This is a genomic window from Amycolatopsis sp. NPDC006125 (assembly GCF_040614195.1).
Taxonomy (GTDB): Bacteria; Actinomycetota; Actinomycetes; order Mycobacteriales; family Pseudonocardiaceae; genus Amycolatopsis_E; species Amycolatopsis_E tucumanensis.
This window is the reverse complement of record NZ_JBEXTZ010000025.1, coordinates 1-55,788: the sequence shown is the minus strand read 5'-3', so window position 1 is coordinate 55,788 and position 55,788 is coordinate 1. Positions and strand designations below refer to the sequence as shown.

Here is a 55,788-nt window from a genome sequence, read left to right as displayed (position 1 = left end):
GTCCTGGTCTCCGGCGCGGATCCGGTTCGATGGTGCGTCCATGCCGTCGATCCTCCGCCGCGGCGAGCGGGCGCGCGTCCGTCCGCCGACGACACCTGGCGGTACGTCCGGCGCGGTAAACCGTCAGTGCCCCCGAGTAGCGTGGAGAACCGATGAGCACCCTGTTCGACCTCCCCGCCGAGCCGCCCGCGCGCCCAGCGCCGGGCCGCCACGCCGACCTGCTCGCCGACCTCAATCCCGCGCAGCGGGAGGCGGTCACGCACGCGGGCGCGCCGCTGCTGGTCGTCGCGGGCGCCGGGTCGGGCAAGACCCGGGTGCTGACCCGCCGGATCGCCTACCTGCTGGCCGAACGCGGCGTGCACCCGGGCGAGATCATGGCGATCACGTTCACCAACAAGGCCGCGGCCGAGATGCGCGAGCGCGTCAGCGACCTCGTCGGCAGGCGGGCCAACGCGATGTGGGTCTCCACGTTCCACTCGATGTGCGTGCGGTTGCTGCGCCGCGAGGCCAAGACGCTGGACATGTCGTCGAACTTCTCGATCTACGACGCGGACGACACGCGGCGGCTGGTCACGCTCGTGGCGCGCGACCTGGACATCGACCCCAAGCGCTACCCGGCCCGCGCGCTGGCCGTGCACATCTCCAACCACAAGAACGAGCTGACCGACCCGGAGGACGCCGCCGCGAAGGCGTCCAACGACCTGGAGCGCCGCGTCGCCGAGGTCTACGCCGAGTACCAGCGGCGGCTGCGGCTGGCCAACGCGTTCGACTTCGACGACCTGATCATGCGCACCGTCGAGCTGTTCCAGGCCTTCCCGGACGTCGCTGAGCACTACCGCCGCCGGTTCCGGCACGTGCTGGTCGACGAGTACCAGGACACCAACCACGCCCAGTACACGCTGGTGCGGGAGCTGGTCGGCACGTCGACGAGCGAGTCCGGCGTCGAGCCCGCGGAGCTGTGCGTGGTCGGTGACGCCGACCAGTCGATCTACGCCTTCCGCGGTGCCACGATCCGCAACATCGAGGAGTTCGAGCGGGACTTCCCGGACGCCCGCACGATCCTGCTGGAGCAGAACTACCGCTCCACCCAGACCATCCTGTCCGCGGCAAACGCGGTCATCGCGCGCAACCCGAACCGCCGGGACAAGCGGCTGTGGACCGACTCCGGCGACGGCGAGAAGATCGGCGTGTACGTCGCCGACAACGAGCACGACGAGGCGGCGTTCGTCGCGGGCGAGATCGACGCGCTGGTCGACCAGGGCCAGGCGAAGTACTCCGACGTCGCGGTCTTCTACCGCACCAACAACCAGTCGCGGGTGTTCGAGGAGATCTTCATCCGGCTCGGCCTGCCCTACCGGGTGGTCGGCGGCGTCCGGTTCTACGAGCGCCGCGAGGTCCGGGACGCGCTGGCGTACCTGCGGGTGCTGGCCAACCCGGAGGACACGGTCAGCCTGCGCCGCATCCTCAACGTGCCCAAGCGGGGCATCGGCGACCGGGCCGAGGCGTGCGTGGCCACCCACGCCGAGCGCGAGCGGATCTCGTTCGCGGCCGCGCTGCGCGACGCCGCGGCGGGCCGGGTCGCGCTGCTCAACCCGCGCTCGGCCAAGGCGATCGCCGGGTTCGTCGAGCTGCTCGACGGGCTGATCGAGCTGGTCGACAGCGGCGCGGAGGTCGCGGACGTGCTCGAAGCGGTGCTGGAGCGCACCGGGTACCGGGCCGAGCTGGAGGAGTCCGACGACCCGCAGGACGCCTCGCGCGTGGACAACCTGACCGAGCTCGTCACCGTCGCCCGCGAGTTCGCGGAGCAGGCGGCCGAGATGGCGCCGCTCGCCGAGGACGACGACGGGGTGCCCGAGCCGGGCTCGCTGGCGGCGTTCCTGGAGCGGGTGTCGCTGGTCGCGGACGCCGACTCGGTGCCGACGCCGGACTCCGACGGCGAGGAAGAGGACTCCGGCGTGGTCACGCTGATGACCGTGCACACCGCCAAGGGGCTGGAGTACCCGGTGGTGTTCTGCACGGGCTGGGAGGACGGGGTGTTCCCGCACCTGCGTGCGCTGGGCGAGCCCGCCGAGCTGGCGGAGGAGCGGCGGCTGGCGTACGTGGCGATCACGCGGGCGCGGCAGCGGCTGTACCTGAGCCGGGCGATCACCCGGTCGGCGTGGGGGCAGCCGATGACGAACCCGGCGTCGCGGTTCTTCGACGAGGTGCCGTCCGAGCTGCTCGACTGGCGCCGCGAGGAGCCGTCGTCCGCCGCCGAGTCCTCCTTCGGTTCTCCGCGCGCCGCGACCACCTGGGGCCGCCGCTCCCGCTTCGGCGAGGATTCCGCGCAGGCGGGCATCGCGGCCCGCGGCATGCGGTCGACGCCGTTCAAGGGCTGGCAGAACACGGTCGCGCTGAAGCTCGAGGTGGGCGACCGGGTCAACCACGACAAGTACGGACTCGGCACGGTGGTCGAGGCGTCCGGCGAGGGCCCCCGCGCCACGGCGACGATCGATTTCGGCAGTGCGGGCAAGGTGAAGCTGATGCTGATCGGCAGCGTGCCGATGGTGAAGCTGTAGGTGTTGCTGGCCGCGGTGGCGTGCCGTTCCTCGGCCGCCACCGCCACCGCCACCGCCACCGCTGCCGTCACCGCCACCGCCCGCCGCTGCCGTCACCGCGGTCGCCCGCTGGTGCCGTTTCCGCCGCCGACCGCGGCATCCATTCACGCTGTAGATCCTGTTCGCCGTCACGGGCCGTCTGGCCGCGCGCCACGGCTGCTGGCCGCCTGCGCCGTATCCGCCGCCACGGCATGAGCCCCGTCGCCGCGGCGCGTGCCGTCCCCCGGCCGCCACCGCTGCCAGCTGCCTTGCACCCCGCCTACCGCTGCCCGCAACTCAAGCGTGAGCACGCCCCATTAACCCGTTCGAGCGAACGTCGACCCCCGCTGCCCGACCGCGCCAAAACTGTCAGACCCCTCCGATACAACTGTCTCGAACGAAAGTTCGAACCCTCGGGAGGTCATGGTGTGGGCAGGCAGTGGTTCCCGTACGTGCGGGCGGGCGTCCTCGAACGCGTCGAGCGCATGGTCGCGCGTGCGACTCGCGACGGCGCACTACCCGCCGCGGAGGCGCTCGTCGTCCTCGGAGCCTGGCAGGCGCTGCTGGAGCGGCACGGCGGGCCGGACGGCCGGTGCGTGCTGTGCCGGCGCACTTCGCGGCGGCTGTGCGGGGTCTGGCAGGTCGCGGTGGCCTATTTCGTGCGGCCGGACGCCCCGTGAGCGAGCCAGGGAGGGGCCGTCAGAGGTAGACGCCGCGAGCGGCGAGCCACGTGCGCGGGTCGACCTTCTTGGTGCCGTTCAGCCACACCTCGAAGTGCAGGTGCGGGCCGGTGCTCTGGCCGCGGTTGCCGATCTCGGCGATTTTCTGACCGCACTTGACCTTCTGGCCCTCGCGCACCGAGTAGCTGTTCATGTGGCCGTACACCTGCACGGTGCCGTCCTCCAGCTGGATCTTCACCCACAGCCCGAAGCCGCTGGCCGGGCCGGCCTCGATCACGGTGCCGTCTGAGGCGGCGTAGATCGGGGTGCCGATCGAGTTGGCGATGTCGATGCCGTAGTGGCTGGTGCCCCAGCGGGCGCCGAACCCGGAGGTGTAGGTGCCCTTCGCGGGCAGGCAGGTCTTCGGCCGGGCGGCCTCTTCGGCGGCGGCGCGGGCGGCTTCGGCGTCCCGGGCCTGGCGGGCCATCGTGACGTTCTCGCTGTCGGTGAGGCGCTGCACCTCGGCCGACGCGTCCGTGAAGTTGGCCGCGGGAAGGATCTCGGGAGCGCCGGTGGGGGCGTCACCACCGACGGCGAACGACGCGCTGGCGTCCTCCGCGTTGGCCAGCGGGGTCACACCGGCGTCGGAGGTCTGCACGGCCTGGAGGGTCTGTCCTGCGGCGGCAGCGGCGAACGCGCCGGCCGCGACCGCGGCGACGACGACCCGGCCGCGCAGCGCCGACGAGGGCGCAGGGAGCCGGTGGGCGCCCCGGACACGGACGACGGCGCCGTCCATAGCGTCGTCGTCGAGTTCCGGGGAAGGAGCTTGGCCGCCGGGGGAGCGGTATCGAGCCAAGTCAGGGCCTTCCGTTGCTCGGGGGGTCAGACCGCGGGCGCCGGGCGGGGGATCCCGGTGGGCAACCGTTCGGGGGTTGGCTGCCCGTCGCCCACATCGTGACCTGACCGTGATGGGGACCGGGGGACAGTAACGAAGGGATGTGGTCGACGGCAAGAACCGGCCGCCGTCTGGGCCGAACGTGGGGCGCGGGCCGGCTGTCCAGCAGCAGCGATGACACTGGGTAGAGGGGATATTCCGCCGTTGGTGTGACGTGCGACACGGTTTGTTAGTTCGTGGCGTTCCGGGGGCAACCTCGGAGGCTTGCTAGCGTCGGCGGCGGTGTCGGTAGCGAGACCGCGCGGGCCCGCGATCGTCTGTGAGGCGGTGGTGCCGGGCGCCGGTGTCAGGCACAGGCTGCGGTGCGCCCGCGGCTCTCGGACGCCGAGGCCGGCCGTCCTGACCGCTCCTCCGACCCTCGACGACGTGAGAACACATGGACACTGACAGCACCGGCGGCGCGGCTGCCGTGCAGCTCGACGCCATCCCCGACACGGCCACCGCGGGCCGGTCCCCGTCCGTCGCGGCCTACGTGGTGGGTGCGGTCTCGGCCGTGCTGCTCGCCGTGGGTGCCGCCGTGCCCGTGGTGAACGGCGTGGCGCGCGGGTTCAACAGCGTGCCGTTGCTGGTGGTGCTCGCCGTCGCGCCGATGGCCGTGGTCGCGGTGCTCGCGCTGAAGGGACGCCACCAGACGGCGGCGGGAGTGCTGGCCGCCGTGGCGGCGCTCGCCCCCGGGCGGCTGGTGCTCGACCTGATCCTGCTGACGGACCCGGTCCGCGCGGCGCGCCCGGAGCTGTTCCGGCTGCACTCACTGGCCGACCCCGGCACCGCGCCCGGACTGTGGCTCCTGCTGGCGGGCCACGTGGCCGCGATGGTCGCGGGGGTGTTGGCAACACGAGCCGCCGCGCCGAAGGCGGACATCCCGTGGACCCCGAGGGCCTCCGCCGCGGCCGAAGCTGCCGCCGCCCGCGCCGCTGGAAGCCCTGGCCCGAGCAGCCCCAGCACCGATCCCGGCCGCAGCGCCCGGACCACCGGCGGTGACGCACCCGGCGGCACCGCGGCGCGTGGCCGCAACGCCGCGGATGCGGCCGGTGGCGCAGCTGCCAGCGGAAGTGATGAGGGGGAGCGCACCGGGAACGCCGACAGGAAGACCGGCGCCCTTCCGGCTCGCAATTCGCGAACCGAATATTCCGCCACCATTGGCGATGCAGGCACAGACGACTCCGCCGCCGACAGGCCCGCCACCTCCAGCGACGCCGCCACCTCGGGCGAAGCCGCCACCCGCGCCGACGAGGCTGGCCGAGCCACCACGCGCGCCGACGAGGCTGGCCGAGCCACCACCCGCGCCGAGGCCGCCGACCGGGCCTCTGTCCCCGACGGGAGCTCTGATCGGCCTGCGGCCTCCGGCGGCGGCTCGGATCTGGCCCCTGCTCCCGAGAGCACCTGGCCCGAGGCGGCCGAAGTGAGCCGTGGGGGGTTGGTTTTCGGGATGTTCGCCGCGGTCGTTGCGGGCGTCGGGGTCATGATGGCGCCCTTCACCTCGACCGACGCCTTCCTGCCCGCCGATAGCGCGTTCGAGAGCCCGGGCCTCGTGCTCGCCGGGAGTCTGCTGCTCGCCTTCGCTCTGCCCGTCGCCACCATGCTGCTCGCCGGCTCGGGCACGGCCGTCGCCCGGGGTGGGTTGCTCGGGCTCGGCGTCACCGCCGCCGTTGTCGGCTTGCCGAACCTCGTCTCGGGGCTCAGCCTGCCCGGCGTGCGCCTCGCGGCGGGGCCGATCCTCGTGCTCGTCGGGGCGGCCGGGATGATCGCCGCCGCGTTCCTGCCCACCGCGGCCACCCGGGACGCCGCCCAGGACGACGAGGCGGGCGAGATCACCCTGCCCGGCATCCGCCGCCTGCGGATCGTCACCGGCGTCCTCGCCGTGCTCACCTCCGCCGCGGCCATCGCCGGCGCCCTCACGCCCCAGGTGGTCATCACCGAGACCCTCAACGGCCCGCAGAGCCCCTCCCGCTCGGCACTGCTCGTCGCGGGGCTGCTGGTCGGCGTGCTCGGCCTCGTCATGTTCACCGCCGGCCCCGCGGCCTACGCCCGGCCCGCGCTCTCGGTCGCCTGGGTCACGGTCCCGCTCGCCGGCACCGCGGTCCTGACCATGGCCGTCACCGCCACCGAACTCGGCGCCGGTCTCACCCCGGGGCCCGGGGTGCTGTGGACCGCGCTCGCCATCGTCGGATCGGCCATCACCGCCTGCTGCTCCGTCGTCGCGGGGATGGTCGAACGCGACGAGACCACCGACCCGGCCACCGCGCTCGGCGACGGACCCGCCCTGCCCGGCGCGGACCTGCTCACCCCGCTGGTCGCCGCGGGGATACTCGCCATCGGCGCCTTCGGCACGCCCTCGATCCTCGCGCCGGACTACGTCGAACCCGCCCTCTGGTCGAGCTTCGGCACCCCCTCGTGGGGCCTGCTGGTCGCGCTGCTCACCGTCCTCGGCGCGTGCGTCCTCGCCCCGCGGTGCCGTCCCGCCCGCGCCGCGGCGCTGCTCGCCGGTGCCGCCTGCGTCGCCGGGCTGCGTGCCGCGGAGTTGCCACTCGTGGGTGATGAGATCGCCGGAGCGCACGCCGGGCTGGGCTGGTGGCTCGCGCTGGGCTGCGCCCTCGCCCTGGTCATCGCCGCCGTTCTGGCCGCGCGTGGCTCGATTCACACCCCGAAACCACGCTCTGGATCCATACGGTGACCGAGTTCACCGGATGCGCCGCCCCGAGCCAAAGCCCAGGTCGCTAGGGTCGTCTCCGTCCGGCAGCATGGTTTGCAACAAGCACCCGCCTGCGGATCGCCCCTCGCGAGACGACCGGTGACTCAGGCGGTGTGTGTCGTCAGGAGACTGGAGTAGTGGACCTCTACGAATACCAGGCGAAGGACCTCTTCGCCGCCCACGGCGTGCCGGTACTGCCCGGCGCCGTAGCGAGCACCCCGGAAGAAGCCCAGGCCGCCGCCGAGAAGATCGGTGGACAGGTCGTCGTCAAGGCCCAGGTGAAGACCGGTGGCCGCGGCAAGGCCGGTGGCGTGAAGCTCGCCAAGGACCCGGCCGAGGCCAAGGAGAAGGCCGAAGCCATCCTCGGCCTCGACATCAAGGGCCACATCACGCACCGCGTGCTGGTGACCGAGGCGTCCGACATCGCGGAGGAGTACTACTTCTCCTTCCTGCTGGACCGCGCCAACCGCACCTTCCTGGCCATGGCGTCCGCCGAGGGCGGCATGGAGATCGAGCAGCTGGCCGTGGAGCGGCCCGAGGCGCTCGCCAAGGTGCCGGTCGACGCGATCGCCGGTGTCGACAAGGCCAAGGCGCTGGAGATCCTGACCCAGGGCAACTTCCCCGAGGCCATCCGCGACCAGGCGGCCGACGTGGTCGTCAAGCTGTGGGAGACCTTCGTGGCCGAGGACGCCACCCTGGTCGAGGTCAACCCGCTGGTCCGCGACCCGCAGGACAAGATCGTCGCCCTCGACGGCAAGGTCACCCTGGACGAGAACGCCGCCTTCCGGCAGCCGAAGCAGGAAGAGCTCGTCGACAAGCAGACCGAGGACCCGCTGGAGGCCAAGGCCAAGGCGAAGGACCTCAACTACGTCAAGCTCGACGGCGAGGTCGGCATCATCGGCAACGGCGCGGGCCTGGTCATGTCCACCCTGGACGTGGTCGCCTACGCCGGTGAGAAGCACGGCGGCGTCAAGCCCGCCAACTTCCTCGACATCGGTGGCGGCGCCTCGGCCGAGGTCATGGCCGCCGGCCTGGACGTCATCCTGAACGACCCGGCCGTCAAGTCGGTGTTCGTCAACGTCTTCGGTGGCATCACCGCGTGCGACGCGGTCGCGACCGGCATCGTCGAGGCCCTCAAGATCCTGGGCGACGAGGCCACCAAGCCGCTCGTGGTCCGTCTCGACGGCAACAACGTCGAGGAAGGCCGCCGGATCCTCAACGAGGCCAACCACCCGCTGGTCACGCAGGTGGACACCATGGACAACGCAGCGGACAAGGCTGCCGAGCTGGCCGCGGCAGGAGCGTAAGAGACATGTCGATCTTCCTCGATTCCAGCAGCAAGATCATCGTTCAGGGCATCACCGGGTCCGAGGGCACCAAGCACGCGACCAAGATGCTGCAGGCCGGCTCGAACATCGTCGGCGGCGTGAATGCCCGCAAGGCAGGCCAGACCGTCACCATCGCGGGCAAGGACCTCACCGTGTTCGGCACGGTCGAGGAGGCCATGAAGGAGACCGGCGCCGACGTGTCGGTCATCTTCGTGCCGCCGAAGTTCGCCAAGGACGCCGTGATCGAGGCCATCGACGCCGAGATCCCGCTCGCCGTGGTGATCACCGAGGGCATCCCGGTGCACGACTCGGCCTACTTCTGGGCCCACGCCGTCGCCAAGGGCAACAAGACCCGCATCATCGGCCCGAACTGCCCCGGCGTCATCTCGCCGGGCAAGTCGAACGCCGGCATCATCCCGGCCAACATCACCGGCCCCGGCAAGATCGGGCTGGTGTCGAAGTCGGGCACGCTGACCTACCAGATGATGTACGAGCTGCGTGACATCGGCTTCTCCACCGCCGTGGGCATCGGTGGCGACCCGGTCATCGGCACCACGCACATCGACGCTCTGGAGGCCTTCCAGGCCGACCCGGAGACCGAGGTCATCGTCATGATCGGCGAGATCGGTGGCGACGCCGAGGAGCGGGCCGCGGCCTACATCAAGGAGAACGTGACCAAGCCGGTCGTCGGCTACGTCGCGGGCTTCACCGCCCCCGAGGGCAAGACGATGGGGCACGCGGGCGCGATCGTGTCCGGCTCCGCAGGCACCGCGCAGGCGAAGAAGGAGGCCCTCGAGGCCGCGGGCGTGAAGGTCGGCAAGACGCCGTCCGAGACCGCCGCGCTGGCCCGGGAGCTGTACGAGAACCTGCACTGACCCGTAGCGGTCCACACCCCGGCCGGGCATCGTTCGCGGTGCCCGGCCGGCGTGCTTCCCGGCCCCCGAAATTCGACGCAACCGTTTGCCGTCCCGGCACGTCGGATAGCCGGATGGGGTGACCGGGAACCCCGGGACGTGTTGCATCGTTCCCGGACATATCGGCACCCCGGTTCGGGCGAAGACAGGAGAGCAAGCGCGATGACGTTCCCCAGTGGTGGACCGGGATACCCGCAGCAGGGCGGCGGTGGCCAGCCCCCGGGGACCGGCGGGTTCCCCCAGCAGCAGCCCCCGCCGCAGCAGGGCCCGAGCCTGTCGCCGGCGAACCTGAGCATGATCCTGACGCTGTTCATCGCCCTGCTGGGCCTGGTGAACTACTTCATCGGCTTCTCCGAGGAGGCGCAGGGCGCCGACCAGCCGGTCCTGTTCCTGCTCGTGGGCGGTCTGCTGGCCGGCCTGTCGGTGCTGCCGAGGGGCCCGCGGACGCTCCCGTTCGCGGTGCTGTTCAGCGTGCTCGGCGCGCTCACCGCGATCCTGGTGGTCGTGCACATCCCGGAGCAGGCCGAGACCCCGGGCATCTACACGGTGATCCTGATCCTGGGCATCCTGCAGATGCTGGTCGCGGTCGCGGCGCTGCTGTTCGACGCGGGTGTGCTGAAGATGCCGCAGCCGCAGCAGCCGCAGTACGGCCAGCCCTACGGACAGCCGGGTCAGTTCGGCCAAGGCCCCGGTGAGCAGAAGGGCGGCCCGTCGGGCACCCAGTACGGCCCGCCGGTGACGCCGCCGCAGCAGCAGTCCACGGTCTACGCCCCGCAGCAGGGCCAGTTCTACAACCCGGCGGCCAAGCCCGAGGGCCAGCAGGGCCAGCACCCCGGCACCCCGCCCGGTGGCAGCCCCCAGGGTTGATCTTCTCCGCAGGAGCGCCCCTTCCCGGCCCGGGAAGGGGCGCTTTTCGTTTCGCGCGCCGCGTCTTGCTCGACACCACCGTTGTGTGGCTTAACCCGCATGAGGGAGGAACGGCGTGGCTCACCCGGCCGGAGCAGTGTTGGTGCGAGGGTGCGAGGCATGCAGGTGCTCACCTCGTACCGCCGATCCGGGAAAGGGGTGACGGACCCGGGAGACCGGGGCGAGCGCTCACCGGTCGTCCGGGCGAGGGTGTTCGCCGCGGCGGTCCTCGGTCCCATCGTCGCCGGGTACGTCGTGGTCGCGGCCCTGTTCGGGCTGGTCACGGCCATGGCCGCGGCGGGGGAGTTCTCGATCGGCGGTGTGCTGCGCGCGGCCGGGCCGGGCTGGCTCGCCGCCTACCAGGTGCCCGTGGAGATCGCCGGGCGCCCGCTGGGCGTGCTGCCGCTGCTGGCGACGATCGGCGCGCTGGCGCTGGTCGCCCGGTCGGCGGCGACCGCCACGCAACGCCTCGGCTATGCCGAGCCGGGTGCGACCGTGCCGTTGATCGCCGCCGTGACCAGTGCGCACGCCCTCGCCGGCCTCGGTATCGCGTTGTTCGACGACGGCGCCGGGGTGCGCGTCGAGCCGTTGTCCGCGTTCGCCGTGCCCGCGGTCCTGGCGGGCGTCGCCGCCGCGGCCGGAGCGGCGTCGCGGTCCGGTGTCGCGGCGGCCGTCCGCGACTACCTGGACCCGCTCGCGGTGCGCGGGCTGCGGGCCGGCGCGCTGGGCCTGGCCGGGCTGCTCGCGGTCGGCGCGCTCGTGCACACCGTCGGCCTGGTCCTCGCCTCGGGCACGATCCGCCAGCTGTTCGCGGCGAACGCGCCCGGGTTCGGCAGCGGCGCCGGGATGCTGCTGCTGTCGCTGGGGTACCTGCCCAACGCCGTGGTCGGCGGCCTGGCCTTCGTCACCGGTCCGGGTTTCTCGATCGGGTCGTTCTCGGCGAGCGTGTTCTCGTTCACCGGCGGTCCGGTGCCAGGGCTGCCGGTGCTGGCCGGCGTTCCCGAGCACGCCGCGCCGTGGTGGCCGGTCCTGATGCTGCTGCCGGCCGGGGTCGGCGCGCTGCTCGGCTGGTCGCTGCGGCGCGCCGACGAGAACCCGCTCGCGCGGCTGCGGATCGTCGCCATCGCGGGTGCGCTCGTCGGGTTCGGTTGTGTGTTGCTCGGCACGCTCGCCGGCGGCAGGCTCGGCGGCGGGGCGTTCGACCCGGTGGCCATCCCGGTCGGGCTGGTGTCCGTCGCCGCATTCGGCTGGATCGCGGTGCCCGGCGGTCTGATCGCCTGGTTCGCCGGCCCGCACGCGCGCCCCAAGCCGGCGCCCGAGCCGGAGGAACCCCAGGTGGAGCCCGAAATCGAGGCCGAGCTGGAGAACCTCGACGCCGAGCTCGAAGAGCTGGAGGCCGAGGCCGAAGAGAGCGCCGAGGAGCCTGCCGAGGAGGACCCGGAAGAGGACACCGAAGGGGAGCCCGAGGACGAGCCGGACGACAGCGAGGAGCGACCGCCCACCAACGGGAAGCCCGACGAGCCCAGTTAGTCTGGTCAGGACGTTGGCACGGGCGAAGGAGAGGCGTTGAACTCCAGCCGGTTGGAACTGCCCGTCCCGGTCAGGCTGGTGGTGCTCGCCTCCGGATCGGGCACGCTGCTGCAGGCGCTCCTGGACGCGACCGAACGCGTCGGCTTCCCGGCGAAGATCGTCGCCGTCGGCACCGACCGCACGGGCGTCGAGGCGCTGGCCCGCGCCGAGCGCGCCGGGGTGCCGCACTTCACCGTCCGGCTGAGCGACCACCCGGACCGCAACGCCTGGGACAAGGCCCTCACCGAGGCGGTCGCCGCCCACGAGCCGGACCTGGTCGTGTCGGCGGGCTTCCTGAAGATCCTGGGGACGAACTTCCTCACGCGCTTCCCGAACCGCGTGATCAACACGCACCCAGCCCTGCTGCCGTCGTTCCCGGGGATGCACTCCGTGGCCGACGCGCTTGAGCTGGGCGTCAAGCTGACCGGCTGCACGGTGCACTTCGTGGACGCCGGGGTCGACACGGGGCCGATCATCGCCCAGGAGGCGGTGGCGGTCGAGCCGGACGACGACGAGGACAGGCTGCACGAGCGGATCAAGGTCGTGGAACGACGGCTGCTCGTGGACGTGGTGGAACGACTCGGCCGGGCCGGTGCCACGGTCGAGGGACGGAAGGTGAGGTTGCGGTGACGGTGGAAGACCGGCGTCCGGTGAAGCGCGCGCTGATCGGCGTTTCGGACAAGACGGGCCTGCTGGAGCTGGGCACCGCGCTGCACGCGGCGGGTGTGGAGATCGTCTCCACCGGCGGCACGGCGAAGGCGCTGGCCGACGCCGGCGTGCCGGTCACGCCGGTCGAGCAGGTCACCGGGTTCCCGGAGTCGTTCGACGGCCGCGTGAAGACGCTGCACCCGCGGGTGCACGCCGGCCTGCTGGCCGACCGCGACCGGCCCGAGCACGTCGAGCAGCTGCGTGAGCTGGACATCGCGCCGTTCGACCTGCTGGTCGTCAACCTCTACCCGTTCCGGGAGACCGTCGCCTCGGGCGCGAGCCCCGAGGACTGCGTGGAGAACATCGACATCGGCGGTCCGGCGATGGTCCGCGCCGCGGCGAAGAACCACAACAACGTGGCCGTCGTGGTCGACCCGGCTCGCTACGAGTGGGTGCTGGAGCAGGTCCGCGCCGGCGGCTTCGCGCTGGCCGACCGCAAGCGGCTGGCGGCCCAGGCCTACGCGCACACCGCGAGCTACGACATCGCGGTCGCGTCGTGGTTCGCCAACGCCTACGCCCCGGCCGACGACTCCGGCTTCCCCGACTTCACCGGCGCCACCTGGGAGCGCGGCGAAGTGCTGCGCTACGGCGAGAACCCGCACCAGCGCGCCGCGGTGTACCGGCACTGGCGCGGCGGGCTCGCGCACGCCGAGCAGCTGCACGGCAAGGCCATGTCCTACAACAACTACGTCGACACCGACGCCGCGCGCCGGGCCGCGTACGACTTCGAGGGCCCGGCGGTCGCGATCATCAAGCACGCCAACCCGTGCGGCATCGCGGTCGGCCTGGACATCGCCGAGGCGCACCGCAAGGCCCACGCCTGCGACCCGGTGTCGGCCTACGGCGGCGTGATCGCGGCGAACCGGCCGATCACCCGCGAGGCCGCCGAGCAGATCGCCGAGGTGTTCACCGAGGTCGTGCTCGCGCCGGACTTCGAGGACGAGGCGCTGGACGTGCTCAAGCGCAAGAAGAACGTGCGCCTGCTGAAGCTGCCCGCGCTGACCGACGCCGACCCGATCGAGTTCCGGCCGATCTCCGGCGGGGTGCTCGTGCAGACCGTCGACCGGATCGACGCGCCCGGCGACTCGCCGGCGAACTGGACGCTGGCCACCGGCGAGGCCGCCGACGCCGACACGCTCGCGGACCTGGTGTTCGCGTGGCGGGCGATCCGCGCGGTGAAGTCGAACGCGATCCTGCTGGCCAGCGGCGGTGCGACGGTCGGCGTCGGCATGGGGCAGGTCAACCGCGTCGACTCGTCCCGGCTGGCCGTGCAGCGCGCCGGTGACCGGGTCAAGGGCGCGGTCGCCGCGTCCGACGCGTTCTTCCCGTTCCCGGACGGGCTGCAGGTGCTGATCGACGCCGGCGTGAAGGCCGTCGTCCAGCCCGGCGGCTCGGTGCGGGACGCCGAGGTGATCGCGGCGGCCGAGGAGGCCGGCGTGACGCTGTACCTGACGGGCACGCGCCACTTCGCCCACTGATCGCCTGGAGGCGGGTGGCGGTCCTGGTGATCGTCACCCGCTCGTCGCCGGGGTGGACGTCCACGAGCAGTTCGCTGCGCCGCCCCATGTCTTCGCCCTGCACGATCGTGAGGCGTCGGGGTTCGGCGACCTTACCGAGGGCCTAGAGGTAGCCGCCGAAGGCCGTGACCGTCGCGCCCGTCGCCGGTCCTCGAGCGCCGCCGCTGGTCCGGAGCGTGATCCGGGTTGGCGCCGCAGCAGGGGCACGGTAGGCGGTATTATCATACCGTCCAAACAATACCGTTCCCTGAACAAGAGGTACCCGTGATCGAACTGAAGACGCCTGCGGAGATCGACCGCATGCACGTGACCGGGCGTTTCGTGGCCGAGGTGCTCACCGAGGTCGGCCGGCTCGCCGACGTGGGCGTCAACCTCCTGGACCTGGAGCACCACGTCCGCGGCATGATCAAGCGGCGCGGCGCCGAATCCTGCTACTGGGACTACGCCCCGTCCTTCGGCAAGGGCCCGTTCCGCAATGTCATCTGCCTGTCGGTCAACGACGCCGTCCTGCACGGCCTGCCGCACGACTACACGCTGCGTGACGGCGACGTGCTCACCGCGGACCTCGCGGTGAGCATCGACGGCTGGGCGGCCGACTCGGCGCGCACGGTCGTCGTCGGGACGGCCGCCGAGGAGGACCTGCGGATCATCCGCGCCACCGAGGAGGCGCTGGAGGCCGCGATCGAGGCGGCTCGCCCGGGCAACCGCCTCGGCGACATCTCGGCGGCGATCGGGTCCGTGGCCGAGGCGTACGGCTATCCGGTGAACACCGAGTTCGGTGGTCACGGCATCGGCCGCACCATGCACGAGGACCTCCACGTGCCCAACAAGGGCCGTCCGGGCCGCGGCCTGAAGCTCCGGCCCGGCCTGACGCTGGCGCTCGAACCGTGGTTCGCACGCACGACCGACCGCATCGTCCACGACCCCGACGGCTGGACCATCCGGTCGGCCGACGGCTCCCGCACGGCGCACTCCGAGCACACGGTCGCCATCACCGAGGACGGCCCGCTGGTGCTCACGCGGCGTGACGCGGAGGGCCGCGCCTCAGCTTGACATCGCACAGGTGTTCGAGGCAAACTAGGCGCATCGAACAGTAGTTCGAACAGTCGCCGGCTTCCCCACGGTGACGTCCGCAGGTTCTCGCAGGCGCGTCGTGGGGAGGTGGCATGTCGGTCGCGACACTGGCAGCTCTGCCCGGGGTGAGCACGGCGAGCGGGGTGGCCGCCGCGGCGGAGCACGCCCAGCTGACCGGGCGTGTCCTGCCGGTGCTGCCGGAGTTGCGCCGCCTGCTGCCGTCGGCGGGCCTGCGGCGCGGGAGCACGATCGCGGTGCGCGGATCGACGTCGTTGCTCCTGGCGCTGCTGGCCGAGGCGACGGCGACCGGATCGTGGGCCGCGGCGGTGGGGATGCCGGACCTCGGTCTGGTGGCCGCCGCGGAACTCGGGGTCGAGGTGAGCCGGCTCGCGCTGGTGCCGCGGCCAGGGGCCGAGTTCGCCGCGGTCACCGGCGCGCTGCTGGACGGGGTGGACGTGGTGGCGGTCGCCGCTCGGGGCGCGGCGCCGCAGGAGGCACGGCGTCTTTCGGCGCGGGCACGGCACCGGGGCGCCGTGCTGCTCTCCCTCGGGCCGTGGCCCGGCGCCGAGGTGGAGCTGAACTGCGTGGCCGGCCGCTGGGCCGGTCTCGAAGGCGGGCACGGGTACCTGCGTGAGCGGCGGGTCCGTGTCCAGGGTGCCGGCCGGGGCGCGGCGACGCGTCCCCGGCGGGCGGATCTGCTGCTGCCGGGGTCTGCGGGGGCCCCGGCAGCAGCACCCGAGCCGGTGCTCGAACTGGCCAGGGAGGTGGGCTGATGCGCGGCGATCTTCCGGGGACGAGCGCCGTTGCTTCGGGCCACGGGCCGAGGCGCGCAGGCGGCTCGGGGAAGGCGGTGGCGCGGCGCGGCGCCACCGGCACGGTGGCCCGGCGCGGGAGGTGCGCCGGGCCGCGAGTGCCACGCTCGCCGATGCCGGCATCGGCGTGGGGTGTCCTGGTACGGCCGGGGTACCGCACCGGCGCGAGGAGCGCGGCATGTCCACAGTAGACAAACCACCGCGCATGCTGGTCCTCTGGTGCCCGGACTGGCCCGCCGTCGCCGCGTGCCTGGCCGACGGCACGCCCCTGCACCTGCCTGCCGCGGTGTTCCACGCCAACCGGGTCGTCGCGTGCACCGCCGTCGCCAGGGCGGCCGGCATCCGGCGCGGCATGCGCCGCCGGGACGCGCAGTCCCGCTGTCCCGAACTCCAGGTCTTCGGCCCGGACGAGGACCGCGACGCGCGCCTCTTCGAGCCGGTCGCGGCCGCCGTGGAGGAGCTGGTCGTCGGCGTCGAGGTGGTCCGCCCCGGCCTGGTCGCGGTGCCCGCCGACGGCGCGTCCGGCTACTTCGGCGGCGAGCTGCGTCTCGCGGAACTGCTCGTCGAGCACGTCTCCCACCAGGTGGAGTGCCAGATCGGCATCGCCGACGGCTTGTTCGCCGCGACGCTGGCCGCCCACCGGTCCCGCATCGTCGACCGCGACCGGGCCGCCGACTTCCTCGCGCCCCTGCCGGTCGACGAGCTGGACCAGCCGGCCGCCGACCGCGCCGAGCTGGTGGACCTGTTGCGCCGCCTGGGTTTGCGCACGCTCGGCGCGTTCGCCGACCTCGCCGAACGGGACGTCGCCGCGCGGTTCGGCCGCGCCGGCATGATCGCGCACCGGCTGGCGCGCGGCCTCGACGAACGGCCACCGCACCGGCGACGGCCGCCGCCCGAGCTCACCGTCACCAAGGCCGTCGACCCGCCGCTGGACCGGGTCGACGCCGCGGCGTTCATGGCCCGCACCCTCGCCGAGCGGTTCCACGGCGGCCTGGCCCGGCACGGCCTGGCCTGCACGCGCCTCGGCATCTACGCCACCACCGAGAACGGCGAGGAACTGAGCCGCGTGTGGCGGTGCGCGGAACCGCTGACGCCGCAGGGCATCGCGGACCGCGTGCGCTGGCAGTTCGAAGGCTGGCTGCGCGCCGCGCCCGGCGAACGGCCCAGCGCCGGGGTGGAGCGGCTGCGGCTGGCGCCCGAGGAGACCGTCGAGGGGCACTCGCTGCAGCTGGGGCTGTGGCAGGAGGGCCTGCGCGGCCTGTCCGACGAGACCACCGAGCGGGCCGGCCGCGCGCTGGTGCGGGTGCAGGGCCTGCTCGGCCCGGACAGCGTCTTCACCGCGGTGCTCGACGGCGGCCGCGGCCCGGCCGAGCGCGTCCGGCTGGTGCCGTGGGGCGACCCGCGGACCCCGCAGAGCCCGCCGGACGTGCCGTGGCCGGGCCGGCTGCCCGCGCCGTCCCCGGCCACGGTCTACGCGCAGCCGCTGCCCGCGCGCGTCCTCGACGCCTCGGGCGCGGAGGTGCACATCACGCGGCGGCGGGAGCTTTCCGCGCCACCGCACCGGGTTTCGGTGGGCGACGGCCCGCCACGGGAGGTCCTGGACTGGGCAGGCCCGTGGCTGGTCGACGCGCACTGGTGGACGCCGGGTGGCGACGGGGTGCGCACCCGGGTGCAGGCCGTGCTGGCCGGGGAACCGGAAACGGCGGTCCTGCTGACGAGAGTGGGCGGACCGAGTCCGCATTGGACAGTGGAGGGAGTGTACGACTGATGGACGACGAGTACTTCCGGGACCTGCAGCACTGGCTGGCCCTGCCGCGCAAGGTGGTCGAGTCGCTCGACCCGGTCGAGGACGAGCAGATGCTGCTGCCGATCCCGGTGCCGCGCCGCCCGGTGGACTGATGGGCTTCAACAACCCGCCCGTCCCCTGGGAGGAGCTGGAGCGCAGGCTGGCGGGCAGACCGGCGACGGCCGACGGCGGGGACAGCCCCGCCTGGAGCCGGAAGCGGGAGGGCTACGTCCGGCCGAGCACCGTCGAGGCCCCGCGCGGGGACGACCACGCGGGCGGGCGGCGCCGGGTGCCCTACGCCGAGCTGCACTGCCACTCCAACTTCAGCTTCCTGGACGGCGCGAGCCACCCCGAGGAGCTGGTCGAGGAGGCGGCGCGGCTGGGGCTCGACGCGATCGCGCTCACCGACCACGACGGCATGTACGGCGTGGTGCGGTTCGCCGACGCGGCGCGCGACCTGGGCGTGCGCACGGTGTTCGGCACCGAGCTGAGCTTCGGCCTGTCCGGCCCGCAGAACGGCGTTGCCGACCCGGAGGGCGAGCACCTGCTCCTGCTCGCCAAGCAGCAGGACGGTTACGCCGCCCTGTGCCGGGCGATCACCGCGGGTCAGCTCGCCGGGCACGACCACGCCGCGTCGGCGGACCGGGCCGAGAAGGGCCGCCCGGTGTACGACCTGGACGCCGTCGCGAGCGAGGTCGCGGGCAAGGTCGTGGTGCTCACCGGCTGCCGCAAGGGCGCGGTCCGGAAAGCGCTGGCCCGCGGCGGCCCGGAGGCGGCGGGGCAGGAGCTGCGGCGGCTCCGCGAGAGGTTCGAGAGCGTGTACGTCGAGCTGACCGACCACGGCTACCCCGAGGACGGGGTGCACAACGACGTCCTCGCCGCGCTGGCCGCCGAGCAGGGCCTGCCGACCGTCGCCACCACCGCCGCCCACTACGCCACCCCGGACCGGGGACGGCTGGCCGGCGCGATGGCCGCGATCCGCGCCCGACGCGGCCTCGACGACATGGCGGGCTGGCTGCCCGCGTCCGGCATGTCGTTCCTGCGGTCCGGCGAGGAGATGGCGCAGCGGTTCGCCCGCTACCCCGGCGCGGTGCAGCGGGCCGCGCTGCTCGGGCTGGAGTGCGCCTTCGACCTGAAGCTGGTCGCGCCCGAGCTGCCGCCCTACGACGTCCCCGCCGGCTACACCGAGGCGTCCTTCCTGCGCGAGGAGGTCTACCGCGGCGCCGCGCACCGCTACCGCGACCGGCCGGAGGCGCTGGACCAGATCGAGCACGAGCTGCGGATCATCGAGCAGCTCGGCTTCCCCGGCTACTTCCTCATCGTCTGGGACATCGTCGAGTTCTGCCGCCGCAACAACATCCTGTGCCAGGGCCGCGGCTCGGCGGCGAACTCCGCGGTCTGCTACGCGCTCGGCATCACCAAGGTCGACTCGGTGCGCTGGAAACTGCTGTTCGAGCGCTTCCTCGCGCCGGACCGGGACGGCTACCCGGACATCGACCTGGACATCGAGTCCGACCGCCGCGAGGAGGTGATCCAGTACGTCTACCGCAAGTACGGGCGACTGTGCACCGCGCAGGTGGCGAACGTGATCACCTACCGCGCCAAGTCCGCGATCCGGGACGCGGCAAGGGCTTTCGGGTACTCGCCCGGCCAGCAGGACGCGTGGAGCAAGCAGATCGACCGCTGGGGCCCGCTGCACGACACCAAGGACGACACCGATCACGACATCCCGCTGCCGGTGCTGCAGGTGGCCGCCGCGCTGGAGGACTTCCCGCGGCACCTGGGCATCCACTCCGGCGGCATGGTGATCTGCAACCGGCCGGTGAGCGAGGTGTGCCCGATCGAGTGGGCGCGCATGGCCGACCGCAGCGTGCTGCAGTGGGAGAAGGACGACTGCGCCTCCGTCGGCCTGGTCAAGTTCGACCTGCTCGGCCTCGGCATGCTCTCCGCGGTGCACTACATGCTCGACCTGGTGCGCGAGTTCGAGGGCGTCGAGGTCGACCTCGCGAACCTGAACCTGGAGGACCAGGAGGTCTACCGGATGCTGCAGCGGGCGGACGCGATCGGCGTGTTCCAGGTGGAGAGCCGGGCGCAGATGGCGACCCTGCCGCGGCTGAAGCCGAAGACGTTCTACGACCTGGCGATCGAGGTCGCGCTCATCCGGCCCGGCCCGATCCAGGGCGGCTCGGTGCACCCCTACATCCGGCGCGCCACGAAGAAGGAGAAGTGGCGGCACGACCACCCGCTGCTGTCCAACGCGCTGGACAAGACCTTGGGGGTGCCGCTGTTCCAGGAGCAGATGATGCAGATCGCCCTGGACGTCGCGAACTTCACCGCCGCCGAGGCCGACGAGCTGCGGCACGCGATGGGCTCGAAGCGGTCCACGCGGAAGATGGAGCGGCTGCGGGAACGGTTCTACGAGGGCGCCCGGCGCAACGGCCTCGACGACGAGCTGATCGCGCGGATCTTCCACAAGCTGATGGCGTTCGCCAACTTCGGCTTCCCGGAGAGCCACGCGCTGAGCTTCGCCTACCTGGTGTTCGCCAGCGCCTACTTCAAGCGCTACCACCCGGCGGCGTTCTGCGCGGCGCTGCTGCGGGCCCAGCCGATGGGGTTCTACTCGCCGCAGTCGCTGGTCGCCGACGCCCGCAGGCACGGCATCACGGTGCACGGCCCGGACATCAACGCGAGCCTGCCGCACGCGACGCTCGAACCCGGTGACGACGGCTTGGCGGTGCGGATCGGGCTGGCCACGGTGCGGATGATCGGGCAGAAGCTCGCCGAGGAGATCGTCGCGGAACGGCAGCGGGGCGGGGCGTTCGCCGACATGGCCGACCTGGCGCGGCGCGTGCGGCTGACCACGCCGCAGATCGAGGCGCTGGCCACGGCTGGGGCGTTCGGCCGGTTCGGCGAGATCGGCGGCGACCGGCGGCGCGCGTTGTGGGCGGCCGGGGCGGTGGCGCAGGAACGGCCGGAGAAGCTGCCGGTCACGCTGGCCGGGGCGCACGCGCCGACGCTGCCCGGCATGGACCACATCGACGAGGCGGTCGCCGACGTGTGGGCGACCGGGTTGTCGCCGGACAGCTTCCCGACGGAGTTCATCCGCGAGCGGCTGGACGCGCTGGGCGTGGTGCCCGCCGGAAAACTGATGGACGTCGAAGACGGCGCCCGGGTACTGATCGGCGGAGCGGTGACCCATCGCCAGCGCCCGGCGACCGCAGGCGGGGTCACGTTCCTGAACATCGAGGACGAGACGGGGATGGTCAACGTCGTGTGCAGCGCCGGGTTGTGGCGCCGGTACCACCGGGTGGCGCGGGGCAGCGCGGCGATGCTGATCCGCGGGGTGATCGAACGGGCGGACGGGGTGGTGAGCGTGCGCGCGGACCGGTTGCAGCACCTGTCGATGCGGGTGCCGTCGAAGTCGCGGGACTTCCGGTGAACGGCCTGCCGATCACCGACGCGCGCGGGAACACCCTGGTCAGCGTGCGGTTCGGGGTCTCGACGGATCCCGCGGTGCCGATGCCGCTCGCGCTGGTGGTCGTCGAGGTGGACGACCGCGTGCTGCTGGTGTTCGACCGGCGGCGCGGGCAGTGGGAGCTGCCCGGCGGGATGATCGACCCGGGGGAGACGTCGCACCAGGCCGCGGTCCGGGAACTGGCCGAGGAGACCGGGATCGTGGTGAGCGGGCTGCGGTTCGCCGCGGTGGCCCGGTTCGTGCTGAGCGACCCGGTGCGGCGCGAGTACGCCGCGGTCTACCGGACGGGGTTCGCGACCGAGCCCGCGGTGACGCCGCAGGAGGACGAGGTGTCCGCGATCGCGTGGTGGAACCCCCGCACGCCCCTGCTGCGCGACCAGGGCGTGCTGGACGCCGAGATCGCCCGGCGGGTCACCGGGTTGCGCTGAGGGCGCGGACCGCGGTGGTCTCCTCGCGCCACACCAGGCTCCACTCCACCGGCGGCGCGTCCGAGAACGGCACGAACGCCAGGTTCGGGCGCGCGAAGTAACGCGTCGCGTGCTCGGCGAGCGGGCTGATGCCCTCACCGGCTTCCACGGCGAGGAACAGTTCCTGGATCGTCCCGGGCGCGGGCCCGAGTTCGATGGGACGGCCCGCGGGCGTGGTCCATGGCAGCCGTGGCGGCCAGAGGGCGCGGAGGACGGTGTCGCGCGCCAGGTCCTCCAGCGACACGGATTTCCGGCGGGCGAACGGGTGTTTCGCCGCCACCGCCAGCACCAGCGGCTCGGTGTGCACCACCACTCCGGGGTCCGGCAGCAGCGTGACCAGCGCGTCGACCTCGCCGTCCCGCAGTGACCGCAGGGGATCGTCGAACGCGGCTTCCTTGATCTGGACGCGGAAACCCTGTGCGCGAACGGTTTCCAGCCGGTCCGCGATGAGGTCGGCCACCGCGGGCGCCGCGAAACCCAGGCGCAGCACGGTGTTCCGCTCGCGGCCGGCGGCCCTGGCTCGCTCGAACGCCTCCTGGATCTGCCGGTGGGCCGGCGCGACCTCGTCCCGCAGCCGCTGCCCGATGGCGGTCAAGGCGACCCGGCGGCTCGTCCGGTCGAACAGGCGCGCGCCGATGCGCCGTTCCAGCGTGCGGATCGTCTGGCTGACCCGCGCCTGCGAGACGCGCAGCAGCTCGGCCGTGCGGCCGAAGTGCAGTTCCTCGGCGAGCACGAGGAAGATCTCGATGTCCCGCCGCTCCACATCCATAACACCCAGGTTATCGATCGAGCCTGGTTTTGTCGTTGGTCGCCGCGCTCGAGACGGCGAGAGTGGAGGCATGAACCTGATCCGCGCCACCGAAGCCGAAGTCCTCGCCGACGCCCCGGGCAGCCGCATCACGCTGCTCACCGACACGGACACGCTGACCAGCAACCGCGCGACGTTCGAGCCCGGCGCCACCGGCGCGCCGCCGCACTTCCACACCAAGGCCACCGAGGTCTTCTTCGTGCTGAGCGGCCGCCTCGACGTCCTGCTCGACGAGGAGGTGGTCACCCTCGGCGAGGGCGACTTCCTCACCGTGCCGCCGCGGGTGCCGCACGCGTTCGCGCCGGCGGCCGGGTCTCCCGCGGACGTGCTCGTCACGTTCACGCCCGGGATGGACCGGTTCGACTACTACCGGCTGCTGGACCGGGTCAACCGCGGCGAGGCGGACCCGCGGGAGATCCGGGAGTCGCGGGAGCGCTACGACAACCACTACGTCGACAGCCCGGTCTGGCGGGTGTGATTAGCTCGCCGGATGGAGATCGCCGAGGACTACCGGGACGCCGTGCTGCCGGGGACGACGTGGGAGAAGCGGCAGTTCAGCCGGTGCGATTTCAGCGGCGCCGACCTGCGCCGGCTGGTCACGCAGGGCTGCACGTTCGACGAGTGCGACTTCTCGGGCGCGGATCTGGGGGAGTCCCGGCACCAGGCCTCGGCGTTCCGGTCGTGCGTGTTCGACCGGACGGTGCTGGCGGACAGCACGTGGAGCGCGTGCTCGTTGCTCGGATCGTCCTTCGTGGACGGTGGGTTGCGCGGAATGTCCGTGCGGGACAGCGATTTCTCGCTGGCCAACTTCAGCCGGGCGAACCTGCGGCGCCGGTCGCTGTCCGGGTTGCGGTTCCGGGAGGCCAGTTTCGTGGACGCGAACCTGGCCGAGGCCGACCTGCGGGACAGCGACTTCCGCGGCGCCCGGTTGGGCGGCGCGGACCTGACCGGCGCCGACCTGCGTGGCGCCAAGCTCGACGCGAACGCCTTGGTGCAGGCGAAACTGCGCGGCGCGCGGGTCGACCTGGAGACGGCGATCGCCTTCGCCGCGGCGCACGGCCTGGTGGTCGACTGACCCCGGGCCGCGCGCCGGGCTGGAGCTGGGGCGTGTTTCGGAGGTGAACCGCCCACCCGTCACCCACCACTGCCCTCAACGGTCACGCTGCGCGTGGCGGCGCACGGCCTGGTGGTCGACTGACCCCGGGCCGCGCGCCGGGCTGGCGTCAGTCGATCGGCGGTTCGCCCGGGTCGAGCTCGATCAGGTCGCCCGAGGCGAGCAGGTCCTCGATCGACGCGGGCAGCAGGTACGCCGCACCGCCGCCGGGCTGGTTGAACCACGGGATCGCGACGCCGGCGAGCGCCTCGATCGGCCGCTGCACCCGGTACACGTGGTACGGGCGGGTCACCCACTCCGGCACCAGCGAGCGCTCCTCGAACGGGGTCCCGGCCGCGTAGGTCAGGTTGCCGTTCGGGCCGCCGAAGCGGTCGAGTTCGCTGCCCGCGGGCAGTTCGCGCATCTCCTTGCCGCGGAACAGCGTCAGCGGCGGCTCGCCGGGCAGCGGCTGGATCGGCCACTGCTGGTTGCCGCCACCGGAGGCCGCCGAGGCCGTGGCCGCCGCGGGGGCGGGCGCGGCCGGTTCGACCCGTCGCGGCGGCGGTTCGCGTCGCGGCGGGGCGGGCGGGGGCGGCGCGACCGGGGGCGCGGCCAGCACCGTGGGCGGCCCGGCCGGGTCCGGTTCGTCGAGGCGGTCGGTGAGGGTGCGCTGCGGGAGGTCGTGCCGCTGCGGCTCGGCCGGTTCCTGGGCCGGGGTGAGCGGCACCTCGGTGGCGTCCATCTCCGGCCGTGCCGGCGGTGTGGTGCGGCCGCCCGGGTTGAGCAGCAGCTTGCCGAGCATGAACGCGGCGGCGTCGTCGGCGTCGCCGAAGACCGCGGGGCTCGTCAGGGCCTCGTCGTACCAGCCGACGCGCCAGCCGTCGTCGACCTTCTCGAGGCTCCAGCCGTGCTCGGCCGGTTCGCCGATGCGGTAGGCCCCGTCCGGAACCCCGAGGTCGGCGAGCTTGGAGCGCAGGTTGTCCAGAGCCGGCTCGACCGGACCGGACGGCTTCGGCTCGGCCGGGCCGGGCGGCGGGGACACCGGGCGGGCCAGCATGGTCGGCGGACCGTCACTCGAGGGCCGCCCCCCGCGCGGCGCCTGCCCCGCGAACGCCCTGGAGCCACCGCGCGGATCGCCACCCCGCTCGAAGCCCGGACGCCCCTCGACGGAGCGGCCATCCGCGCCGGGGGGAGTGTCCTGCTGGTCGTCGTGTCCGGTGAAGGCGCGCTGGTCGGGGCCTTCGTGGCTGGTGAAGGCGCGCTGATCAGGGCTTTCCTGGCCGGTGAAGCCGCCTTGGTCGGGGCCCTCGTGCCCGGCGAAGCCGCGCTGGTCAGGGCTTTCGGGGCTGGTGAAGCCGCGTTGGTCGGGGCCCTCGTGCCCGGTGAAGGCGCGCTGGTCGGGACCCTCGTGGCCGACGAAGGCGCGGCCCTCGCGGCCCTCGGGGCCTTCGGGACCGGCGAAGCCGCGCTGGCCGCGGCCCTCCGGAGCCTCCTGGCCGAAGCCCTCGGAACGGCGGGCGTCCAACCCCGCCGCGGGCACCTGGCCGGGGGCTTGCCCCTCCGGGCCGAAGCGCTCCGTGCCGCGGGGGCCGCGTCCCTCGGGAGCTTCCTGACCGAAGCGCTCCGCGCCGGCGAAGCCGTGCTGGCCGCGCCCCTCGGGCGCTACTTGGCCGTAGCCGCGCGATTCCGGCCCTTCCTGGCGTGCGAAGCCGTGCTGGCCGCGCCCCTCGGGTGCTTCCTGGCCGAAGGCGCGCGATTCCGGCCCTTCCTGGCCTGCGAAGCCGTGCTGGCCGCGCCCCTCGGGCGCTTCCTGGCCGAAGCCGCGGGACTCGGGTCCGGTGCCGTGCCCTTCCTGGCCGAAGCCGCGGGACTCGGGGCCGGCAAGACCGTGCTGGCCACGGCCCTCGGGCGCCTCCTGGCCGAAGCCCCGGGGTTCCGGCCCGGCGCCACGGCCTTCCTGGCCGAAGGCGCGGGGTTCGGGACCGCTGCCCCGCCCTTCCGGACCGTCCTGGCCGAAGCCAGGGCCGGCGAGTCCCTCCTGGCCGGGGATGCCTTCAGAGCCGGCCTGGCCGAAGCGTTCCTGCCCCCGCGCTTCCGGTCCGGGGCGTTCCTGCGGCAGCCCACGGCCCTCCGGGGCTTCCTGTCCGAAGCGCTCCGGCCCGCGAGCCTCGGGGGTGAGCCCATGCCCTTCCGGCCCCTCCGGGCCGGCGAAGCCACGCGCCTCCGGTCCCTCCGGGCCGGCGAAGCCACGCGCCTCCGGTCCCTCCGGACCGGCGAAGCCACGCGCCTCCGGTCCCTCCGGACCGGCGAAGCCACGCGCCTCCGGTCCCTCTGGACCGGCGAAGCCGCGCCCCTCCGGACCGGCGAAGCCGCGCCCCTCCGGGCCGAAGCCACGCGCTTCCGCGCCCTCGGCGCCGAAGCCACGCGCCTCCGCACCCTCCGGGCCGGCACCGCGACCCTCGGCACCAGCCGCACCACGCGCCTCAGCGCTTTCCTGCGCGGCGTACGCCTCGCGGCCGTCCCAGCCCCGGCCCTCCGTGGGCTCCTCGTCGGCGGCCGAACCGTCCCGCGGCTCCCAGGTCGGCTCCCACGGCCGGTCTTCCGCAGCCCCTTCGGCACCACGCGCAGCCCCTTCAGCACCACGCGGCGAGTCCGTGAACGCCTCGCGCGCGTCCCAGCTGCGGGTTTCGTCCCCGGTCTCCTCGGCGGGCTCCGGCTCGGCGTCCTTCACCGCCGGCTGCACCAGCATGGTCGGCGGCCCGGCGTCGGGGTCGATCACCGGTGTCAGCGTGGTCGGCTGCTCAACCGGCTCCGCCTCAACAGCGGGAGCGGGCTCGGCGGGCGGCGGCGCGGCCTGCTCCGGCACCCGGCGCGGCGGCTGCGCGGGACCGCGGTTCAGGTACGCCCCCGCGGCCTGCACGGTCTGCTCCGGCACCTCCGGCAGCGTGTGCCCGGCCGCGGCGATGTGCGCGACCAGCTCGGCCTCCGGCGCGACGCCGTACTCCTGCAGGTAGTAGTTGACCGCGGCGGGCCAGATCCACACGCCGTCGGTGTGGAAGGCCACCGGCACGGTCGCGGCGGGCTGCTGCGCCAGCCGGTCCAGGTCGAACCCGCGCTCGGCGCGCACGACCGGCGCGTTGTTCAGGTACTCGAGCACCCGCTGCTGCTCGTCGGCGTCCAGCTCGGGACGGTTGAGCACCGGGCGGCCGTTCGGCTCGTGGCCGTCGAAGATCCGGGCGATCCGGAAGCGCGGACCGGGCTGCTCGGGCGCCAGGCCTGCCATGCGGCGCATCAGCCACTCCGGCACGTTGTCCTCGGAGCGGGGGAACATCCGCAGCTCGTCGGCGTAGGCCTGCGGCGGGGGCATCAGGTCCCACCGCGGCTCGTCGCGGTCGTACTCCAGGTTGTAGCTCGATGGGTGGTCGAGCTGGTAACGCGCGTTGAACCAGGTGCCGCGGCCCTCGCGGTACATCCCGGCCCGCAACCGGCCGAACAGCGTGGCGATGTCGTGGGTGGCCATCCACTCCTGGGCCGACCCGTCTTCGAGGAGCACCTCACCGGACAGCTCGTGGTAGCGGCCGACCGCCCGGTAGGTCGCGGTCACCCGCCGCCAGTCCCGCGGAGCGGCCCGCAGCAGGGCCAGTCCGATCTGCTTGACCAGGGTGTCCTGCTCGGTCGCGTTCAGCTGGGTCGTCGGTTGCGCCACCAGGCCATTTTGACTGGTCACTGATCCGATTGCACACCACCCGCACCAATAGGGGCAATGACCAGTGCAGATACATCAATCGAGGTACTAAGCGTTTCAGCGGCACTACCCATAGTGTCCTCCGCCGTCCTCGCGTGAGGCCCCGTTCATTCCTTTGCCAGAATGGTGACCGTGACTGCGACGGTTCTCGACGGCAAAGCGACCAAGAACGCCATCTTCGAAGAGCTCAAGCCGCGGGTGGCCGCCCTGGCCGAGCGGGGCGTGACGCCCGGGCTGGGAACCGTCCTGGTCGGCGACGATCCCGGCTCGCACTCGTACGTGCGGATGAAGCACGCGGACAGCGCGAAGATCGGGGTCAACTCGATCCGCCGCGACCTGCCCGCCGACATCAGCCAGGACAAGCTCGAAGCCGTCATCGACGAGCTCAACGCCGACCCGGCCTGCCACGGCTATATCGTCCAGCTCCCGCTGCCCAAGCACCTCGACGCGGGCCGGATCCTGGAGCGCATCGCGCCGGAGAAGGACGCCGACGGCCTCGCCCCGGTCAGCCTCGGGCGGCTGGTGCTCAACGAGGCAGGCCCGCTGCCCTGCACCCCGTACGGGATCCTCGAGCTGCTCAAGCGCCACGACGTGCCCATCGCGGGCGCGAACGTCACGGTCGTCGGCCGCGGCGTCACCGTGGGCCGCACGATGGGCCTGCTCCTGACCCGCCGCAGCGAGAACGCCACCGTGACCCTGTGCCACACCGGCACCAGGGACCTGGCGGCCGAGGTCAAGCGGGCGGACATCGTGATCGCCGCGGCCGGGGTGCCGCACCTGATCAAGCCGGACATGGTCAAGCCTGGCGCCGCGGTGCTGGACGTCGGCGTCTCGCACGTCGACGGCAAGCTCACCGGCGACGTGGACCCGGCGGTCGCCGAGGTCGCCGGGTGGCTGTCGCCCAACCCCGGCGGGGTCGGCCCGATGACCAGGGCGATGCTGGTCACCAACGTCGTCGAGGCGGCCGAGCGTGCACTCGCCACGGCGTAACCGCGCGGCCGTCCTGGAGCAGGTCCCGTTCCTGCTCGTGATGCTGCTGGTGGCGGTCGCGGGCGTGCGGATCTGGCAGTACCACTGGCGGCAGGGCGCCGCGATCATCGGCGGCGCCCTGCTCGTGGCGGCGATCCTGCGGGCCGTCCTGCCGGGCGTGCGGGCAGGCCTCCTGGCCATCCGCGGCCGCCCGGTGGACGTCCTCAGCTACGCCGGGCTCGGCGTGCTCATCCTCTTCCTGGCCTTCACGATCACCGACGGGCCGTTCGGCACCTGAGTCAGGCCTCGGCCATCGCCGGAGTCCGCGTGGCCTCCTCGCGGCGGTCCAGCGAGCCGGACACCACGGCGATCGTCAGGCCCACGATGGCCAGCCCCGCGCCGACCCAGTTCGGCGAGACCAGGCCGAGCCCGCCCGCGATCACCAGGCCGCCGAGGTAGGCGCCGATCGAGTTGGCGACGTTGAAGGCGGACTGCACCGCGGCGGACACCATCGACGGCGCGCCACCGGCCTTGACCATGACGCGGGTCTGCATCATCGGGCCGATCATGAACCCGGCGACGCCGACCAGGAAGATCGTGATCGCCGCGCCGACCTTGTTGTGCGCGGTGACCGTGAAGACCGCGAGCACCGCGGCCAGCGCGAGCAGCGCCACGTACAGGCTCGGCATCAGCGCCTTGTCGGCCAGCCGCCCGCCGAGCAGGTTGCCGATCGTCATCCCGACACCGGCCAGCGCGAGCAGCAGCGTCACCGCCTGCGGGTCGTAGCCGGCGACGTCGGTCATCATCGGCGTCACGTAGGACAGGCAGGCGAACACGCCGCCCAGCCCGAACGTGACGATCGCCAGGGCCAGCCACACCTGCGGGCGGCGGAACGCGCCCAGCTCACCGCGCAGGGAGGGGGACTCGGGGCGGCCCTGGTGCGGCACGAGCTTCGCGATCGCCAGGACGGCGACCAGTCCGATCACCGCGACCACGGCGAACGTGGCACGCCAGCCGACCTGCTGGCCGAGCAGCGTGCCCAGCGGCACGCCGACGACGTTGGCCAGGGTCAGGCCGAGGAACATCAGCGACACGGCCTTCGCGCGGTCGCCTGGCTTGACCAGGCTCGACGCCACGACCGCCCCGGCGCCGAAGAACGCGCCGTGCGGCAGTCCGGCGAGGAACCGGAAGACCACGCCGAACTCCTGGTTCGGCGCGACGGCGAACAGCAGGTTGCCCGCCGTGAACAGCGCCATCATCGCCAGCAGCATCGTCTTGCGCGGCAGCCGGACGGCGACCGCCGTCAGCAGCGGCGCGCCGACGACGACACCGAGAGCGTAGGCGGAGATGAGGTGACCGGCGGTCGGGATGTCCACCCCGAACGTCGCGGCCGTCTGCGGAAGGACACCCATCATGACGAATTCCGTGGTGCCGATACCGAAGGCACCGACGGCGAGCGCGAGCAGCGCGATGGGCACGGTTCTCCTCTCCAGGGTCGTCTGCATCGATACAGTCAACGGACATGAATAAGGACAGCCCATCGCCGTCCATGGCGGCACGAGCTGTCCCTCGACCAGTGTCAACCAGGCGGGAGCCCGATGTCATCCCGCCGGCCGGGTGACCATGACCACGTGCGCGGCCCGGTCAGGCGTTGTGCTCCTGCTTGTCGTGACTGACCTCGCAGTCCGAGCCGGGGAAGATCAGGCCTTCGTGGCCGTCGGCGAAGCGCACGAGGTAGGGCGGCCCGCCGTTCTCCCCGCGGACTTCGACGATCTCACCGCGCTGCTCGGCCGCTCCGACGGTGCGACCGTGGACGAGGATCCGGTCTCCTACGGCTGCGTGCATCACCGACCACCTCCCGCGAAACCAGGGTAAATCGGGCGCGGGGCAATTGTCACTGGACCGGGAATTGATCAAGTTGCCGGGTTTCCGGGAGGCGAGCAGGCTTCCATTCATCCCGATGCGAAAAAGGAGTTCTGGCGATGGCTAGCTGTGTGGTCTGTGGAAACGACTACTGGATGTCCTTCGAGGTCCGGACGGTCAGCGGGGACACCTACACGTTCGACAGCATCGAATGCGCGGCGCAGAAGATCGCGCCGTCGTGCGAGCACTGCGGGTGCCGGATCCTCGGGCACGGCGCCGAGGTCGAGGGCCGGTTCTTCTGCTGCGCGCACTGCGCGCGGGAGAGCGGTTCGGGACTGGGCGCCGAAATCCGCGACACGGTCGGCGCCCACCCCGGCTGATCAGTTCTTCGCGGCGGCCTTGGCGGCTTTCTTGAAGGCGCGGACCTCGGCGAGCGTTTCCGGGCTGACGACGTCGGCGATGGAGCGGCGCGAGCCCTCTTCGCCGTACGCGCCGGAGGCCTCCCGCCAGCCCTCGGGCTGGACCCCGCGCTGCTTGCCGAGCAGGGCGAGGAAGATCCGCGCCTTCTGGTCGCCGTAGCCGGGCAGCTCCTTGAGGCGGCGCAGGACCTCCTTGCCGTCCGGCTTGCCCTGCTTCCAGATCCGGTCGGTCTTGCCGTCGTAGTGCTCGACGATGTGGTTGGCGAGCGCGTGCACGCGGCGCGCCATCGAGCCGCCGTAGCGGTGGATCGCCGGCGGGGTCACGCACAGCTCGACGAACTCGTCGAGGTCGGACTCGGCGATCTTGCGCACGTCGAAGCCGTCCATGCGGTCGGCGATCTTCTTGGGCCCGATGAACGCGGTCTCCATCGCGATCTGCTGATCCAGGAGCATCCCGGTGAGGAGGGCGAACGGGTCCTCGGAGAGGAGCTTGTCCGCGTCGGCGTCACCGGTGAGACGGAGCTTCTTCGGCATGGGCCCATGGTCGCACCCGTGCCCGTCAGCGCGCACTTCCCGACCTGATCAGCGCCTCGGCGAGCGGCTCCAGCAGGCCTGGCCCGGCGTGCGGCAGGTTCAGCACGACCACGTCGACCCCGGCCCACCTCCGCGCCGTGAACCGCATGGCGGGGAACCTGCTCCGCCAGGGGCGTGACTTCTGCCACTTCGGGCCTTTGCGAGACTGAGGTACGTCACCACTTAAGGCGTTCGTCTCCTAATAGCAGTACGCTTGTACCGCATAGACGTGCTGCACAGACACGCGCAGATCCGCGAGAGGAGCACCGCGGCTCATGGCCAAGATCAAGGTCGAGGGCACCGTCGTAGAACTCGACGGCGACGAGATGACTCGCATCATCTGGAAGTTCATCAAGGACAAGCTGATCCACCCGTACCTCGACATCAACCTCGAGTACTACGACCTGGGTATCGAAGAGCGCGACCGGACCGACGACCAGATCACCGTCGACTCCGCGAACGCCATCAAGAAGCACGGCGTCGGCGTCAAGTGCGCCACCATCACGCCGGACGAGGCCCGGGTCGAGGAGTTCGGCCTGAAGAAGATGTGGCGGAGCCCGAACGGGACCATCCGCAACATCCTCGGCGGTGTCGTCTTCCGTGAGCCGATCATCATCCAGAACATCCCGCGGCTGGTCCCGGGCTGGACGAAGCCGATCATCATCGGCCGCCACGCGCACGGTGACCAGTACAAGGCCACCGACTTCAAGGTTCCCGGCCCCGGCACGGTGACCATGACGTACGTGCCCGAGGACGGCTCCGAGCCGATCGAGTTCGAGGTCGCCCGTTACCCGGAGGGTGGCGGCGTCGCGATGGGCATGTACAACTACCGGAAGTCGATCGAGGACTTCGCGCGCGCCTCGCTGCAGTACGGCCTGGACCGCGGCATGCCGGTCTACATGTCGACGAAGAACACCATCCTGAAGGCCTACGACGGCATGTTCAAGGACACCTTCCAGGAGATCTTCGAGGCCGAGTTCAAGGCCGACTTCGACGCCAAGGGCCTGACCTACGAGCACCGCCTGATCGACGACATGGTCGCCGCCTCGCTGAAGTGGGAGGGCGGCTACGTCTGGGCGTGCAAGAACTACGACGGTGACGTGCAGTCCGACACTGTGGCGCAGGGCTTCGGCTCGCTGGGCCTGATGACCTCGGTGCTGCGCACGCCGGACGGCAAGACCGTGGAGGCCGAGGCCGCGCACGGCACGGTCACCCGGCACTACCGCCAGCACCAGCAGGGCAAGCCGACCTCGACGAACCCGATCGCGTCGATCTTCGCGTGGACCCGGGGTCTCGAGCACCGCGGCAAGCTGGACGGCAACTCCGAGCTGGTCGGCTTCGCCAACAAGCTCGAGCAGGTCGTCATCGAGACCGTCGAGAGCGGCAAGATGACCAAGGATCTGGCGCTGCTCGTCGGCAAGGACCAGCCGTTCCAGACGACGGAGGAGTTCCTGGCGACCCTGGACGAGAACCTGGCGGCGAAGATCGCACAGGGCTGAGTCCGCGTTTTTCCGGCCACTGCGAGAGGCCCGGTCACCGCACGGTGACCGGGCCTCTTCTTCGTCCGCCCGCGGTCTCGGGTATGACTGCGCGGGTGCAGGTGATCCACCCCGACGACCACGTCTGGACGCTGACGCGCCGCTTCGCGCCGTGGAAGCGCGTGATCCAGCCGATGAACATCGCGTCCGGCGAGTACGACCGCTACCGCGCCGTGCGGACCGATCCGCGGCGCACACCGTCGGAGTGGCGCCAGGAGCGCCGGGAGCAGCGCAAGGCCAAGGACCGGGAGATCCGCGGCTGGGAGTGGCTCTACCTCGCGCCGCTGCTGCTGGTCGCCGGGCTCGCCGGGCAGGCGCTGGAAGCGGTCGTGGCCGGCGTGCAGCTCCTCGTCTGGCTCGTGCTCGTGCCGTTCGCGCTGCTGGAGATGCTCGCGCAGCTGCTGTGCGGGCTGGTGCTCGGCGCGTTGCGGCTGATCGGCGCCGCGCGCAGCCGCCTGGACGTGGTCTGCCGCGTCCCTGGGGACCGGATCGTCTCGCTCACCGTCCTGACCGTCCGCGGGGCCGGGGCGGCCGAACAGCTGGCGAAGGCCCTGTCCGGTCACCTGTGGCAGGCCCAGCGCCCGTTCGATCCGTACCGGGATCCGGTCGTCGTCGCCCTCCTGGCCCGCGCCGGCACTCACGTGGTGCGCCACGACAGCGTCTGGCAGACCGTTTCGTCACCGAGCGTGCCCGCGTCGTGACGCCTCTCGGGTGGTTCGCCCGCGCGGGCCTGTCGGGGGTGCTGAAGTGTGGCTACCCTTACCCGGAACGCGCACTTTCAGCTGGTGAGGAGCACCCGTGTTCCTGGGCATCCCCAAGCGGGCACTGATCATCGTCGCGATCCTGGCCGGCGTCGGGCTGATCTACGTGATGGGCAGCGACAAGCAGGTCTCGGAGGGCGCCACCGGCGGCGGCTCTGGCGGCTGCCGCGTGACCGTCACCGCGGACGTGCTCAACGTGCGGGCGGCGCCGGACACCGGTGCGGACATCGTGGGCAAGTTCAACCAGAACGCCGAGACCGACGCCCAGGCCGAGGTCCAGAACGGGTTCCGCAAGATCGCCGAGAACAAGTGGGCGAAGACGGAGTACCTGCAGCCGGTCAGCGGGAACTGCTGACCTCAGAGCGCCACGACCAGACCCTCCTCGGCGACGATCACCTCGCCGCCGAACACGGCGCGCGCCTGCGCCGCGGAGATCGCCCGATCGCTGCCCGGCCAGAAGTGGGTCAACAGCAACCGGCGCGCGCCCGCGGCAGCCGCCCAGGTCGCCGCCTCCGTGGCGGTCATGACGCCGCGCGGGCTGCCCGGCGGGGGTTCTTCCTGCAGTGTCGCGTCGGCGATGAAGAGGCCGGTGTCGCGCGCCAGTTCACGCAGGGCCTCCGTCGGTCCGCAGTCGCCGGTGTAGGCGACGGTGAGGCCGGGCGCCGCGAGGCGCACGCCGTAGTCCGGCACGTGGTGCGGCAGCGGGAACGGGGTCAGGGAGAACGGCCCGACCCGCGCCGGACGGCCGAGGTCGTGCACCTCGAACACGGTCGCGGGGTCCGGCCGGGGCTCCAGGGCGCGTAGGACGTCCAGCACACCCGGCTCGCAGTAGAGGGGGATCTTGGGCGCGTCCGGGGCCTCGTAGTGCCGGACGCGGGCCAGTGCGCTGAGGTCCACGCAGTGGTCCGGGTGGCGGTGGGTGACGATCACGGCGTCGACCTCGCCGTGCGGGCAGTGCTCCAGCAGGGCGCCGACGGTGCCGTAGCCCAGATCCAGTACGACGCGGAAGTCCTCGTGCGTGAGGAGGAAGCCGGCGCACGCGCGGCCCGGCTCCGGCCACGCGCCGCAGCTGCCGAGGACGATGAGCTCGCTCATGGCAGCAGTGTCCGGGAACGTCGGTGGCGGCCGGTAGCGTGCTGGGCGTGTTCACCGTCTCCACAGTCAACGTCAACGGCATGCGCGCCGCCGCCAAGAAGGGGTTCGTCGAGTGGCTCGCCGCCAGCGGGTCCGACGTCATCCTCTGCCAGGAGGTGCGCGCCGAGGCCGGGCAGCTCCCCAAGGACGTCGTCGCGCCGGCGGGGTGGCACGCGCACCACGCGCCGTCCGCGGTGAAGGGCCGCAACGGCGTCTCCGTCTACAGCCGGGCCGAGCCGTCGGAGGTCCGCGTCGGCTTCGGCGAGGCCGAGTTCGAGGACAGCGGGCGCTACCTCGAGGTGCACCTGCCCGGCGTGGTCGTGGCCAGCCTGTACCTGCCGAGCGGCGACGTGGGGACGCCGCGCCAGGACGAGAAGGAACGCTTCATGGCCGCGTTCCTGCCGTACCTGGTCGAGCTGCGGGGCAAGGCCGAGGCGGCGGGCTGCGAGGTCGTCGTCGGCGGTGACTGGAACATCGCGCACGCCGAGATCGACCTGAAGAACTGGAAGGGCAACCAGAAGAACTCCGGCTTCCTGCCCGAGGAGCGGGCCTGGATGAGCCGCGTGTTCGGCGAAGCCGGGTACGTGGACGTGCAGCGCAAGCTCGACCCGGAGGGGCCCGGCCCGTACACGTGGTGGTCCTACCGCGGCAAGGCCTTCGACAACGACGCCGGCTGGCGCATCGACTACCTGGTCACGACGCCCGGCCTGGCCGAGAAGTGCACGTCGGTGGTGGTGGAGCGGGCGCCGAGCTACGAGCTGCGGTGGTCCGACCACGCCCCGGTGACGGCGACGTTCGACTTTTCTCCGGAATAGCCGGAATGTCCGGATGAACACGGGTGTTGTCCCTGGCACACCGACTGATTGGGGGCAGCTCGTGTCATTCGTGATGACCGCTTCCGAGCGTGAGGATTTCCTGGCCGGCGTGCACATCGGCGTGCTGGCCGTCGAGCGGGACGGAAGGGCGCCGCTGGCCGTGCCGATCTGGTACGACTACCGGCCCGGTGGCGACGTTCTGCTGTGGATGGAACGCGGGACGGTGAAGGAGAAGCTGGCGCGCAAGGCGGGCCGGCTCAGCCTGACCGTGCAGAACGAGAACTGGCCGTACAAGTACGTGACGATCGAGGGACCCGTCGTGGCCAACGACGACCCGCCGACGCGCGAGGAGGCCCTCGCGATCACCGCCAGGTACCTCCCGGAGCCCGACGCGCGCGCCTACGTGGACGACGCGCTGGGGGAGAAGTCGCTGCTGGTCCGCGTGCGCCCGGAGAAGTGGCTGAGCAACGACCAGAGCAAGTCCTGACTCGCCGTCGCAGTAGTTCGCAAGTAGTTTGAAACTATGACCGCACCGGAGGTCAACCTCTCCGACCTGCTCAACAAGCCCAAGGACACCTTGAGCAAGCTGCGGCGTGCCCGGACGCTGCGGGTGCACCGCCGCGCGGCGGACGAGGAAGACCTCGTCCTGACCACGTCGAGCCGGGCCGAGCAGGCGGACGAAGCCGCGTCCGCCACCACCCGGCTGTTCCTGGCGCTGATGAAGCACGACGACCAGATCCGGTCCCTGGTCACCGAGGTCGTGCCAGACGCCTTCCCGTGGGTGCGCTTCCTGCCGCGCGAGGACGTGCAGGCCTTCGTCGTCGAACTCGTCGACGCGCTCGAAGGTGCGGAGGCCTTGCGCAATCCGGCTCCCGTGGCTCAGGTCATCACCTCGTGGCGGCACACGGCGGAGGTCTACGCCGATCCCGAGCTGCTCGCCGTGCTGCAGCGGGACGGAGACGACTTCGGCCCGGTCCCAGCTCCGGGGGCAGCGGACGCGTGAGCCCCAAGCGTGGTGACCCGGTCGCTCCGCCTGCCGTCGGCGGCGAGTGGGAGATCCGGTTCAGCACCACGGAAGCCGTCAAGGGCCGGCACGAACTCGAAGCGGCGGCCCGGGGGAACCTGCGGAAGGCCTGGGAGACCATGCGGACGGACCCCGGTCCGGGCCCCGGGAAGCCGACCAGCCGCCACCACCAGCTCAAGGGCGGACTCGCGCACGGGACGCACCAGGGGCGCAGCCTCCCGCGGTGGCAGTTGGAGGTGACCGGCGCGGCCCGGGTCTGGTACCTCCTCGACGAGCCGCGGCGGACGGTCTGGGTTCAGCACGCGGGCGTCGGGCACCCGAAGCAGACCGACTAGCGCGAGCCGTCTGAGCTGGCACGTCGTGCTTGGTGCTGGTTCGGGTGTGGCCCCCGTGTCCCCGGCACTCCGTTGGGCGCTACTCTCTGCCCCGCACGTGATCAAAAACGATCGGCCTTGACACGGTCGGTAGTTTTCACGCTGGTAACCGTCGCCCATTAGGGTGACGCACACCTTGGAACGGCAGTCTCGTCTCAGGAGGCACACCGGTGCGCAACCGAACAGTGCACGTACTGCGGGCCGGCCTGGTCCTGGCGGTCTTCGCGACCGCGACCACCACCGGCGTCGCCGCGGCGTCGCCGGCCACCCAGGCCGAACCGACCGGCGTCTCGTTCGGCCTGCTCGGCCCCGTCGGCCTCGCCGCGGTCCTGCTCGGCATCATCGGCATGGCACTGGGCATCGTGCGCCAGCGCCGCAAGGCCCAGGCGGAGGCCGTCGTCCCCGTCGTCGTCGAGGCCCCCGAAGAGCCCACGCGCCCGGCCCTGACCCCCTACCGGCGTCCCCAGGTCTGACCCGTCCGCAGTACGACGGTTACCCAGGCGCCCACGAGCAAAACGTAGAGCGCCACCGCGGCCCCGCCGAACAACGCCGAACCGGTCACCGCGGCCAGCGCGCTCGTGCCGGTGACGCAGGTGCCGACGGGGAACGTGAAGCTCCACCAGGTGAGTGAGAACGGCATCCCGGCGCGCACGGTCCGCAACGTGACCGCCGCCGCGATCGCCAGCCACAGCATCGCGAACCCCCACGCGGCGAGGCCGTAGAACAACCCGAACGCCTCCGCCGCGGCCCCGAACGGCAGCACCCCCGGCGCGGCAGCGCCCAGCAGGTTCGCCGCGGTGATCGACTGGCCCAGCGGCCCCAGCACGATCCACAGCGCGGGCACCCGGGCGGCCTCCGTCCCCGCGGTCACCAGCCGGTGCCAGATCTGCGGCAGCAGCACGACCGTGGCGAACAGGCTGATCCCGAACATCGCGTAGCACGCCAGCAGCAGCGCCAGCCGTGGCTGCCCGGCCGGCAGGTGCGGCACGAGCGCGGCGCCGGTGGCCGCCGAGACCATCGGCGGCACGACCGGCATCAGCCAGCCCGCGAACGGCTCCGCGGCCGGGATGCGGCCGGTGATCATCCGGTACGGCACGCCCACCGCGGTCACCAGCCCCAGCGCCGTGCCCGCGGTCCACAGCACCGCGCCGGCCACCAGCGCCGGGCCGGTGCCGATCCAGTCCCGGCCAAGGGCCACCGCGCCCGCGCCGATCGTCAGCAGCGCCATCGGCGGCGCGCCCCAGAAGTGCACCAGCACCGGGTCGCGCAGGTGCCGGTGCTGCCGCCGCCGGTCCGCGACCAGCTGCCAGACCAGCACCACCAGCCACACCGCGGCCAGCGCCCACACGACCGTGACCACCGGCCGCAGCACCGACAGCGGCGCCGGGAGGGCAGTCGCGACGATGCCGCTGCCCATCACGGAAGCGAACCAGTTCGGGGTGGTGCCGGGGCGGGACAGGCGCGGCGCGCGTTCGAGCATGCCTCCACGTTCGGTCCACCACGCCGCATCCGGTAGGGATCACCGGCCGATGAGCTCATAACCTGTGTCTATGCCCCTGCGTGTCACCGACCTCGCCGGCTTCGAGCTGCTGCTGTCCGTCGCGCAGCTCGGCAGCATCGGGGCGGCCGCGCGTGCCCACGGGATCTCGCAGCCCGCGGCCAGCGCCCGGATCCGCCAGCTGGAGGCGCAGATCGGCGTCGCGCTCGTCGACCGGTCGCCGCGCGGCTCCCGGCTCACCGACTCCGGCGCGCTGGTGGCCGACTGGGCCCGGCCGGTCGTGGAGGCCGCCACCGACCTGGAAGCCGGGATCGCCGCGCTGCGCGCCCGCCGGGACGAGCACCTGCGCGTGGCGGCCAGCCTGACCGTCGCCGAGTACCTGCTGCCCCGGTGGCTCGCCGCGCTGCGCCGCCTCGACCCGGGCACCGCGGTGGCGCTCACCTCGGGCAACTCGGGGGAGGTCGCCGCGCAGGTGCTGGCCCGCGAGGTCGACCTCGGGTTCGTCGAAGGGCCGGACCTGCCGGCGGGACTCGAGGCCGAGACGGTGGCCGTCGACGAACTCCGGCTCGTCGTCGCTCCCGGCCACCCGTGGGCCCGGCGACGGCGGCCGACGCGGGCGGACGAGCTGGCCGCTACGCCGCTGATCAGCCGGGAACGCGGCTCCGGCACCCGCCGCGCGCTGGAAGTCGCGCTGGCGCCCGCGGAGCTGGCCGAGCCGCTGCTGGAACTTTCGTCGACGACCGCGATCAAGTCGGCGGTCATGGAGGGCATCGGCCCGGCCGTGCTGGGCGCGCACACCGTCGCCGCGGAAATCACGGCGGGCACGCTCGTCGCCGTCGACGTCGGCGGACTCGACCTGCACCGCGAGCTCCGGCTGGTCTGGCGCGCTGGGTCGCGGCTGCGCGGCCCGGCGGCGGACCTCGCTGCGATCGCCGTCCGCGGGGCCTGAGACAATCAGGGTCGTGTCCGAAGCGCCAGAAACCACCGCCCGCCCGCGCGTGCTCTCCGGGATCCAGCCGACCGCCGACTCGTTCCACCTCGGCAACTACCTCGGCGCCCTCCGGCAGTGGGTGCGCATGCAGGACACGCACGAGACCTTCTACATGGTCGTCGACCTGCACGCGATCACGGTCGAGCAGGACCCGAAGGTGCTGCGGCAGCGCACCCGCGTCTCGGCCGCGCAGCTGCTCGCGCTGGGTGTGGACCCGGAGCGCAGCGCGTTGTTCGTGCAGAGTCAGGTGCCCGAGCACGCGCAGCTGTCCTGGGTGCTGGAGTGCCTGACCGGGTTCGGCGAGGCCAGCCGGATGACGCAGTTCAAGGACAAGGCCGCCAAGCAGGGCACCGACCACGCGAGCGTCGGCCTGTTCACCTACCCGGTGCTGATGGCCGCGGACATCCTGATCTACCAGGCGGACGCGGTGCCGGTGGGCGAGGACCAGCGCCAGCACCTGGAGCTGACCCGCAACCTGGCGCAGCGGTTCAACCAGCGCTTCGGCAAGACGTTCACCGTGCCGGAGCCGCACATCGTGCAGGGCACGGCGAAGATCTACGACCTGCAGGACCCGGCGGTGAAGATGAGCAAGTCGGCGTCCTCGCCGAACGGCATCATCGAGCTGCTGGAGGACCCGAAGCGCTCGGCTAAGAAGATCCGCTCGGCGGTCACCGACACCGGCCGCGAGGTCAAGTTCGACCGGGAGAACAAGGCCGGCGTGTCGAACCTGCTGTCGATCTACTCGGCGCTGACCGACCGCACGATCGCGGACCTGGAGGCGGCCTACGAGGGCAAGGGGTACGGCGACCTGAAGAAGGACCTGGCCGAGGTCCTGGTCGAGTGGGTCACCCCGATCCAGGAGCGCGTCCAGTCCTATCTGGACGATGTGGCCGAACTGGACAAGGTCCTGGCCCGCGGCGCGGAGAAGGCGCGCGAGGTGTCGTCGCGGACGCTGGCCCGGGTGTTCGACCGCGTCGGATTCCTGCCGCCCGCGTCCTGACGTCCACAGTGGACTCGCCCCGGCCCCGAATTGCGAGGTCGGGGCGGGGTCGTTAGCGTTTTCCCGTGGCGGAAGAGAAGGAAAAGCTGGTCCCGCGGCTGCGCCGGAAGTACCCGTGGCTCGATCACCTGGTGCGGGCCAACGACGCGTTCGGTGAGCGCTACGGCAACCACTACGCGGCGGCGATCACGTATTTCAGCGTGCTGTCGTTGTTCCCGCTGCTCATGGTCGGGTTCTCGATCGCCGGGTTCGTGCTGGCGAACAACGAGGCCGCCCTGAACGAGCTGCGTGACGGGATCGTGTCGTCGACGCCGGCGGGCATCGGGGACTTCGTCGCGAACATCGTGGACACGGCGTTGAAGTCGCGCGGCGGCACGGGGGTGTTCGGTCTGCTGCTGGCCCTGTACTCGGGGATCGGCTGGATGAGCAACCTGCGGGACGCGCTGACCGCCCAGTGGGGACAGGAGAAGAAGAGCCGCCCGATCGTCTCGACGACGATCAAGGACCTGCTCGCGCTGGCCGGGCTCGGGCTGGCGCTGGTGGTGTCGTTCGGCCTGACCGCGATCGGCGGTGGGGTCGGCAACCTGATCCTGCGGTGGGTCGGCCTGGACGACCAGGGGTGGGCGGTGTTCATCCTCCGCCTGGCGACGATCCTGTTGTCGCTGCTGGCGAACATGCTGGTGTTCCTGTGGGTGCTGTCGCGGCTGCCGCGGGAGAAGGTGTCGGCGCGCAGCGCGATCAAGGGCGCCGCGATCGCCTCGGTGGGTTTCGAGGTGCTGAAGCAGGTCGGTTCGATCTACCTGGCGAGCGTGACCAGTTCGCCGAGCGGGGCCCTGTTCGGGCCGATCATCGGTCTGCTGGTGTTCGCCAACCTGGTGTCCCGGTTCCTGCTGTTCGTGACGGCCTGGACGGCGACCGCGCGGGAGAACCTCGTGACGACGGTCGAGCCCCCGCCACCGGCGGTCATCCGCCCGACGGTGGAGGTGCGGCGCGGCCCCGGCGCGGGCGCCGTGGCAGGAGCGTTCAGCGCCGGTGCGATGCTGGCCTGGCTCGGTCGGCGCCGGCGGTAGCAGCGCGGCTCCCGCACAACAGCGCCGGCCGGTCCGAAGGCCGTCAGTAGGCCTGCGGCCCCTGCCCCTTCTTGCGGTGGTGCCCGATCACGAACCCGGCCACGATGATCACCGCCACCACCAGCGTCAGGATCCACCCCGTCACTCCGAACGGATCCTTCTCCCCGGCGGCGGCCCCGGCGTCGGAGACACCGGCGACGTCCGAGGTGCTGCCCGCGGTCTCCTCCGACACGACGGGCGACACCAGGTGCCCGACGGGCGAGGCGTTGGACCGGGCCAGCGCGAAGCCGTAGTCCAGCAGCGCCTTGGCCTGGTTCACCACCGGGGTCGGGCGGTTCTCGGCGCGCATCAGGACCACTGCGACGCGACGGCCGTTCTGCTCGGCGCCGCCGACGTAGGTGTGGCGGGCGTCGTCGGTGAAGCCGGTCTTGCCGCCGAGGAACCCGTTGTAGGTGCCGAGCAGCTTGTTGTCGTTGACGATCGAGAACGCCGGTTTGCCGGGCTGCGCCGGGATCTGGACCGCGCGGGTCGCGATCGAGTCGGCGAACTCGGGCTGCTTCATGGCGTAGTTGAAGATCAGGCTCATGTCGTAGGCCGACGCCGACATGCCCGGGCCGTCGAGGCCGGACGGCGTCGCGGCGCGGGTGTCCGTCGCGCCGAGTTCCGCGGCCAGCTCGTTCATCTTCCGCACGGTCGCAGGCACCCCGCCCAGCGCGGTCGCGAAGGCGTGGGCGACGTCGTTGCCGGAGTGCATCAGCAGGCCGTGCAGCAGCAGGTCGACGGTGTAGCGCCCGCCCGCGACGAGGCCGACGCAGGTGCACTCCTGGCTGGCGTCCTCGACCGTCGGGACGATCACCTGGTCCGGCTTGAGGTCGCGGATCACCACGAGCGCCAGCAGCGTCTTGATCAGCGACGCCGGGCGCTGCCGGGCGTGCGGGTTCTTCGCGGCGAGCACCTCGCCGGTTTCGAGGTCCTGCACCACCCAGGACGCGGCGGTGGTGTCGGGCGGAACGGCGGCGCCGGACGGGTAGACGACACCGCACTCGCCCATCCGAGCCCCGCCGACGGCCGCCTTGGGCACCGGAAGGGGAGCGGGCGAGGCGACGCCGGGCGGTGGCTGTTCGGAGGTGTCCACCGGCGGGGGTGGCACGACCGCGTCAGGGCAGACGGCGGGAGCGGCCGCCGCGGTGCCGGCGAACGGCACGAGACCGGACAACACAACCAGAACGAGGGAGAGCAGAAAACCGCGTCGCACCAAAGCAGGCTAGAGGACGCGCGTACCGGTTCCCCGGCGCGGCGCCCTGATCCGATCGGGGGATACTCGGAGCATGTCTCGACGTGTGGCGTGGTTCCTGCTGGCTTTCGGGATCTGGTCCTGGGTCATCTGGATCACGTTCGTGAAGAACCTGTGGGCCAGCGAGAACTCGTGGGGGCCGGACGGGTCGGCCACCGGGTTCTTCGTGGTGCACCTCATCCTGGCGATCGTGAGCTTCACGCTGGGAACGATCATCGGGATCATCGGATGGCGCGGGCTGCGCACGAAGCGCCCCGAAAAGGTCGACGCCTGACCGGCTGGCAGTGGGTGCTGGAGCATCGCGCCGCCGAACGTGCGGGGTAGCCGCTTGCGGTGAGTGGATAGCTCTCCTGGAGAAGGGCGTCCCGTAGAGCCGGCCCGGCGCGGCGCTGTCGCGACATGGCTAAGCGCCGCCAGGCTTGATCCCGCCCCCGCTGTCGAACGACCGGCGGGCCGAATTCGTCGGCACCCTGGCCACGCTTGCCCGTGCGCTCGGCTTCACCTTGGAACCCGCCGTCGCGCGCGGGCCGTTGCCCACCGTCTTCCGGAAGTAGGCGGAACCCATCCGTTTGCGATCGCATCCAAGCGGCATCGATCACACGGATGGGGGATCATGTTCCGACTTTCCAGGCTCCTCCCGGCGGCCGTCGCTGGTCTGCTGGCCGTCGGGCTCGCCCCAGCCCACGCACAGGCACAGGCGCAGCCCGAAGCGCAGCAACCCGCCTACGCCCCGACCATGCTCGTCCTCGACGGGTCCGGCTCGATGAAACAGGCGGACGCCACCGGCACCAAGATGGACGCCGCGAAGAGCGCCCTCCGCCGGTTCATCGGGTCGGCTCCCGCGGAGGCTGAAGTGGGCCTCACCGTCTACGGCACCCGCACCGGCTCGTCCGACGCCGAGAAGGCCCAGGGCTGCCAGGACGTCCAGGTCCTCAGCCCCCCGAAGACCATCGACAAACCCGCCCTCACCGCGGCCGTCGACGGCATCCAGCCCAGCGGCTACACCCCGATCGGCACCGCCCTGCGCACCGCCGCCGCCGCGCTCCCGCAGACCGGTCCGCGCGCGATCGTCCTCGTCTCCGACGGCGAGGACACCTGCGCCCCGCCCGACCCGTGCGAGGTCGCCAGGGAACTGACCGCCCAGGGCGCCAAGGTCGTCGTGCACGCGGTCGGCTTCGACGTCGACGCCAAGTCCCGCGAGCAGCTCACCTGCATCGCCCAGGTCACCGGCGGCACCTACAGCGACGCGCCCGACGGCAAGACCCTGGAGCGCATCCTGCCGCGCGTCTCCGCCACCGCGCTGCGCACCTACGAGCCCGCGGGCACCCCGATCGCCGGCGCCGCGAGCTGGGACACCGCGCCGGTCGCCGCCTCCGGCCAGCACCTGGACACCCTCGGCCAGAAGGAAACCCGCTACTACGCGGTCGACGTCCCGCAGGGCGCCACCGCCTACTTCAGCGGCACGATCTCCTTCCCCCGCCTGCCCGGCGTCGACCGGCTCGACGACATCAACTCGCTCCAGCTGCGCGTCTACGGCGCGGGCGGCGAGGACTGCCACGCCTTCCTGTCCGAGCAGGCGACCATGTCCAGCGACGGCGTCGCCCTCACGATCGCCAAGGCCTGGGACGGCGCCACCGAGCCGAAGAAGGGCAGCGGCAGCACCGACAACTGCCGCGGCGGCGGGCGGTACTACTTCGCCTTGACCTGGGACCGCGTGTCGGCCGAGGTGCCCGAGCGGCTGCCGGTCGAACTGCTCGTCGGCGTCGAGCCCGCGGTCGCCGACGGTGGCCCCGAGGCAGTCCTGCCCACCACCGCGTTCACCGAACCCACCGGCGCCGGCACGCCCGTGGTCGGCGGCGGCTCGTTCAACGTCGCCGCCCCGCTGACGGGCAGCGGCCGCTACACCGACACTCTCCAGCGCGGCGAGTACGTGTTCTACCGCGTCAAGCTGGGCTGGGGCCAGGGCCTGGCCTACCGCGTCCACTTCGGACAGGCGGGCGGCAGCGGCGTCGACAACGTCTCGAACATCGCCACCACCGCCTACAACCCGTACCGCGCCGAGATCGACTCCGACACCACGGTCTTCACCGGCTCCGGCGGCGTGCTGCCGACCCAAGACGCGATCGCCACCGCGCCCGTGCGCTACCACAACCGCGAGGCCGACGACTCGACGGTGCGCACGCAGGCCGTCGCGGGCTGGTACTACATCGCGGTCAAACTGGGCGCGACCTTCGACGAGGGCGACAACGTCCCGGCCCCGGTCACGCTGGACCTCACGGTGGCAGGCACGCCGGAACCCGGCCCGGCCTACACCGGCCCGAGCGGGGGCGTCTTCGGCGACGACCAGCCCACCGAAACCGCTGAGGCCACGCCCCTCGCCGAGGCCACCGGCGAAGGCACGCCCGTCTGGCCGTTCTGGCTCGGCGGCGCGGCCGTCGTGGTCGTGGCCGCGATCATCGTGCTCGCCGTCCGCGGCCGCCGCACCTGACCGACGCACCACCAACGAGAGAGGCCCCCTCGCCACCAGGGCGAGGGGGCCTCTTCCACAGGAACCTCAGACGCGCTTGAACAGCAGCGCGCGCTTTACCTCCTGGATCGCCTTCGTCACCTGGATGCCACGCGGGCACGCGTCGGTGCAGTTGAAGGTCGTGCGGCAGCGCCACACGCCCTCGGCGTCGTTCAGGATGTCCAGCCGCTCCTCGGAGCCCTCGTCACGGCTGTCGAAGATGAACCGGTGGGCGTTGACGATCGCCGCCGGGCCGAAGTACGACCCGTCGTTCCAGTACACCGGGCACGACGAGGTGCACGCCGCGCACAGGATGCACTTGGTGGTGTCGTCGAACCGCTCGCGGTCCGCCGCCGACTGGATCCGCTCGCGCGTGGGCTCGTTGCCGTAGGTGATCAGGTACGGCTTCACCGCCCGGTACGCCTCGAAGAACGGCTCCATGTCGACGTAGAGGTCCTTCAGCGTCGGCAGGCCCTTGATGGGGGCCACGGTGACGGTGGTCTCCTTGCCGTCCTTCGCCAGCAGGTCCTTGACGAGCACCTTGCAGGCCAGCCGGTTGATGCCGTTGATCTGCATCGCGTCCGAACCGCAGATGCCGTGCGCGCACGACCGGCGGAACGACAGCGTGCCGTCCACGTAGTTCTTGATGTTGAACAGCAGGTTCAGCACCCGGTCGGTCGGCAGCGCCGGGACCTCGTAGGACTCCCAGTGCGGCGCGTCGTCGATCTCCGGGTTGAACCGCTGGATCTTCACCGTGATGGTGACCGAGCCCTCGGGCGCGGGAATGCCGTTCACGGTCTTCTGTTCGGCTACCGCGGTCATGTCAGTACTTCCGCTCCATCGGCTCGTACCGGGTGAAGGTCACCGGCTTGTAGTCCAGCCGGATGTCGGCCATGAACCCGTTGATGCCCAGCGGGGCGTCCGGGTCGGGCGTTTCCGGCAGCATCTTGTACGACATCGAGTGCCGCATGAAGTTGACGTCGTCGCGGTTCGGGTAGTCCTCGCGGGCGTGCCCGCCGCGGGACTCCTTGCGCGCCAGCGCCGCGTTGACCAGCGCCTCGGCCAGGTCGAGCAGGAAGCCCAGCTCGATCGCCTCGAGCAGGTCGGTGTTGTACCGCTTGCCCTTGTCCTGGATCGAGATCCGGCCGTAGCGCTCCTTGAGCCGCTGCACGTCGGTCAGCGCGGTCTTCAGCGTGTCCTCGGTGCGGTACACGGCCGCGTTGGTGTCCATGGTCTGCTGCAGCTCGGTGCGGATGTCCGCGACCCGCTCGCCACCGTGCGCGGTGCGCAGGTGGTCGACCATGCCCTCGACCATCTTGGCCGGGTTCTCCGGCAGCTCGACGAAGTCGTGGTTGTTGGCGTACTCGGCGGCGGCGATGCCGGCGCGGCGGCCGAACACGTTGATGTCCAGCAGCGAGTTGGTGCCCAGCCGGTTCGCGCCGTGCACCGACACGCACGCGACCTCGCCGGCGGCGTAGGCGCCGGGCAGGACGGTGTCGTTGTCGAGCAGGGCCTCGCCGTGCACGTTCGTCGGAATGCCGCCCATCGCGTAGTGCGCGGTCGGGTACACCGGCACCGGCTCCTTCACCGGGTCCACACCCAGGTAGGTGCGGGCGAACTCGGTGATGTCCGGCAGCTTCGTCTCCAGGACCTCGGCGCCCAGGTGGGTGCAGTCGAGGAGCACGTAGTCCTTGTGCGGGCCGGCGCCGCGGCCTTCGAGGACCTCCAGGACCATCGACCGGGCGACGATGTCGCGCGGCGCGAGGTCCTTGATGGTGGGGGCGTAGCGCTCCATGAACCGCTCACCCGAGGCGTTGCGCAGGATCGCGCCCTCACCGCGGGCGCCCTCCGTGAGCAGGATGCCGAGGCCGGCCAGGCCGGTCGGGTGGAACTGGTAGAACTCGATGTCCTCCAGCGGCAGGCCCTTGCGGTAGTAGATGCCCATGCCGTCGCCGGTGAGGGTGTGCGCGTTCGACGTGGTCTTGAAGACCTTGCCGAAGCCACCGGTGGCGAACACGACGGCCTTCGCCTGGAAGACGTGGATCTCGCCGGTCGCGAGCTCGTAGGCGACCGCGCCGGTGGCGACGGGCCCGTTCTCGGTCTCGGTCGTGATCATGTCGAGCACGTAGAACTCGTTGAAGAACTCGATCCCGTGCTTGACGCAGTTCTGGTACAGCGTCTGCAGGATCATGTGACCGGTGCGGTCGGCCGCGTAGCAGGCCCGGCGCACCGCGGCCTTGCCGTGGTCACGGGTGTGCCCGCCGAACCGGCGCTGGTCGATCTTGCCTTCCGGCGTCCGGTTGAACGGCAGGCCCATCTTCTCCAGGTCGAGCACGGCGTCGATGGCCTCCTTGGCCATGATCTCCGCCGCGTCCTGGTCGGTCAGGTAGTCGCCGCCCTTGACCGTGTCGAAGGTGTGCCACTCCCAGTTGTCCTCCTCGACGTTGGCCAGGGCGGCGCACATGCCGCCCTGAGCCGCGCCGGTGTGGGAGCGGGTCGGGTAGAGCTTGGTGAGGACCGCGGTGCGGGCCCGCTGGCCCGCCTCGATGGCGGCGCGCATCCCGGCGCCACCGGCGCCCACGATCACCACGTCGTACTTGTGGAACTGCATGTCCGCTTCTTCCTCGGGTGGTGGTGGGTCAGCTGCCGGCCATGTCGGGGTCGAAGGTGAAGATCACCAGGGTGCCCACGAACAGGATGATGACCATCGACACGTAGAGCACGATCTTCAGCCAGAAGCGCGTGCTGTCCTTGCGCGCGTAGTCGTCGATGACCGTCCGGAGGCCGTTGCCGCCGTGCAGCTGGGCCAGCCACAGCATCGCCAGGTCCCAGAACTGCCAGAACGGCGAGGACCAGCGGCCTGCGACGAAGCCCCAGTTGATCCGGTGCACGCCGCCGTCGAGGATGTTCATGATGAACAGGTGGCCGAGCACCAGTACGACCAGTGCGAGGCCGGAGATCCGCATGAACAGCCAGCTGTAGAGCTCGAAGTTGCTGCGGCGGGCGGCGGGGCGCCGCGGCGAGCGCGGCTTGTCGAGTGCGAGGGTCTCGGTTGCCATCTCTCGCTCAGCCTCCGAACATTTCCGACACCGTGCGCCACATCATCGCGATGGCACCGGGGATCATGACGAGCACCCAGATGACGGCGACCGTCCACAGCATGTGCTTCTGGTACTTGGTGCCCTTCGACCAGAAGTCGACCAGCATGACCCGGATGCCGTTCAGCGCGTGGAACAGCACGGCGCCGACCAGGCCGACCTCCATGAGGTTGACCAGCGGGGTCTTGTAGGTCTCGATGACCTCGTTGTACGTGTCGGGGGAAACCCGGACCAGCGCGGTGTCGAGGACGTGGACGAACAGGAAGAAGAAGGTGAGCACGCCCGTGATCCGGTGCAGGACCCAGGACCACATGCCCGGGTCGCCCCGGTAGAAGGTCCCGCTCCGGCGTGAGGCACCCGCCCGATCGCTCGCCTCCGCCGCCGTCTGGTCGGCGGCGGTGCTCGCCGTGGTGGACATCGGTGTACGGCCTCCAACGTCGTGGTTGGACTGTGCCCGGCTGACCTGCGAATCCACCGGGCCGCGGGAGCGTCCACCTGGGACTTCGCAGGCGCCCCGGCGGGGTGTTCAAGGCCATCGAGCTTGGATAAAGGGGATGCTAGACCTGCTCGCCATACCGCACTCAACCTGTGGTTGGTGTGTGTGATCGACCAGACACCCTCTGCGTGTCGCAGGTCTCATCCCCGTTAGCACGTCGCCCAAACTTCGCGAAGTGAGGTGAATCTCGCTCACTCGGTCGGGTGGGCGTGACTCAATGTGATTGAACTGTCGCCGTGCCGGAGAACAAGCAAACATTTAGGTTACGTGCTGTGGCTCTGGCATGGCCATTTGCTCACAGGCGGGTACCGTTCGCCCGTCGAGCCCGGCAATGAGCCGGGTCGTTCTCGGGTCCGCTGGAACACCAGCGGGGAGGGAGAGACAGGGTGCGTAAGACGCGTGCCACCACACTGGCTGCCACCGCCATGGCGGCGGCGCTCGCGCTGGCGGGGTGTGCGAAGGACTCCGGCACCAGCGGGAGCAGCAACAACGACAACGCCGCGGCCGGTTCCTGCGTCACGGCACAGGCGCCGGCGGCCACCGCGGCTTCGACGACTTCGAGCGCCGCGGGCGAGCGGGTCGACGCCAGCAAGCTGCGGGTCGCGCTCGCGTTCGACATCGGGGGCCGTGGTGACGCGTCGTTCAACGACGCCGCCGCCGCGGGCGTGGACAAGGCCAAGGCCGACATGGGCGTCACCGACGTCCGGGAGAGCACCGCGTCGCCGACCGAGGACGAGGCCGCCAAGGAGCAGCGCCTGACCCAGCTGGCCGCGGACGGCTACAGCCCGATCCTGGCGATCGGCTTCGCCTACGCGAGCGCCGTGCAGGCCGTCGCCCCGAAGTTCCCGAACACCCAGTTCGCCATCGTGGACGACGACTCGGTGACCGCGCCGAACGTCACCCCGCTGGTGTTCTCCGAGGAGCAGGGCTCCTTCCTGGTGGGTGTCGCGGCGGTCTACAAGAGCAAGAACTGCCACGTGGGCTTCGTCGGCGGCGTGAACACCCCGCTGATCCAGAAGTTCGAGGCCGGCTTCATCGCGGGCGCGAAGGCCGCGTCGAACAAGGTGCAGATCACCAGCGACTACCTGACCCCGGCCGGTGACAACACCGGTTTCCAGGACCCGGCGAAGGGCAACATCAAGGCCGCCGCCGAGTTCTCCGCCGGCGCCGACGTGGTCTACCAGGCCGCCGGCGCCTCCGGCAAGGGCGTCTTCCAGGCCGCGAGCGCGGCCAAGGGCCTCGCCATCGGTGTCGACTCCGACCAGTACAACCAGTCGACCGTCGCCGAGTACAAGGACGTCATCATGACCTCCATGCTCAAGCGGGTCGACGTGGCCGTGTACGACTACATCCGGGCGCTGGCGAGCAACACGCTCAGCTCGCTGCCCAAGCGGTTCGACCTGTCGGTGGACGGCGTCGGCTACTCCACCTCCGGTGGCAAGGTCGACGACATCAAGCCGCAGCTCGAGGGTTACAAGCAGGCGATCATCTCGGGCGCGATCACCGTCCCGACCACGCCGCAGAAGTAGATCTTTTCCAGCCGCGTCCGGGGCTCGGGAGGGTGATCCCTTCCCGGGCCCCGTGCGCCGTTTCCGGGGGTCTCATGACCAACTCTCCACCGGCCGTCGAGCTGCGCGGCATCACGAAGCGCTTTCCCGGCGTGGTCGCCAACTCCGACGTCAACCTGACGGTGGCGTCGGGCGAGGTCCACGCCATCTGCGGCGAGAACGGGGCCGGCAAGTCCACCCTGATGAAGATCCTCTACGGCATGCAGCCGCCGGACGAGGGCACCATCGCGATCAACGGCGAGCAGATCCGGCTGCGCAACCCGCAGGACGCGATCCGCGCCGGCATCGGCATGGTGCACCAGCACTTCATGCTCGCCGACAACCTGACCGTGCGGGAGAACGTCCTGCTCGGCGCCGAGAACCTGCACGGCATCGGCCGCGCGGCGCGCGCGAAGCTGGCCGAGCTGGAGAAGCAGGTCGGGCTGTCCGCGCCGCTGGACGCGCTGGTCGAGACGCTGGGCGTCGCCGACCGGCAGCGCGTGGAGATCATGAAGGTGCTCTACCGCGGCGCGCGGATCGTCATCCTCGACGAGCCGACCGCGGTGCTCGTGCCGCAGGAGGTCGACGCGCTGTTCGAGACGGTGCGCGGCATGCAGGCGCAGGGCTTCACCTTCATCTTCATCTCGCACAAGCTCGACGAGGTCCGCGCGATCGCCGACACGGTCACCGTGATCCGGCGCGGCACCACCGTCGGCACCGCCGACCCGAAGAAGATCTCTTCGCGCGAGCTGGCGGAGATGATGGTCGGGTCCGAGCTGCCCAGCCCGGAGACCCGCGAGTCGACGGTCACCGACCGGGACGTGCTGCGCGTGTCCGGCTTGCGGCTGACCGTCGAAGGCTCCGAGCGCGCGGTGCTCGACGACATCACCTTCACCGTGCACGCGGGCGAGGTGCTCGGCATCGCCGGTGTCGAGGGCAACGGCCAGACCGAACTGGTCGAGACGATCATGGGCATGCGCAAGGCCAGCGGCGGGTCGATCGAGCTGGTCGACGCCGACGGCACGGCACGCGACCTGACCGGGCTCGGCACGCTCGCCCGGCGGGAGGCCGGCATCGGCTACGTGCCCGAGGACCGCACCCGGCACGGCCTGCTGCTGACGCAACCGTTGTGGGCCAACCGGATCCTCGGCTACCAGACCCGGCGGCCGGTCTCCAAGGGCCAGCTGCTCGACATCCCCGGCGCCCGCAAGGACACCGAGCGGATCGTCGCCGAGTACGACGTCCGCACGCCCGGCATCGAGGTGCCCGCGGCGGCCCTGTCCGGCGGCAACCAGCAGAAGCTGGTGGTCGGCCGCGAGCTGTCCGGCAACCCGGTGCTGCTGATCGCCTCGCACCCGACCCGCGGCGTCGACGTCGGCGCGCAGGCGCTGATCTGGGAGCAGATCCGCCAGGCCCGGCACGACGGCCTCGCGGTGCTGCTGATCTCGGCCGACCTCGACGAGCTGATCGGCCTGTCCGACACCATCCGCGTCATGCTGCGCGGACGTCTGGTGAGCGAGGCCGACCCGGCCACCGTCACACCTCAGGAACTGGGCTCTGCCATGACCGGAGCGGAGGAAGCCGCGTGACCTCCTGGCGCACCAAGGTGCTGCCGCCCCTGCTGGCGATCGTCTTCTCGGTGCTGATCTGCTCGATCGCACTGCTGATCTCCGGAGCCGATCCGCTGCAGGCCTACGGCACCATGATCGGTCAGCTGTTCAAGGGCACCACCGCCGTGGACACCGTGAACCTGGCGACGGTCTACTACCTGTCCGGGCTCGCGGTGGCCATCGGCTTCCAGATGAACCTGTTCAACATCGGTGTCGAGGGCCAGTACCGCTTCGCGGCCGTCGTCGCCGCGATCGTCGGCGGGGCGTTCGTGCTGCCGCCGGTGATCCACGTCGTCTTCATCATCGGAGTCGCGGCGCTGGCCGGCGCGATCTACGCGGCGGTGCCGGCGATCCTCAAGGTGACCCGCGGCGTCAGCGAGGTCATCTCGACGATCATGCTCAACGCGATCGTCGGCGGCATCGTGGCGTTCCTGATCAACCCTGACCAGTTCGGCGTGCTGACCGGGAACAACCTCAAGACCGAGGAGATCGCCCCGTCCGGCCGGGTGCCGAACATCCCGATCGGCGGCGGCGAGCTGTTCGGGTTCGTGATCATCGCCGCGGTCATCGGGTTCGCCTACTGGTTCATGCTCAACCGCACCCGGTTCGGCTTTGAGTTGCGGGCCAGCGGCGAGTCGACCACGGCGGCGGCCGCGGGCGGCGTCAACGCGAAGAAGATGACGTTGATCGCGATGCTGCTGTCCGGCGCGGTGGCCGGCCTGGTCGCCGTCCCCGAGCTGGTCGGCCGTGACTTCACCTACGCCATCACCTCCACCCAGGGCTACGGCTTCACCGGCATCGCGGTCGCGCTGCTGGGCCGCAACCACCCCGGCGGCATCGCGCTCGGCGCGCTGCTGTGGGCGTTCCTGGACAAGTCGGCGGTGTCGCTGGAACAGGTCGACGTGCCGAAGGAGATCGCGACGATCATGCAGGGCGCGATCGTGCTGTCGGTCGTCGTGGCGTACGAGATCGTGAAGCGGGCCGACCTGGCCGCCGCCCAGCGCCGCGTCGGCCGCGCGCTGTCGGGCGGGCGTCCCGCTTCGGTGAGTGAAGGGGGTGCGGTGTGAGTCTCGCGACGGAAACCGCGGCGCCGCTGACCGTGCCGCCCGCTCCGCGCAAGCGCCGGATCCCCGGCTGGGCGCGGGGGATCATCTGGGCGATCGGGATCGTCGCGGTGCTGTCCACCGCGTCGTACCTGACCGGGGTCAACACGCTGACCTCGACCAACACCGCGCAGACCGCGCTGCGGCTCGCGCTGCCGATCTTGCTGTGCGCGCTCGGCGGTCTGTGGTCCGAGCGCGGCGGCGTGGTCAACATCGGGCTCGAGGGCATGATGATCCTCGGCACCTGGGGTGCGGCGTGGGGCGCCTACTACGGCGGCCCGTGGGCCGGCCTCGGCGCGGCGATCGTGTTCGGCGCGCTCGGCGGCCTGCTGCACGCGATCGCGACGGTGACGTTCAACGTCAACCACATCGTCTCCGGTGTGGCGATCAACCTGCTCGGGCTCGGCGTCGCCAAGTACCTGGCGACGCTGATCTTCGAGCCGTTGTCCGGCAACCCGCGGCAGTCGCCGACGGTGCCGACGTTCGACACCTACTCGGCGACGTTCCTGTCGAACTGGCTCACCGACCTGGAGGACCAGCAGCGGGTGTTCATCTCGGACGCGGCCGGCCTGCTCAACGGGCTCGTCACCGGGGTGGCGCCGCTGACGATGATCGCGATCCTGCTGGTGCCGGTGAGCTACCTGGTGCTGTGGCGGACGCGGCTCGGACTGCGGCTGCGGTCGTGCGGGGAGAACCCGGTGGCGGCCGAGTCGCTGGGCATCAACGTGTACGCGCACAAGTACCTGGGCGTGCTGGTCTCCGGTGGCCTGGCCGGTATGGGCGGCGCGTCGCTGGTGCTGCTGCAGGGCGGTGGCGGTTACCTGGAGAACCAGACGAACGGCCGCGGGTACATCGGTCTGGCCGCGATGATCTTCGGCAACTGGCGGCCGGGTGGCCTGCTCGGCGGCGCGGCGCTGTTCGGGTACGCGGACGGTCTGCAGCTCTCCGGCGGTGGCCGGGCGGTGCTCGCGCTGCTGTACGGCGTGGTGCTGCTGCTGTTCGTGATCGTCGTGGTGCAGCTGATCCGCCGCCAGTGGATCGCGGCCGCGCTCGGCGTGGTCGGCGCCGGTGTCCTGTACTGGATCTACTGGTCGAACGACACGCTGCCGAGCGAGCTGACCCCGTACACCGCGCACGTGGTGACGTTGATCGTGCTGGCGGTGGCGTCGCAACGGCTGCGGCCGCCGAAGGCCGGCGGTGCCCGGTACCGGCGTGGCGAGGGGGACTAGTGAGCGAGATCGACTGGGAGGCGTTGCGCGCTCAAGCCGTCGAGGCGGCGAAGAGCGCGTACGCGCCCTACTCGGGGCTGCACGTCGGCGTGGCCGGGCTCGTGGACGACGGCCGGGTGGTCGTCGGCTGCAACGTGGAAAACGCTTCCTACGGGCTCGGGTTGTGCGCGGAGTGCACCATGGCCGGGCAGTTGCGGTTGAGCGGCGGTGGTCGCCTGGTGGCGGTGGCGTGCCGGTCCGGCAGCGGTGATCTGCTGATGCCGTGCGGCCGGTGCCGGCAGATCCTGTTCGAGCTGGGCGGCGGTTCGTGCCTGGTGGACACCCCGTCCGGGGTCCTGCCGATGACCTCGGTGCTGCCGGACGCGTTCGGTCCCGCGGACCTGCCGTGAAAGCGTTTGCGGCGGTCGACGTCATCCGGGCCAAGCGGGACGGCGGCGCGCTGAGCGACGAGCAGATCCGCTGGGTCGTGGACGCCTACACGCGTGGCGAGGTGGCCGAGGAGCAGATGGCCGCGCTGGCGATGGCGGTGTTCCTGCGCGGGATGGACGCGCGGGAGACGGCGACCTGGACCGGCGCGATGATCGACTCGGGTTCGCGGTTGTCGTTGCGCGTGGACCGGCCGACGGTGGACAAGCACTCGACGGGCGGGGTCGGCGACAAGATCACCTTGCCGCTGGCCCCGCTGGTCGCCTCGTGCGGCGCGGCGGTGCCCCAGCTCTCCGGGCGGGGGCTGGGGCACACCGGCGGGACGCTGGACAAGCTGGAGTCGATCCCCGGCTGGCGGGCCGCGCTGTCGGTCGGCGAGATCACGGCGCAGCTGAACTCGGTCGGCGCGGTGATCTGCGCGGCGACCTCCGGGTTGGCCCCGGCGGACCGGAAGCTGTACGCGCTGCGGGACGTGACGGGCACGGTCGAGTCGGTGCCGTTGATCGCCAGCTCGATCATGAGCAAGAAGATCGCGGAGGGCTCGGCAGGCCTGGTCCTGGACGTGAAGACGGGGTCCGGGGCGTTCATGAAGTCGCGTGAGCAGGCGCTGGAGCTGGCCAGGACGCTGGTCGAGATCGGCTCGGCGCACGGCGTGGCGACGACCGCTTTGCTGACGGACATGAACACGCCGCTCGGGTCCGCCGTGGGGAATGCGGTGGAGGTCGCCGAGGCCGTCGAGGTGCTGCAGGGCGGCGGGCCGGCGGACGTGGTCGAGCTGACGGTGGCCCTGGCGCGGGAGATGCTGGCGCTCGCGGACATCTCGGTGGACCCGGCTCGGGTGCTGGCCTCCGGTGAGGCGTACGAGACGTGGTGCCGGATGATCACGGCTCAGGGTGGTGATCCTGCCGCGCCGTTGCCGCAACCGGGGCACGTCACGGTGTTCGCTGCGCCGTCGTCGGGTTATCTGTCCGCTTTGGACGCGTACGCCGTCGGGGTGGCTGCCTGGCGGCTGGGTGCCGGCCGCGCGCGCAAGGAGGACCCGGTGCAGCACGCGGCCGGTGTCCGGTGCCTGGCCAAACCCGGTGACCGGGTGGTGGCGGGGGAGCCGTTGCTTGAGCTGCACACCGACACTCCCGATGCGGTGCCGGCCGCACTGGAGGCGTTGAGCGACGCGGTCCAGATCACTGACACACCCCCGGAACCGGGCAACCTGATCCTGCACCGCACCGACTGAGCGGCGCGAAGCCAGGGCTTTGAACAAAACCCGAGCCGGGTGGTCATCCCGTCGCCTGACACGCAACGATCACCTTGAGCCAGGGCCGCAACCCAGGCCGCCAACCGGCGGCCGAACATGCCAACCTTGCGG

54 protein-coding genes (1 of these 54 only partly in view) are annotated in these 55,788 nt (G+C 71.7%); 39 read left to right on the top strand and 15 right to left on the bottom strand.

Going from position 1 to position 55,788, the window contains the following annotated elements; translation table 11 throughout:
* On the bottom strand, window positions 1-42 hold the beginning of the coding sequence (locus ABZ193_RS15340; protein ID WP_237339207.1) for a DUF1707 domain-containing protein. Its footprint begins 345 nt before the window's first position; only the first 42 of its 387 coding nucleotides appear in the window; its start codon is at window positions 40-42; its stop codon lies off the left edge, out of view.
* 110 nt (window positions 43-152) lie between these two features.
* Here ABZ193_RS15340 and pcrA point away from each other — a divergent pair, with 110 nt between their 5' ends.
* Together pcrA and ABZ193_RS15330 are read left to right on the top strand one after the other, a co-directional pair.
* Window positions 153-2,558, top strand: coding sequence for a DNA helicase PcrA (gene pcrA, locus ABZ193_RS15335; protein WP_020420064.1), 2,406 nt, complete (start codon window positions 153-155; stop codon window positions 2,556-2,558).
* Window positions 2,559-3,004: 446 nt separating this feature from the next.
* Entirely contained in the window at window positions 3,005-3,256 is a 252-nt protein-coding gene (locus ABZ193_RS15330) for a hypothetical protein (RefSeq protein WP_354710250.1), read from the top strand.
* A 19-nt stretch (window positions 3,257-3,275) separates the two neighbouring features.
* On the opposite strand, the gene ABZ193_RS15325 is transcribed toward ABZ193_RS15330, so the two are convergent.
* A complete protein-coding gene (locus ABZ193_RS15325; protein WP_020420066.1) occupies window positions 3,276-4,031 on the bottom strand; it encodes a M23 family metallopeptidase in 756 nt (251 codons plus the stop codon).
* A 535-nt stretch (window positions 4,032-4,566) separates the two neighbouring features.
* On the opposite strand from ABZ193_RS15325, the gene ABZ193_RS15320 reads away from it, so the two are divergent.
* The 13 genes from ABZ193_RS15320 to ABZ193_RS15260 all read left to right on the top strand — a co-directional run bounded on the left by ABZ193_RS15320 (window position 4,567) and on the right by ABZ193_RS15260 (window position 21,399).
* Window positions 4,567-6,864, top strand: coding sequence for a hypothetical protein (locus tag ABZ193_RS15320; RefSeq protein WP_354710249.1), 2,298 nt, complete (start codon window positions 4,567-4,569; stop codon window positions 6,862-6,864).
* Between the two features lie 155 nt (window positions 6,865-7,019).
* On the top strand, window positions 7,020-8,189 hold the full coding sequence (sucC, locus tag ABZ193_RS15315; protein ID WP_020420068.1) for an ADP-forming succinate--CoA ligase subunit beta: 1,170 nt from the start codon (window positions 7,020-7,022) through the stop codon (window positions 8,187-8,189).
* Window positions 8,190-8,194: 5 nt separating this feature from the next.
* Window positions 8,195-9,085, top strand: coding sequence for a succinate--CoA ligase subunit alpha (sucD, locus tag ABZ193_RS15310; protein WP_017986721.1), 891 nt, complete (start codon window positions 8,195-8,197; stop codon window positions 9,083-9,085).
* 201 nt (window positions 9,086-9,286) lie between these two features.
* Window positions 9,287-9,991, top strand: a complete 705-nt coding sequence (locus ABZ193_RS15305) for a DUF5336 domain-containing protein (protein WP_020420069.1) — start codon at window positions 9,287-9,289, stop codon at window positions 9,989-9,991.
* Between the two features lie 159 nt (window positions 9,992-10,150).
* On the top strand, window positions 10,151-11,560 hold the full coding sequence (locus ABZ193_RS15300) for a DUF6350 family protein (protein ID WP_237339209.1): 1,410 nt from the start codon (window positions 10,151-10,153) through the stop codon (window positions 11,558-11,560).
* A 51-nt stretch (window positions 11,561-11,611) separates the two neighbouring features.
* A complete protein-coding gene (purN, locus tag ABZ193_RS15295; protein ID WP_354710275.1) occupies window positions 11,612-12,229 on the top strand; it encodes a phosphoribosylglycinamide formyltransferase in 618 nt (205 codons plus the stop codon).
* On the top strand, window positions 12,226-13,785 hold the full coding sequence (purH, locus tag ABZ193_RS15290) for a bifunctional phosphoribosylaminoimidazolecarboxamide formyltransferase/IMP cyclohydrolase (protein WP_020420072.1): 1,560 nt from the start codon (window positions 12,226-12,228) through the stop codon (window positions 13,783-13,785). The genes purN and purH overlap by 4 nt, the downstream gene beginning before the upstream one ends.
* Before the next feature lie 303 nt (window positions 13,786-14,088).
* The gene (gene map, locus ABZ193_RS15285) at window positions 14,089-14,877 is read left to right on the top strand and encodes a type I methionyl aminopeptidase (RefSeq protein WP_354710248.1); all 789 of its coding nucleotides are present in this window, start codon (window positions 14,089-14,091) and stop codon (window positions 14,875-14,877) included.
* A 113-nt stretch (window positions 14,878-14,990) separates the two neighbouring features.
* The gene (locus tag ABZ193_RS15280; protein WP_020420075.1) at window positions 14,991-15,671 is read left to right on the top strand and encodes a hypothetical protein; all 681 of its coding nucleotides are present in this window, start codon (window positions 14,991-14,993) and stop codon (window positions 15,669-15,671) included.
* Window positions 15,672-15,915: 244 nt separating this feature from the next.
* Window positions 15,916-17,478, top strand: coding sequence for a DNA polymerase Y family protein (locus tag ABZ193_RS15275; RefSeq protein WP_354710273.1), 1,563 nt, complete (start codon window positions 15,916-15,918; stop codon window positions 17,476-17,478).
* A complete protein-coding gene (locus ABZ193_RS15270) occupies window positions 17,478-17,609 on the top strand; it encodes a hypothetical protein (protein ID WP_020420077.1) in 132 nt (43 codons plus the stop codon). The genes ABZ193_RS15275 and ABZ193_RS15270 overlap by 1 nt, the downstream gene beginning before the upstream one ends.
* A complete protein-coding gene (locus tag ABZ193_RS15265) occupies window positions 17,609-20,935 on the top strand; it encodes an error-prone DNA polymerase (RefSeq protein WP_354710246.1) in 3,327 nt (1,108 codons plus the stop codon). The genes ABZ193_RS15270 and ABZ193_RS15265 overlap by 1 nt, the downstream gene beginning before the upstream one ends.
* Window positions 20,932-21,399 (top strand): NUDIX hydrolase, encoded by a 468-nt coding sequence (locus tag ABZ193_RS15260; protein WP_354710245.1) that lies wholly within the window; start codon window positions 20,932-20,934, stop codon window positions 21,397-21,399. The genes ABZ193_RS15265 and ABZ193_RS15260 overlap by 4 nt, the downstream gene beginning before the upstream one ends.
* Here ABZ193_RS15260 and ABZ193_RS15255 read toward each other — a convergent pair.
* The gene (locus ABZ193_RS15255) at window positions 21,383-22,207 is read right to left on the bottom strand and encodes a LysR family transcriptional regulator (RefSeq protein WP_354710244.1); all 825 of its coding nucleotides are present in this window, start codon (window positions 22,205-22,207) and stop codon (window positions 21,383-21,385) included. The two genes, ABZ193_RS15260 and ABZ193_RS15255, sit on opposite strands and share 17 nt — an antisense overlap.
* Before the next feature lie 70 nt (window positions 22,208-22,277).
* On the opposite strand from ABZ193_RS15255, the gene ABZ193_RS15250 reads away from it, so the two are divergent.
* Together ABZ193_RS15250 and ABZ193_RS15245 are read left to right on the top strand one after the other, a co-directional pair.
* Complete coding sequence (locus tag ABZ193_RS15250) at window positions 22,278-22,724, top strand: cupin domain-containing protein (protein WP_354710243.1); 447 nt, start codon at window positions 22,278-22,280, stop codon at window positions 22,722-22,724.
* A 12-nt stretch (window positions 22,725-22,736) separates the two neighbouring features.
* Entirely contained in the window at window positions 22,737-23,321 is a 585-nt protein-coding gene (locus ABZ193_RS15245) for a pentapeptide repeat-containing protein (RefSeq protein ID WP_237339214.1), read from the top strand.
* Window positions 23,322-23,469: 148 nt separating this feature from the next.
* Here ABZ193_RS15245 and ABZ193_RS15240 read toward each other — a convergent pair whose 3' ends face one another.
* Window positions 23,470-27,045, bottom strand: coding sequence for a glycohydrolase toxin TNT-related protein (locus ABZ193_RS15240; RefSeq protein ID WP_237339215.1), 3,576 nt, complete (start codon window positions 27,043-27,045; stop codon window positions 23,470-23,472).
* A gap of 162 nt (window positions 27,046-27,207) precedes the next feature.
* Here ABZ193_RS15240 and ABZ193_RS15235 point away from each other — a divergent pair, with 162 nt between their 5' ends.
* On the top strand, window positions 27,208-28,074 hold the full coding sequence (locus tag ABZ193_RS15235; protein WP_354710241.1) for a bifunctional methylenetetrahydrofolate dehydrogenase/methenyltetrahydrofolate cyclohydrolase: 867 nt from the start codon (window positions 27,208-27,210) through the stop codon (window positions 28,072-28,074).
* Window positions 28,055-28,351, top strand: coding sequence for a DUF3017 domain-containing protein (locus ABZ193_RS15230; RefSeq protein WP_020421767.1), 297 nt, complete (start codon window positions 28,055-28,057; stop codon window positions 28,349-28,351). The genes ABZ193_RS15235 and ABZ193_RS15230 overlap by 20 nt, the downstream gene beginning before the upstream one ends.
* Window position 28,352: 1 nt before the next feature.
* On the opposite strand, the gene ABZ193_RS15225 is transcribed toward ABZ193_RS15230, so the two are convergent.
* Together ABZ193_RS15225 and ABZ193_RS15220 are read right to left on the bottom strand one after the other, a co-directional pair.
* Window positions 28,353-29,531, bottom strand: coding sequence for an MFS transporter (locus ABZ193_RS15225; RefSeq protein WP_020421768.1), 1,179 nt, complete (start codon window positions 29,529-29,531; stop codon window positions 28,353-28,355).
* Window positions 29,532-29,697: 166 nt separating this feature from the next.
* Entirely contained in the window at window positions 29,698-29,898 is a 201-nt protein-coding gene (locus tag ABZ193_RS15220) for a DUF1918 domain-containing protein (RefSeq protein WP_020421769.1), read from the bottom strand.
* Between the two features lie 137 nt (window positions 29,899-30,035).
* On the opposite strand from ABZ193_RS15220, the gene ABZ193_RS15215 reads away from it, so the two are divergent.
* Window positions 30,036-30,296 carry a hypothetical protein gene (locus ABZ193_RS15215; RefSeq protein ID WP_026153780.1) on the top strand — a complete coding sequence of 87 codons (261 nt, stop codon included), beginning with the start codon at window positions 30,036-30,038 and terminating at the stop codon, window positions 30,294-30,296.
* Here ABZ193_RS15215 and ABZ193_RS15210 read toward each other — a convergent pair whose 3' ends face one another.
* Together ABZ193_RS15210 and ABZ193_RS15205 are read right to left on the bottom strand one after the other, a co-directional pair.
* The gene (locus ABZ193_RS15210; RefSeq protein ID WP_020421771.1) at window positions 30,297-30,869 is read right to left on the bottom strand and encodes an HhH-GPD-type base excision DNA repair protein; all 573 of its coding nucleotides are present in this window, start codon (window positions 30,867-30,869) and stop codon (window positions 30,297-30,299) included.
* A gap of 25 nt (window positions 30,870-30,894) precedes the next feature.
* Window positions 30,895-31,017 carry a hypothetical protein gene (locus tag ABZ193_RS15205; RefSeq protein WP_020421772.1) on the bottom strand — a complete coding sequence of 41 codons (123 nt, stop codon included), beginning with the start codon at window positions 31,015-31,017 and terminating at the stop codon, window positions 30,895-30,897.
* Between the two features lie 166 nt (window positions 31,018-31,183).
* On the opposite strand from ABZ193_RS15205, the gene ABZ193_RS15200 reads away from it, so the two are divergent.
* The 3 genes from ABZ193_RS15200 to ABZ193_RS15190 all read left to right on the top strand — a co-directional run bounded on the left by ABZ193_RS15200 (window position 31,184) and on the right by ABZ193_RS15190 (window position 33,562).
* A complete protein-coding gene (locus ABZ193_RS15200) occupies window positions 31,184-32,407 on the top strand; it encodes an NADP-dependent isocitrate dehydrogenase (protein WP_020421773.1) in 1,224 nt (407 codons plus the stop codon).
* An 83-nt stretch (window positions 32,408-32,490) separates the two neighbouring features.
* A complete protein-coding gene (locus tag ABZ193_RS15195) occupies window positions 32,491-33,147 on the top strand; it encodes a hypothetical protein (protein WP_051123642.1) in 657 nt (218 codons plus the stop codon).
* Window positions 33,148-33,244: 97 nt separating this feature from the next.
* On the top strand, window positions 33,245-33,562 hold the full coding sequence (locus ABZ193_RS15190) for an SH3 domain-containing protein (protein WP_020421775.1): 318 nt from the start codon (window positions 33,245-33,247) through the stop codon (window positions 33,560-33,562).
* Window positions 33,563-33,564: 2 nt separating this feature from the next.
* Here the strand turns inward: ABZ193_RS15190 and ABZ193_RS15185 are convergent, their stop codons facing one another.
* Window positions 33,565-34,302: an MBL fold metallo-hydrolase gene (locus ABZ193_RS15185; RefSeq protein ID WP_020421776.1), complete on the bottom strand. Its 738-nt coding sequence runs from the start codon at window positions 34,300-34,302 to the stop codon at window positions 33,565-33,567.
* A 38-nt stretch (window positions 34,303-34,340) separates the two neighbouring features.
* Between ABZ193_RS15185 and ABZ193_RS15180 the strand changes: the two genes are divergently transcribed.
* From ABZ193_RS15180 to ABZ193_RS15160, 5 genes are all read left to right on the top strand, one after another.
* Window positions 34,341-35,156, top strand: coding sequence for an exodeoxyribonuclease III (locus tag ABZ193_RS15180; RefSeq protein ID WP_027936414.1), 816 nt, complete (start codon window positions 34,341-34,343; stop codon window positions 35,154-35,156).
* Between the two features lie 73 nt (window positions 35,157-35,229).
* Window positions 35,230-35,643, top strand: a complete 414-nt coding sequence (locus tag ABZ193_RS15175; RefSeq protein WP_020421778.1) for a pyridoxamine 5'-phosphate oxidase family protein — start codon at window positions 35,230-35,232, stop codon at window positions 35,641-35,643.
* A gap of 36 nt (window positions 35,644-35,679) precedes the next feature.
* Window positions 35,680-36,159, top strand: a complete 480-nt coding sequence (locus ABZ193_RS15170) for a hypothetical protein (protein ID WP_020421779.1) — start codon at window positions 35,680-35,682, stop codon at window positions 36,157-36,159.
* Window positions 36,156-36,515, top strand: coding sequence for a hypothetical protein (locus ABZ193_RS15165; RefSeq protein WP_020421780.1), 360 nt, complete (start codon window positions 36,156-36,158; stop codon window positions 36,513-36,515). The genes ABZ193_RS15170 and ABZ193_RS15165 overlap by 4 nt, the downstream gene beginning before the upstream one ends.
* Before the next feature lie 224 nt (window positions 36,516-36,739).
* Entirely contained in the window at window positions 36,740-37,027 is a 288-nt protein-coding gene (locus tag ABZ193_RS15160; RefSeq protein WP_020421781.1) for a hypothetical protein, read from the top strand.
* On the opposite strand, the gene ABZ193_RS15155 is transcribed toward ABZ193_RS15160, so the two are convergent.
* Window positions 37,006-38,034 carry a TDT family transporter gene (locus ABZ193_RS15155; protein WP_020421782.1) on the bottom strand — a complete coding sequence of 343 codons (1,029 nt, stop codon included), beginning with the start codon at window positions 38,032-38,034 and terminating at the stop codon, window positions 37,006-37,008. The two genes, ABZ193_RS15160 and ABZ193_RS15155, sit on opposite strands and share 22 nt — an antisense overlap.
* 70 nt (window positions 38,035-38,104) lie before the next feature.
* Here ABZ193_RS15155 and ABZ193_RS15150 point away from each other — a divergent pair, with 70 nt between their 5' ends.
* The 3 genes from ABZ193_RS15150 (at window position 38,105) to yhjD (ending at window position 41,113) form a co-directional block, all read left to right on the top strand.
* Entirely contained in the window at window positions 38,105-39,001 is an 897-nt protein-coding gene (locus tag ABZ193_RS15150; protein WP_020421783.1) for a LysR family transcriptional regulator, read from the top strand.
* A gap of 13 nt (window positions 39,002-39,014) precedes the next feature.
* On the top strand, window positions 39,015-40,043 hold the full coding sequence (trpS, locus tag ABZ193_RS15145; RefSeq protein WP_020421784.1) for a tryptophan--tRNA ligase: 1,029 nt from the start codon (window positions 39,015-39,017) through the stop codon (window positions 40,041-40,043).
* Between the two features lie 65 nt (window positions 40,044-40,108).
* On the top strand, window positions 40,109-41,113 hold the full coding sequence (yhjD, locus tag ABZ193_RS15140; RefSeq protein ID WP_020421785.1) for an inner membrane protein YhjD: 1,005 nt from the start codon (window positions 40,109-40,111) through the stop codon (window positions 41,111-41,113).
* Between the two features lie 43 nt (window positions 41,114-41,156).
* Here the strand turns inward: yhjD and ABZ193_RS15135 are convergent, their stop codons facing one another.
* Window positions 41,157-42,317 (bottom strand): D-alanyl-D-alanine carboxypeptidase family protein, encoded by a 1,161-nt coding sequence (locus ABZ193_RS15135; protein WP_345070283.1) that lies wholly within the window; start codon window positions 42,315-42,317, stop codon window positions 41,157-41,159.
* A gap of 124 nt (window positions 42,318-42,441) precedes the next feature.
* On the opposite strand from ABZ193_RS15135, the gene ABZ193_RS15130 reads away from it, so the two are divergent.
* Together ABZ193_RS15130 and ABZ193_RS15125 are read left to right on the top strand one after the other, a co-directional pair.
* Window positions 42,442-42,681, top strand: a complete 240-nt coding sequence (locus tag ABZ193_RS15130; RefSeq protein ID WP_027936416.1) for an SCO4848 family membrane protein — start codon at window positions 42,442-42,444, stop codon at window positions 42,679-42,681.
* A gap of 339 nt (window positions 42,682-43,020) precedes the next feature.
* Window positions 43,021-44,895: a VWA domain-containing protein gene (locus ABZ193_RS15125; protein ID WP_027936417.1), complete on the top strand. Its 1,875-nt coding sequence runs from the start codon at window positions 43,021-43,023 to the stop codon at window positions 44,893-44,895.
* 66 nt (window positions 44,896-44,961) lie between these two features.
* On the opposite strand, the gene ABZ193_RS15120 is transcribed toward ABZ193_RS15125, so the two are convergent.
* Genes ABZ193_RS15120 through sdhC form a run of 4 tightly spaced genes read right to left on the bottom strand, consistent with a single transcriptional unit; the run spans window position 44,962 to window position 48,429 of the window.
* Window positions 44,962-45,735 carry a succinate dehydrogenase iron-sulfur subunit gene (locus ABZ193_RS15120; protein ID WP_020421790.1) on the bottom strand — a complete coding sequence of 258 codons (774 nt, stop codon included), beginning with the start codon at window positions 45,733-45,735 and terminating at the stop codon, window positions 44,962-44,964.
* A 1-nt stretch (window position 45,736) separates the two neighbouring features.
* The gene (sdhA, locus tag ABZ193_RS15115) at window positions 45,737-47,524 is read right to left on the bottom strand and encodes a succinate dehydrogenase flavoprotein subunit (protein ID WP_020421791.1); all 1,788 of its coding nucleotides are present in this window, start codon (window positions 47,522-47,524) and stop codon (window positions 45,737-45,739) included.
* A 28-nt stretch (window positions 47,525-47,552) separates the two neighbouring features.
* Complete coding sequence (locus ABZ193_RS15110) at window positions 47,553-47,972, bottom strand: succinate dehydrogenase hydrophobic membrane anchor subunit (RefSeq protein WP_020421792.1); 420 nt, start codon at window positions 47,970-47,972, stop codon at window positions 47,553-47,555.
* Window positions 47,973-47,979: 7 nt separating this feature from the next.
* Window positions 47,980-48,429 carry a succinate dehydrogenase, cytochrome b556 subunit gene (gene sdhC / locus ABZ193_RS15105; RefSeq protein ID WP_017986770.1) on the bottom strand — a complete coding sequence of 150 codons (450 nt, stop codon included), beginning with the start codon at window positions 48,427-48,429 and terminating at the stop codon, window positions 47,980-47,982.
* 503 nt (window positions 48,430-48,932) lie between these two features.
* On the opposite strand from sdhC, the gene ABZ193_RS15100 reads away from it, so the two are divergent.
* From ABZ193_RS15100 to ABZ193_RS15075, 6 genes are all read left to right on the top strand, one after another.
* Window positions 48,933-50,036 (top strand): BMP family ABC transporter substrate-binding protein, encoded by a 1,104-nt coding sequence (locus tag ABZ193_RS15100; protein WP_237339220.1) that lies wholly within the window; start codon window positions 48,933-48,935, stop codon window positions 50,034-50,036.
* Between the two features lie 74 nt (window positions 50,037-50,110).
* Complete coding sequence (locus tag ABZ193_RS15095; RefSeq protein WP_017986772.1) at window positions 50,111-51,643, top strand: ABC transporter ATP-binding protein; 1,533 nt, start codon at window positions 50,111-50,113, stop codon at window positions 51,641-51,643.
* Window positions 51,640-52,731, top strand: coding sequence for an ABC transporter permease (locus tag ABZ193_RS15090; protein WP_020421794.1), 1,092 nt, complete (start codon window positions 51,640-51,642; stop codon window positions 52,729-52,731). Before ABZ193_RS15095 ends, ABZ193_RS15090 begins: the two co-directional genes overlap by 4 nt.
* Window positions 52,728-53,996 (top strand): ABC transporter permease, encoded by a 1,269-nt coding sequence (locus ABZ193_RS15085; protein WP_020421795.1) that lies wholly within the window; start codon window positions 52,728-52,730, stop codon window positions 53,994-53,996. The genes ABZ193_RS15090 and ABZ193_RS15085 overlap by 4 nt, the downstream gene beginning before the upstream one ends.
* The gene (locus ABZ193_RS15080) at window positions 53,996-54,385 is read left to right on the top strand and encodes a cytidine deaminase (RefSeq protein WP_020421796.1); all 390 of its coding nucleotides are present in this window, start codon (window positions 53,996-53,998) and stop codon (window positions 54,383-54,385) included. The genes ABZ193_RS15085 and ABZ193_RS15080 overlap by 1 nt, the downstream gene beginning before the upstream one ends.
* Window positions 54,382-55,656 carry a thymidine phosphorylase gene (locus ABZ193_RS15075; RefSeq protein ID WP_237339217.1) on the top strand — a complete coding sequence of 425 codons (1,275 nt, stop codon included), beginning with the start codon at window positions 54,382-54,384 and terminating at the stop codon, window positions 55,654-55,656. Before ABZ193_RS15080 ends, ABZ193_RS15075 begins: the two co-directional genes overlap by 4 nt.
* The last annotated feature ends 132 nt before the right edge of the window (window positions 55,657-55,788 follow it).

What these genes read in the sequence shown, in the direction of transcription:
- ABZ193_RS15205 (WP_020421772.1), bottom strand. Translation starts at nt 31,017, where the DNA reads ATGCGGTTCACGGCGCGGAGGTGGGCCGGGGTCGACGTGGTCGTGCTG.
- ABZ193_RS15280 (WP_020420075.1), top strand. Translation starts at nt 14,991, where the DNA reads ATGTCGGTCGCGACACTGGCAGCTCTGCCCGGGGTGAGCACGGCGAGC.
- ABZ193_RS15255 (WP_354710244.1), bottom strand. Translation starts at nt 22,207, where the DNA reads ATGGATGTGGAGCGGCGGGACATCGAGATCTTCCTCGTGCTCGCCGAG.
- ABZ193_RS15130 (WP_027936416.1), top strand. Translation starts at nt 42,442, where the DNA reads ATGTCTCGACGTGTGGCGTGGTTCCTGCTGGCTTTCGGGATCTGGTCC.
- ABZ193_RS15220 (WP_020421769.1), bottom strand. Translation starts at nt 29,898, where the DNA reads ATGCACGCAGCCGTAGGAGACCGGATCCTCGTCCACGGTCGCACCGTC.
- ABZ193_RS15275 (WP_354710273.1), top strand. Translation starts at nt 15,916, where the DNA reads ATGCTGGTCCTCTGGTGCCCGGACTGGCCCGCCGTCGCCGCGTGCCTG.
- ABZ193_RS15215 (WP_026153780.1), top strand. Translation starts at nt 30,036, where the DNA reads ATGGCTAGCTGTGTGGTCTGTGGAAACGACTACTGGATGTCCTTCGAG.
- sdhA (WP_020421791.1), bottom strand. Translation starts at nt 47,524, where the DNA reads ATGCAGTTCCACAAGTACGACGTGGTGATCGTGGGCGCCGGTGGCGCC.
- ABZ193_RS15125 (WP_027936417.1), top strand. Translation starts at nt 43,021, where the DNA reads ATGTTCCGACTTTCCAGGCTCCTCCCGGCGGCCGTCGCTGGTCTGCTG.
- ABZ193_RS15200 (WP_020421773.1), top strand. Translation starts at nt 31,184, where the DNA reads ATGGCCAAGATCAAGGTCGAGGGCACCGTCGTAGAACTCGACGGCGAC.
- ABZ193_RS15185 (WP_020421776.1), bottom strand. Translation starts at nt 34,302, where the DNA reads ATGAGCGAGCTCATCGTCCTCGGCAGCTGCGGCGCGTGGCCGGAGCCG.
- ABZ193_RS15155 (WP_020421782.1), bottom strand. Translation starts at nt 38,034, where the DNA reads ATGCTCGAACGCGCGCCGCGCCTGTCCCGCCCCGGCACCACCCCGAAC.
- ABZ193_RS15095 (WP_017986772.1), top strand. Translation starts at nt 50,111, where the DNA reads ATGACCAACTCTCCACCGGCCGTCGAGCTGCGCGGCATCACGAAGCGC.
- sucD (WP_017986721.1), top strand. Translation starts at nt 8,195, where the DNA reads ATGTCGATCTTCCTCGATTCCAGCAGCAAGATCATCGTTCAGGGCATC.
- ABZ193_RS15195 (WP_051123642.1), top strand. Translation starts at nt 32,491, where the DNA reads ATGACTGCGCGGGTGCAGGTGATCCACCCCGACGACCACGTCTGGACG.
- pcrA (WP_020420064.1), top strand. Translation starts at nt 153, where the DNA reads ATGAGCACCCTGTTCGACCTCCCCGCCGAGCCGCCCGCGCGCCCAGCG.
- ABZ193_RS15250 (WP_354710243.1), top strand. Translation starts at nt 22,278, where the DNA reads ATGAACCTGATCCGCGCCACCGAAGCCGAAGTCCTCGCCGACGCCCCG.
- ABZ193_RS15150 (WP_020421783.1), top strand. Translation starts at nt 38,105, where the DNA reads ATGCCCCTGCGTGTCACCGACCTCGCCGGCTTCGAGCTGCTGCTGTCC.
- ABZ193_RS15265 (WP_354710246.1), top strand. Translation starts at nt 17,609, where the DNA reads ATGGGCTTCAACAACCCGCCCGTCCCCTGGGAGGAGCTGGAGCGCAGG.
- ABZ193_RS15210 (WP_020421771.1), bottom strand. Translation starts at nt 30,869, where the DNA reads ATGCCGAAGAAGCTCCGTCTCACCGGTGACGCCGACGCGGACAAGCTC.
- ABZ193_RS15235 (WP_354710241.1), top strand. Translation starts at nt 27,208, where the DNA reads ATGGTGACCGTGACTGCGACGGTTCTCGACGGCAAAGCGACCAAGAAC.
- ABZ193_RS15320 (WP_354710249.1), top strand. Translation starts at nt 4,567, where the DNA reads ATGGACACTGACAGCACCGGCGGCGCGGCTGCCGTGCAGCTCGACGCC.
- ABZ193_RS15100 (WP_237339220.1), top strand. Translation starts at nt 48,933, where the DNA reads ATGGCGGCGGCGCTCGCGCTGGCGGGGTGTGCGAAGGACTCCGGCACC.
- ABZ193_RS15245 (WP_237339214.1), top strand. Translation starts at nt 22,737, where the DNA reads ATGGAGATCGCCGAGGACTACCGGGACGCCGTGCTGCCGGGGACGACG.
- ABZ193_RS15110 (WP_020421792.1), bottom strand. Translation starts at nt 47,972, where the DNA reads ATGGCAACCGAGACCCTCGCACTCGACAAGCCGCGCTCGCCGCGGCGC.
- ABZ193_RS15300 (WP_237339209.1), top strand. Translation starts at nt 10,151, where the DNA reads ATGCAGGTGCTCACCTCGTACCGCCGATCCGGGAAAGGGGTGACGGAC.
- ABZ193_RS15175 (WP_020421778.1), top strand. Translation starts at nt 35,230, where the DNA reads ATGACCGCTTCCGAGCGTGAGGATTTCCTGGCCGGCGTGCACATCGGC.
- ABZ193_RS15270 (WP_020420077.1), top strand. Translation starts at nt 17,478, where the DNA reads ATGGACGACGAGTACTTCCGGGACCTGCAGCACTGGCTGGCCCTGCCG.
- sdhC (WP_017986770.1), bottom strand. Translation starts at nt 48,429, where the DNA reads ATGTCCACCACGGCGAGCACCGCCGCCGACCAGACGGCGGCGGAGGCG.
- ABZ193_RS15325 (WP_020420066.1), bottom strand. Translation starts at nt 4,031, where the DNA reads ATGGACGGCGCCGTCGTCCGTGTCCGGGGCGCCCACCGGCTCCCTGCG.
- ABZ193_RS15170 (WP_020421779.1), top strand. Translation starts at nt 35,680, where the DNA reads ATGACCGCACCGGAGGTCAACCTCTCCGACCTGCTCAACAAGCCCAAG.
- ABZ193_RS15120 (WP_020421790.1), bottom strand. Translation starts at nt 45,735, where the DNA reads ATGACCGCGGTAGCCGAACAGAAGACCGTGAACGGCATTCCCGCGCCC.
- ABZ193_RS15305 (WP_020420069.1), top strand. Translation starts at nt 9,287, where the DNA reads ATGACGTTCCCCAGTGGTGGACCGGGATACCCGCAGCAGGGCGGCGGT.